At 67.3% G+C, this 56069-nt stretch carries 56 protein-coding genes (2 of these 56 only partly in view); 33 read left to right on the top strand and 23 right to left on the bottom strand.

Annotated elements, in window-relative coordinates; translation table 11 throughout:
* From FOA17_RS08840 to ileS, 8 genes are all read left to right on the top strand, one after another.
* Positions 1-47 carry the 3' portion of an ABC transporter permease gene (locus tag FOA17_RS08840; protein WP_149141106.1) on the top strand. The gene continues 1039 nt to the left of window position 1, outside the view, so 47 of the gene's 1086 nt are visible here — the last part of the coding sequence; its start codon lies beyond the left edge, outside the window; the stop codon is at positions 45-47.
* Positions 47-976, top strand: coding sequence for an ABC transporter permease (locus FOA17_RS08835; protein WP_149141105.1), 930 nt, complete (start codon positions 47-49; stop codon positions 974-976). Before FOA17_RS08840 ends, FOA17_RS08835 begins: the two co-directional genes overlap by 1 nt.
* A gap of 48 nt (positions 977-1024) precedes the next feature.
* Positions 1025-2110 carry a BMP family ABC transporter substrate-binding protein gene (locus FOA17_RS08830; RefSeq protein WP_149141104.1) on the top strand — a complete coding sequence of 362 codons (1086 nt, stop codon included), beginning with the start codon at positions 1025-1027 and terminating at the stop codon, positions 2108-2110.
* Positions 2111-2216: 106 nt separating this feature from the next.
* Complete coding sequence (locus tag FOA17_RS08825; protein ID WP_149141103.1) at positions 2217-3293, top strand: NAD(P)/FAD-dependent oxidoreductase; 1077 nt, start codon at positions 2217-2219, stop codon at positions 3291-3293.
* 80 nt (positions 3294-3373) lie between these two features.
* Positions 3374-3709, top strand: coding sequence for a carboxymuconolactone decarboxylase family protein (locus FOA17_RS08820; RefSeq protein ID WP_149141102.1), 336 nt, complete (start codon positions 3374-3376; stop codon positions 3707-3709).
* A gap of 65 nt (positions 3710-3774) precedes the next feature.
* Complete coding sequence (locus FOA17_RS08815; protein ID WP_149141101.1) at positions 3775-4344, top strand: EF-hand domain-containing protein; 570 nt, start codon at positions 3775-3777, stop codon at positions 4342-4344.
* A gap of 71 nt (positions 4345-4415) precedes the next feature.
* Positions 4416-5237: a GH25 family lysozyme gene (locus FOA17_RS08810; RefSeq protein ID WP_149141100.1), complete on the top strand. Its 822-nt coding sequence runs from the start codon at positions 4416-4418 to the stop codon at positions 5235-5237.
* A gap of 268 nt (positions 5238-5505) precedes the next feature.
* Positions 5506-8445, top strand: coding sequence for an isoleucine--tRNA ligase (gene ileS / locus FOA17_RS08805; protein WP_149141099.1), 2940 nt, complete (start codon positions 5506-5508; stop codon positions 8443-8445).
* On the opposite strand, the gene FOA17_RS08800 is transcribed toward ileS, so the two are convergent.
* Positions 8442-8660, bottom strand: coding sequence for a DUF1127 domain-containing protein (locus FOA17_RS08800; RefSeq protein ID WP_149141098.1), 219 nt, complete (start codon positions 8658-8660; stop codon positions 8442-8444). The genes ileS and FOA17_RS08800 overlap by 4 nt on opposite strands.
* A gap of 99 nt (positions 8661-8759) precedes the next feature.
* Here FOA17_RS08800 and FOA17_RS08795 point away from each other — a divergent pair, with 99 nt between their 5' ends.
* The 4 genes from FOA17_RS08795 to FOA17_RS08780 all read left to right on the top strand — a co-directional run bounded on the left by FOA17_RS08795 (position 8760) and on the right by FOA17_RS08780 (position 11954).
* Entirely contained in the window at positions 8760-9617 is an 858-nt protein-coding gene (locus tag FOA17_RS08795) for a LysR family transcriptional regulator (protein WP_149141097.1), read from the top strand.
* A gap of 12 nt (positions 9618-9629) precedes the next feature.
* A complete protein-coding gene (locus FOA17_RS08790; RefSeq protein ID WP_149141096.1) occupies positions 9630-10601 on the top strand; it encodes a P1 family peptidase in 972 nt (323 codons plus the stop codon).
* Entirely contained in the window at positions 10598-11041 is a 444-nt protein-coding gene (locus FOA17_RS08785) for a methylated-DNA--[protein]-cysteine S-methyltransferase (RefSeq protein ID WP_149141095.1), read from the top strand. The genes FOA17_RS08790 and FOA17_RS08785 overlap by 4 nt, the downstream gene beginning before the upstream one ends.
* Before the next feature lie 76 nt (positions 11042-11117).
* Positions 11118-11954 carry a DMT family transporter gene (locus FOA17_RS08780; protein ID WP_149141094.1) on the top strand — a complete coding sequence of 279 codons (837 nt, stop codon included), beginning with the start codon at positions 11118-11120 and terminating at the stop codon, positions 11952-11954.
* Here FOA17_RS08780 and ruvB read toward each other — a convergent pair.
* The 4 genes from ruvB to ruvC are packed head-to-tail and all read right to left on the bottom strand — an operon-like array spanning position 11951 to position 15158.
* On the bottom strand, positions 11951-12976 hold the full coding sequence (ruvB, locus tag FOA17_RS08775) for a Holliday junction branch migration DNA helicase RuvB (RefSeq protein ID WP_149141093.1): 1026 nt from the start codon (positions 12974-12976) through the stop codon (positions 11951-11953). The genes FOA17_RS08780 and ruvB overlap by 4 nt on opposite strands.
* A gap of 52 nt (positions 12977-13028) precedes the next feature.
* The gene (gene htpX / locus FOA17_RS08770) at positions 13029-13913 is read right to left on the bottom strand and encodes a zinc metalloprotease HtpX (RefSeq protein WP_149141092.1); all 885 of its coding nucleotides are present in this window, start codon (positions 13911-13913) and stop codon (positions 13029-13031) included.
* A gap of 55 nt (positions 13914-13968) precedes the next feature.
* The gene (gene ruvA, locus FOA17_RS08765; protein ID WP_149141091.1) at positions 13969-14643 is read right to left on the bottom strand and encodes a Holliday junction branch migration protein RuvA; all 675 of its coding nucleotides are present in this window, start codon (positions 14641-14643) and stop codon (positions 13969-13971) included.
* The gene (gene ruvC / locus FOA17_RS08760) at positions 14640-15158 is read right to left on the bottom strand and encodes a crossover junction endodeoxyribonuclease RuvC (RefSeq protein WP_149141090.1); all 519 of its coding nucleotides are present in this window, start codon (positions 15156-15158) and stop codon (positions 14640-14642) included. Before ruvC ends, ruvA begins: the two co-directional genes overlap by 4 nt.
* A gap of 312 nt (positions 15159-15470) precedes the next feature.
* On the opposite strand from ruvC, the gene FOA17_RS08755 reads away from it, so the two are divergent.
* Positions 15471-15686, top strand: coding sequence for a DUF1127 domain-containing protein (locus tag FOA17_RS08755; protein WP_149141089.1), 216 nt, complete (start codon positions 15471-15473; stop codon positions 15684-15686).
* 166 nt (positions 15687-15852) lie between these two features.
* On the opposite strand, the gene FOA17_RS08750 is transcribed toward FOA17_RS08755, so the two are convergent.
* The 12 genes from FOA17_RS08750 to FOA17_RS08695 all read right to left on the bottom strand — a co-directional run bounded on the left by FOA17_RS08750 (position 15853) and on the right by FOA17_RS08695 (position 32618).
* Positions 15853-16197: a hypothetical protein gene (locus FOA17_RS08750; protein WP_149141088.1), complete on the bottom strand. Its 345-nt coding sequence runs from the start codon at positions 16195-16197 to the stop codon at positions 15853-15855.
* Between the two features lie 82 nt (positions 16198-16279).
* Positions 16280-17152: a 50S ribosomal protein L11 methyltransferase gene (locus FOA17_RS08745; RefSeq protein WP_149141087.1), complete on the bottom strand. Its 873-nt coding sequence runs from the start codon at positions 17150-17152 to the stop codon at positions 16280-16282.
* 290 nt (positions 17153-17442) lie between these two features.
* On the bottom strand, positions 17443-18687 hold the full coding sequence (locus FOA17_RS08740; protein WP_149141086.1) for an MFS transporter: 1245 nt from the start codon (positions 18685-18687) through the stop codon (positions 17443-17445).
* Positions 18688-18759: 72 nt separating this feature from the next.
* The gene (locus FOA17_RS08735; RefSeq protein ID WP_149141085.1) at positions 18760-21387 is read right to left on the bottom strand and encodes a nitrate reductase; all 2628 of its coding nucleotides are present in this window, start codon (positions 21385-21387) and stop codon (positions 18760-18762) included.
* The gene (gene nirD, locus FOA17_RS08730) at positions 21384-21719 is read right to left on the bottom strand and encodes a nitrite reductase small subunit NirD (RefSeq protein WP_149141084.1); all 336 of its coding nucleotides are present in this window, start codon (positions 21717-21719) and stop codon (positions 21384-21386) included. The genes FOA17_RS08735 and nirD overlap by 4 nt, the downstream gene beginning before the upstream one ends.
* Positions 21716-24145 (bottom strand): nitrite reductase large subunit NirB, encoded by a 2430-nt coding sequence (gene nirB / locus FOA17_RS08725; protein ID WP_149141083.1) that lies wholly within the window; start codon positions 24143-24145, stop codon positions 21716-21718. The genes nirD and nirB overlap by 4 nt, the downstream gene beginning before the upstream one ends.
* A complete protein-coding gene (locus FOA17_RS08720; protein WP_149141082.1) occupies positions 24145-25791 on the bottom strand; it encodes an ABC transporter ATP-binding protein in 1647 nt (548 codons plus the stop codon). The genes nirB and FOA17_RS08720 overlap by 1 nt, the downstream gene beginning before the upstream one ends.
* Positions 25792-25797: 6 nt before the next feature.
* Positions 25798-26901, bottom strand: a complete 1104-nt coding sequence (locus FOA17_RS08715) for an ABC transporter permease (RefSeq protein WP_149141081.1) — start codon at positions 26899-26901, stop codon at positions 25798-25800.
* Positions 26902-26956: 55 nt separating this feature from the next.
* Positions 26957-28312, bottom strand: a complete 1356-nt coding sequence (locus FOA17_RS08710; RefSeq protein ID WP_149141080.1) for a CmpA/NrtA family ABC transporter substrate-binding protein — start codon at positions 28310-28312, stop codon at positions 26957-26959.
* A gap of 230 nt (positions 28313-28542) precedes the next feature.
* Entirely contained in the window at positions 28543-29694 is a 1152-nt protein-coding gene (locus FOA17_RS08705) for a CmpA/NrtA family ABC transporter substrate-binding protein (RefSeq protein WP_149141079.1), read from the bottom strand.
* Positions 29691-30275, bottom strand: a complete 585-nt coding sequence (locus FOA17_RS08700) for an ANTAR domain-containing response regulator (protein ID WP_149141078.1) — start codon at positions 30273-30275, stop codon at positions 29691-29693. The genes FOA17_RS08705 and FOA17_RS08700 overlap by 4 nt, the downstream gene beginning before the upstream one ends.
* Before the next feature lie 141 nt (positions 30276-30416).
* Positions 30417-32618 (bottom strand): primosomal protein N', encoded by a 2202-nt coding sequence (locus FOA17_RS08695; protein WP_149141077.1) that lies wholly within the window; start codon positions 32616-32618, stop codon positions 30417-30419.
* An 80-nt stretch (positions 32619-32698) separates the two neighbouring features.
* Between FOA17_RS08695 and fsa the strand changes: the two genes are divergently transcribed.
* The 3 genes from fsa (at position 32699) to FOA17_RS08680 (ending at position 35160) form a co-directional block, all read left to right on the top strand.
* Positions 32699-33352, top strand: a complete 654-nt coding sequence (gene fsa, locus FOA17_RS08690; RefSeq protein ID WP_149141076.1) for a fructose-6-phosphate aldolase — start codon at positions 32699-32701, stop codon at positions 33350-33352.
* Positions 33353-33502: 150 nt separating this feature from the next.
* Positions 33503-34195: a DUF484 family protein gene (locus tag FOA17_RS08685; RefSeq protein WP_149141075.1), complete on the top strand. Its 693-nt coding sequence runs from the start codon at positions 33503-33505 to the stop codon at positions 34193-34195.
* Positions 34192-35160: a tyrosine recombinase XerC gene (locus FOA17_RS08680; protein WP_149141074.1), complete on the top strand. Its 969-nt coding sequence runs from the start codon at positions 34192-34194 to the stop codon at positions 35158-35160. Before FOA17_RS08685 ends, FOA17_RS08680 begins: the two co-directional genes overlap by 4 nt.
* Here the strand turns inward: FOA17_RS08680 and FOA17_RS08675 are convergent.
* Positions 35124-35540, bottom strand: coding sequence for a hypothetical protein (locus tag FOA17_RS08675; protein ID WP_238991770.1), 417 nt, complete (start codon positions 35538-35540; stop codon positions 35124-35126). The genes FOA17_RS08680 and FOA17_RS08675 overlap by 37 nt on opposite strands.
* 223 nt (positions 35541-35763) lie before the next feature.
* On the opposite strand from FOA17_RS08675, the gene FOA17_RS08670 reads away from it, so the two are divergent.
* The gene (locus FOA17_RS08670) at positions 35764-36465 is read left to right on the top strand and encodes a CDP-alcohol phosphatidyltransferase family protein (RefSeq protein ID WP_149141073.1); all 702 of its coding nucleotides are present in this window, start codon (positions 35764-35766) and stop codon (positions 36463-36465) included.
* Between the two features lie 99 nt (positions 36466-36564).
* Here the strand turns inward: FOA17_RS08670 and FOA17_RS08665 are convergent, their stop codons facing one another.
* Entirely contained in the window at positions 36565-37002 is a 438-nt protein-coding gene (locus tag FOA17_RS08665) for an RbsD/FucU family protein (protein ID WP_149141072.1), read from the bottom strand.
* 81 nt (positions 37003-37083) lie between these two features.
* Between FOA17_RS08665 and FOA17_RS08660 the strand changes: the two genes are divergently transcribed.
* The 12 genes from FOA17_RS08660 to FOA17_RS08605 all read left to right on the top strand — a co-directional run bounded on the left by FOA17_RS08660 (position 37084) and on the right by FOA17_RS08605 (position 48230).
* Positions 37084-37701 carry a hypothetical protein gene (locus FOA17_RS08660; RefSeq protein WP_149141071.1) on the top strand — a complete coding sequence of 206 codons (618 nt, stop codon included), beginning with the start codon at positions 37084-37086 and terminating at the stop codon, positions 37699-37701.
* On the top strand, positions 37698-38288 hold the full coding sequence (locus tag FOA17_RS08655) for a leucine-rich repeat domain-containing protein (RefSeq protein ID WP_149141070.1): 591 nt from the start codon (positions 37698-37700) through the stop codon (positions 38286-38288). Before FOA17_RS08660 ends, FOA17_RS08655 begins: the two co-directional genes overlap by 4 nt.
* 3 nt (positions 38289-38291) lie before the next feature.
* Complete coding sequence (gene ybgC / locus FOA17_RS08650) at positions 38292-38687, top strand: tol-pal system-associated acyl-CoA thioesterase (RefSeq protein ID WP_149141069.1); 396 nt, start codon at positions 38292-38294, stop codon at positions 38685-38687.
* Between the two features lie 148 nt (positions 38688-38835).
* The gene (gene tolQ / locus FOA17_RS08645) at positions 38836-39525 is read left to right on the top strand and encodes a protein TolQ (protein WP_149141068.1); all 690 of its coding nucleotides are present in this window, start codon (positions 38836-38838) and stop codon (positions 39523-39525) included.
* A gap of 3 nt (positions 39526-39528) precedes the next feature.
* Complete coding sequence (gene tolR / locus FOA17_RS08640) at positions 39529-40026, top strand: protein TolR (protein WP_149141067.1); 498 nt, start codon at positions 39529-39531, stop codon at positions 40024-40026.
* A 20-nt stretch (positions 40027-40046) separates the two neighbouring features.
* Positions 40047-41258: a cell envelope biogenesis protein TolA gene (locus tag FOA17_RS08635; RefSeq protein ID WP_149141066.1), complete on the top strand. Its 1212-nt coding sequence runs from the start codon at positions 40047-40049 to the stop codon at positions 41256-41258.
* Positions 41259-41395: 137 nt separating this feature from the next.
* A complete protein-coding gene (gene tolB, locus FOA17_RS08630; protein ID WP_149141065.1) occupies positions 41396-42718 on the top strand; it encodes a Tol-Pal system beta propeller repeat protein TolB in 1323 nt (440 codons plus the stop codon).
* 117 nt (positions 42719-42835) lie between these two features.
* Positions 42836-43363: a peptidoglycan-associated lipoprotein Pal gene (pal, locus tag FOA17_RS08625; RefSeq protein ID WP_149141064.1), complete on the top strand. Its 528-nt coding sequence runs from the start codon at positions 42836-42838 to the stop codon at positions 43361-43363.
* A gap of 4 nt (positions 43364-43367) precedes the next feature.
* Positions 43368-44186, top strand: coding sequence for a tol-pal system protein YbgF (gene ybgF, locus FOA17_RS08620; protein WP_149141063.1), 819 nt, complete (start codon positions 43368-43370; stop codon positions 44184-44186).
* Positions 44183-45427: a tRNA lysidine(34) synthetase TilS gene (gene tilS / locus FOA17_RS08615; protein WP_149141062.1), complete on the top strand. Its 1245-nt coding sequence runs from the start codon at positions 44183-44185 to the stop codon at positions 45425-45427. The genes ybgF and tilS overlap by 4 nt, the downstream gene beginning before the upstream one ends.
* 119 nt (positions 45428-45546) lie before the next feature.
* Complete coding sequence (ftsH, locus tag FOA17_RS08610; protein WP_149141061.1) at positions 45547-47454, top strand: ATP-dependent zinc metalloprotease FtsH; 1908 nt, start codon at positions 45547-45549, stop codon at positions 47452-47454.
* Between the two features lie 71 nt (positions 47455-47525).
* Positions 47526-48230: a methyltransferase domain-containing protein gene (locus tag FOA17_RS08605; RefSeq protein ID WP_238991769.1), complete on the top strand. Its 705-nt coding sequence runs from the start codon at positions 47526-47528 to the stop codon at positions 48228-48230.
* Here FOA17_RS08605 and FOA17_RS08600 read toward each other — a convergent pair.
* The gene (locus tag FOA17_RS08600) at positions 48220-49611 is read right to left on the bottom strand and encodes a calcium-binding protein (RefSeq protein WP_162528207.1); all 1392 of its coding nucleotides are present in this window, start codon (positions 49609-49611) and stop codon (positions 48220-48222) included. The two genes, FOA17_RS08605 and FOA17_RS08600, sit on opposite strands and share 11 nt — an antisense overlap.
* Positions 49612-49840: 229 nt before the next feature.
* On the opposite strand from FOA17_RS08600, the gene FOA17_RS08595 reads away from it, so the two are divergent.
* The 4 genes from FOA17_RS08595 (at position 49841) to FOA17_RS08580 (ending at position 53710) form a co-directional block, all read left to right on the top strand.
* A complete protein-coding gene (locus FOA17_RS08595; protein ID WP_149141058.1) occupies positions 49841-51517 on the top strand; it encodes a formate--tetrahydrofolate ligase in 1677 nt (558 codons plus the stop codon).
* Between the two features lie 75 nt (positions 51518-51592).
* Positions 51593-51886 carry a chorismate mutase gene (locus tag FOA17_RS08590; RefSeq protein ID WP_149141057.1) on the top strand — a complete coding sequence of 98 codons (294 nt, stop codon included), beginning with the start codon at positions 51593-51595 and terminating at the stop codon, positions 51884-51886.
* A gap of 24 nt (positions 51887-51910) precedes the next feature.
* Positions 51911-52801 (top strand): bifunctional methylenetetrahydrofolate dehydrogenase/methenyltetrahydrofolate cyclohydrolase FolD, encoded by an 891-nt coding sequence (folD, locus tag FOA17_RS08585; RefSeq protein WP_149141056.1) that lies wholly within the window; start codon positions 51911-51913, stop codon positions 52799-52801.
* 99 nt (positions 52802-52900) lie between these two features.
* Positions 52901-53710: a LytTR family DNA-binding domain-containing protein gene (locus FOA17_RS08580; protein WP_149141055.1), complete on the top strand. Its 810-nt coding sequence runs from the start codon at positions 52901-52903 to the stop codon at positions 53708-53710.
* On the opposite strand, the gene pdeM is transcribed toward FOA17_RS08580, so the two are convergent.
* The 3 genes in view from pdeM to FOA17_RS08565 are tightly spaced (at most 44 nt apart) and all read right to left on the bottom strand, a layout consistent with a single transcriptional unit that may run on beyond the window.
* The gene (gene pdeM, locus FOA17_RS08575) at positions 53695-54351 is read right to left on the bottom strand and encodes a ligase-associated DNA damage response endonuclease PdeM (protein ID WP_149141054.1); all 657 of its coding nucleotides are present in this window, start codon (positions 54349-54351) and stop codon (positions 53695-53697) included. The two genes, FOA17_RS08580 and pdeM, sit on opposite strands and share 16 nt — an antisense overlap.
* A gap of 44 nt (positions 54352-54395) precedes the next feature.
* Positions 54396-54803 carry a PaaI family thioesterase gene (locus tag FOA17_RS08570; RefSeq protein ID WP_149141053.1) on the bottom strand — a complete coding sequence of 136 codons (408 nt, stop codon included), beginning with the start codon at positions 54801-54803 and terminating at the stop codon, positions 54396-54398.
* Between the two features lie 21 nt (positions 54804-54824).
* Positions 54825-56069 carry the 3' portion of a ligase-associated DNA damage response DEXH box helicase gene (locus tag FOA17_RS08565; RefSeq protein WP_149141052.1) on the bottom strand. It continues 1149 nt past the right edge of the window, so 1245 of the gene's 2394 nt are visible here — the last part of the coding sequence; the start codon falls outside the window, past its right edge; it ends in the stop codon at positions 54825-54827.

The raw sequence follows: 56069 nt of genomic DNA, 5'->3' as shown, positions 1-56069 counted from the left end.
TGACCAATTTCCGTATCCGTCTGGCCAAGAAGGGGGAGGCACGCTGATGTTTGGGGGCATTGATCCGGCGCTGCTGATTGCCTCGCTCATGGTGGCGTCGGTGCCGATCCTGCTGGCGGCCGTGGGTGAGCTGGTGGTGGAAAAGGCAGGGGTGCTGAACCTCGGCGTCGAGGGGATGATGATCATGGGCGCGATCTGCGGCTTCATCACCGCGGTCGAGACCGGCAGCCCCACCCTGGGCTTTCTGGGCGGCGCGGCGGGCGGCGCGGCGCTGAGCCTGCTGTTTGCCGCGCTGACGCAGGTGATGCAGGCCAATCAGGTGGCCTCGGGCCTGGCGCTGACCCTGTTCGGGCTGGGGCTGTCGTCGCTGCTGGGGCAGAATTACGTGGGGATCAAGCCGCCCCATACCGGCGCCGTGCCCTTTGGTCCGCTGGCCGATATTCCGTTTCTGGGGCGGGTGGTCTTTGGCCATGACCCGTTTGTCTATCTGTCGATCATCGCCGTGGCGGCGGTCTGGGCCTTTCTGAAATTCAGCCGGGGCGGGCTGATCCTGCGGGCCGTGGGCGAAAGCCATGACGCGGCGCATGCGCTTGGCTACAAGGTGGTGCGCATCCGCATGCTGGCGATCATGTTCGGCGGTGCCATGGCGGGCTTGGGCGGCGCTTATCTGAGCCTCGTGCGTGTGCCGCAATGGGTGGATGGCATCACCGCCGGGGCGGGCTGGATCGCGCTGGCCATCGTGGTCTTTGCCAGCTGGAAACCGTGGCGCGCGCTGCTCGGGGCCTGGCTGTTCGGCGGGATAACCGTGCTTCAGCTCAACCTTCAGGCGGCGCAGGTCGGCATCCCGGTGGAGTACTTGTCGATGTCGCCCTATCTGATAACCATCCTTGTGCTGGTCCTGATGTCGTCGGGGCGGGGCAAGGCGGCGCTGAACGCGCCGGCCTGTCTGGGACAGAATTTCCACGCCGCGCGCTAGACGCGGAACCATTCAACCGGGGCCTTGACCCCAACAGGGAGCTTGCGAATGAAACGCAGACATCTTCTTGCCACTGCCGCGCTTGGCCTTTCGATGGCCTTTGGCGGCGCCGCCATGGCGCAGGACAAGACCAAGGCCTGCTTTGTCTATGTCGGCCCGATCGGCGATGGCGGCTGGACCTATCAGCACCATCAGGGCGCGCTGGACGTGCAAAAGGCCTTTGGCGACAAGGTGGAGATCGCCTGGCAGGAAAACGTGCCCGAAGGCGCCGATGCGGAGCGCGTGCTGACGCAGATGGCGCTTGGTGGCTGCAACATCATCTTCACCACCTCTTTCGGCTACATGGACGCGACGAATGCCGTGGCGGCCAAGTTCCCGAACGTGAAATTCGAACATGCGACCGGGTTCAAGCGCGAACATCCCAATGTCTCGACCTATAACGCGCGCTTCTATGAGGGCCGCGCCGTGCAGGGCACCATCGCGGGCCGCATGACCAAATCGAACAAGATCGGCTATATCGGCTCGTTCCCGATTCCCGAGGTGGTGATGGGGATCAACAGCTATTACCTGCACGCCAAGAAGGTGAACCCGAATGTCGAACTGACGGTGGTCTGGGCCTTCACCTGGTTCGACCCGGCGAAAGAGGCCGACGCCGCCAAGGCGATGATCGAACAGGGCGTGGACGTGATCGCCAGCCACACCGATTCCACCGCGCCGCTGGCCGAGGCCGCCAAGGCGGGCGGCAAGGTCATCGGCTTTGGCCAGGCGTCGGACATGTCGGAATACAAGCCCAGCCCGCGCGTGTCGTCGATCATCGACAACTGGGGCCCCTATTACGTCAAGCGCGTCGGCGCCCTGATGGATGGCAGCTATCAGCAGGCCGATGCCTGGGAAGGCATCGCCGGCGGCGAGGTGCTGATCGGTGACATCACCGAGGCCGTGCCGGCCGAGGTCAAGGCCGAGGCCGAGAAGCTGCGCGACGATATCGCGGCGGGCACCTATCACCCGTTTACCGGCCCGATCAAGAAACAGGATGGCTCTGACTGGCTGGCCGAGGGCGCGACCGCGCCGGATGGCGATCTGCTGGGCATGAATTTCTACGTCGAAGGCATCACCGGCGACATCCCGAAATAAGGGCCGCCATGGCTCTGGCACAGGCCCGCCCTCACCGGCGGGCCTTTCGCTTGCCCAAGTCGCAAATGGGCAAGCGCGGCGGCTATGCGCTGCCTAACCTGCCTTCATGACACAGGATTTCATCATCATCGGCGCCGGGATCGCCGGCCTTTCTGCCGCGTCGGCCCTATCGGATCTCGGTCGGGTTCTGGTGTTGGAGGCCGAGTCCCACCCGGCGCATCACGCCTCGGGTCGGTCGGCCGCGCTTTATGAGCCGCGCTATGGTCTGCCGCCGGTCGTCGAGCTGTCGCTGGCCTCGGGGCCGGCCTTTCGCGCCCAGCCAGGCATCCTGTCGGATCGCGGGTTGATGATCGTTGCGGGCGCCGATCAGCGCGCGGCCTTTGAGCGTGATCTGGCCGGATTTCAGCTGGAGGAAATCACGACCGAGACCGCCCGCGCGGTGGTGCCGATCCTCAACCCCGAAAGCGTGGCCTTTGCCGGTCTGGCCGATCACGCCTGGGATATCGACACCGATCTGCTGATCCAGACCCATATCCGCCGCCTGCGCGCGGCCGGCGGGCAGCTCATGACCGGGGCGCGGGTCGGGGCCATCCGTCACGCGGGCGGGCTGTGGCGGGTGACCACGCCGCAGGGTGATCATGCCGCGCCGGTGCTGATCAATGCCGCGGGCGCCTGGGTGGATGCGGTGGCCGCATTGGCCGGGGTGGCGCCGCTGGGCTTTACCCCGCTGCGCCGGTCGATGGCGCGCATCCCGGCGCCGGGCGGGCTGGACGTGGCACGCTGGCCGATGATCTTTGGCTGCGGCGAAAGCTGGTATGCCAAGCCCGATGCCGGCGCGTTGATCGTGTCACCCGCCGAGGAAGACCCGCTTCCGCCGCAGGATGCCTGGGCCGATGACATGGTGCTGGCCGAGGGGCTGGCCCGTTATGAGGCGATGGTGACCGAACCCGTGAAGCGCCTTGTGGCGAATTGGGCGGGGCTGCGCACCTTTGCGCCCGATCGGGTGCCGGTGATCGGGCCTGACCCGCATGTGCCGGGCTTTTTCTGGCTGGCGGGGCAGGGCGGCTATGGCTTTCAGACCTCGCCGGCGGCGGCGGGGCTGGTGGCCGATCTGCTGGCCGGTCGCAGCCTGGCGATTGGCGCCGATCTGGCGGCGCGCCTGTCGCCGGCGAGGTTCGGCTGATCACATTCATTTTTTGATATATGTCAAGGCGCGGCCCTCTGGCCCATGCCACCCCTGCGGCATGACCACAGGAGGGACCGATGACCTGCAAGGACAAGATTTCCGCGATGCGCGCCGAGTTGCGTGTGATGAACAAGCTGATCCCCGAGGCGATGGCGGGCTTTGGCGCCCTGTCGCGCGCGGCCAAGGATAACGGGCCGCTGGGCGACAAGGAAAAGGAATATGTCGCGCTTGGCATCGCGATTTCGCAGCGCTGCGAGCCGTGCATCAATTTCCATGTCGAGGCGCTGATGAAATCCGGCGCCACGCGCGAGGAACTGGGCGACGTGCTGGCGATGGCGGTCCAGATGGGCGGCGGGCCGGCGGTGATGTATGCCGCACATGCGCTGGCCGCGTGGGACGAGCTGGCGGCATGAAGAAAACTGCGACGGAAGCAGGACGGATCAACGTATATGAAATGATGCATATGATGGAGATTCCGATGCGCTCGACTGTTTTCACCCTGCCTGTCCTGATCGCGATGGGTTTCGCCCTGCCTGCGCTGGCACAGGCCGAAGATCCCGGCCCGCATTTCATGGAACAGTGGGACGGCAATGCCGATGGCAAGGTCACCCTGGACGAAGCCCGCACCAAGCGGGGCGAGGTGTTCTTCATGTTCGACAGCGACAATGACAAGACGCTGAGCGCCGAGGAATGGGCGCTGGTCGAAGACCACATGCAGGCCGAGATGGAGAGCAAGGCCGGCGGTGCGATGGCCGGTCAGGGCCAAGGTCAGGGCAAGGGCCACGGTCCGGGGCAGGGCAAAGGGCATGGCCAGGGCAAGGGGCATGGCCAAGGTCAGGGCAAGGGGCATGGTCAGGGACAAGGCCAGGGCCATGGTGGCAACGGCCCCGGCGCCGCCATGCATGAGGCGATGAGCCCCGCCTTCAACGATGCCGATGGCAATGGCAGCGTGACCGAGGCCGAATTCGTGGCGGCGACCGACCGGCTTTTCGCCACGCTGGATCGCGATGGTGACGGCGCTGTCACTGCGGCGGATTTCGCCCGCTGAGCCCGATTCCGCCGTGACAATCCCGCCCGCCTCGGCCACGATGCGGGCGGAGTATTCACGTCGAGGTTTTCATGAATCTGCCCCGTTTTGCCCTGCTGGCCTGCCTGTCTTTTCTTGCGGCCTGTGGAGGGGGCGGGGGGCGCCATGACGGGGGCGGGCGGCTTCAGCACGCCGCGCCCGCCGCCGCGCCGGGGCAGGTGACGCGGGCGAATTTCTCGGATGCCGATCCGCATCCCGAACTGGCGGCGGCCATCCGCAAGCATGACGTGCATGGCATCGACGTGGCACGGTTCCAACTGGCCGTGGACTGGCCGACCGCCCGCGCCAACGGGGTGAATTTCGCCTTCATCAAGGCCACCGAGGGCGGCGACCGGGTGGACGAGATGTTCCACAGCCATTGGCGCGGTGCCGCCGCGGCCGGCGTGCGGCGCGGCGCCTATCACTTTTTCTACCATTGTCGCGCGCCCGAGGAACAGGCGCGCTGGTTCTTCCGCCACGTGCCGAAACGGTCGGGCGATTTGCCGCCGGTGATCGACATGGAATGGACGCCGACCAGCCCGACCTGCACCATCCGCCGCGCGCCCGAGGTAATCCGGGCCGATGCGGAGGTGCTGATCCGCATGTTCACCCAGCATTACGGCACCGCGCCGATCCTGTATACAACGGTGGATTTCTACGAAGACAACCAGATGTGGCGGCTGAAGGGGGTGGATTTCTGGCTGCGCTCGGTCGCTGCGCATCCGTCGGACCGCTATCCCGGCCAGCATTGGGCCTTCTGGCAATATACCTCGACCGGGCAGATCCCGGGGATCGGCGGCGCGGTGGATATCAACGTCTATGCCGGCGATGCCGCGCAATGGGGCGACTGGCTGGCACGGCGCGCCCAGCCCTGAGCGGGCAGGGGGGCTGTCTGCCCCCCTCTGGGCCTGGCGGCCCATTCACCCCCCGAGGATATTTGCGAACAGATGAAAGGCAAGCCGTCTGGACCCGCCAGCCGGGCTTGCGTATAAGCGCGCCATGACGAGGATTTGCCAGCATTCCGGCCCGGCTTCGGGTCTGCGAATTACGGTCCCGGCGTGCTGACGAGCCGCCGGGTAAAGCCAGTGCTTTGCGGCCGCCGCGCCGCCCCCCTCTCTGACCGATGATCAAGGACGCCCGCAGATGTGCGCCGATACGCCTGAGAATGCCGACCTGAAATACCCCGTCTTCCTGCCGGAAACCGGCTTTCCGATGCGCGCGGGCCTGCCGCAGCGTGAACCCGGCTGGCTGGCCCGCTGGGCCGGGATCGGCATCTATGACCGGCTGCGCGAAAAGGCCGCCGATGGCAGCCGCCCGCCCTTTACGCTGCATGACGGCCCGCCCTATGCCAACGGGCATCTGCATATCGGTCACGCGCTGAACAAGATCCTCAAGGATTTCATCGTGCGCAGCCAGCAGATGCTGGGCCATGACGCGCGCTATGTGCCCGGCTGGGATTGTCACGGCCTGCCGATCGAATGGAAGATCGAGGAGCAGTACCGCGCCAAGGGGCTGAACAAGGACGATGTGGATATCGTCGCCTTCCGGCAGGAATGCCGCAAGTTTGCCGAGGGCTGGATCGACATCCAGCGCGAGGAGTTCAAGCGGCTGGGCGTGACCGGCAACTGGGCCGACCCTTACCTCACCATGGATTACCATGCCGAGGCGGTGATCGCCGAGGAGTTCATGAAATTCCTGATGAATGGTGCGCTGTATCAGGGATCGAAGCCCGTCATGTGGTCGCCGGTCGAAAAGACCGCGCTGGCCGAGGCGGAGGTCGAATATCACGACCATACCAGCCATATGATCTGGGTGCGCTTCCCCGTCGTCGCGGCGGCGGATTTCCCGCAGCTGGACGGCTGCATCGACAGTCAGCTGTTGCAGGCGACGGTGGTGATCTGGACCACGACGCCCTGGACCATCCCGCAGAACCGGGCGGTGTCTTTCGGGCCGGAACTGGCCTATGGGCTCTATCGTGTGACCGCCGCCGCCGAGGGCGCGACCGCGCGGGCCGGCGAGACGGTTCTGCTGGCCGACAAGCTGGCGGCCGAGGTCATGAAGGCCGGCAAGGTCGAGGCGTTCGAGCGGGTGCGCGATGTCGCGGCCGGTGAACTGGCCGGGCTGACGCTGGCCCACCCCTACCGTGGCCTCGCCGAAAACGGCGAATGGGATTTCGACGTGCCCATGTTGCCCGGTGATCATGTCACCGATGATGCGGGCACGGGCTTTGTGCATACCGCGCCGTCGCATGGTGATGACGACTATCAGATGGGGCTGAAATTCGGCCTGCCGATGACCTATAATGTCGAGGCCGATGGCAGCTATCGCGCCGATCTGCCGGTCTTTGGCGGGCAGGCGATCATCAATCCCGATGGCAAGGAAGGCCTGGCCAATGTCAGCAATATCAAGGCGCTGCACGGGGCCGGGGCGCTGTTTGCCAAGGGCAAGCTGAAGCACAGCTACCCGCATAGCTGGCGGTCCAAGGCGCCGCTGATCTATCGCAACACGCCGCAATGGTTTGCTGCGATCGACCGCAAGCTGGAAGATGGCCTTTCCACCTATGGCGAGACGATCCGCACCCGTGCGCTGCATTCGATCGACCAATTGGTGCAGTTCACGCCGGTATCGGGCCGCAACCGCCTGCATTCCATGATCGAAGCCCGGCCCGACTGGGTTCTGTCGCGCCAGCGCGCCTGGGGCGTGCCGCTGACCTGCTTCACCAAAAAGGGCGCGCGGCCGACCGACGCGGATTTCCTGCTGCGCGACCCGCAGGTCAACAGCCGCATCATCGCCGCTTTCGAGGCCGAGGGCGCGGATGTCTGGTATCAGCCGGGCTTCAAGGAAAAGGTGCTGGCCGGCATCGTGGACCCCGAGGCCTATGAGCAGGTCTATGACGTGCTGGATGTGTGGTTCGACAGCGGATCGACCCATGCCTTCGTGCTGCGCGACCGGCCCGATGGCAGCGCCGACGGGCTGGCGGACCTCTATCTGGAAGGCACCGACCAGCATCGCGGCTGGTTCCATTCCTCGCTCTTGCAGGCCTGTGGCACCAAGGGGCGGGCGCCCTATCGCGGCGTGCTGACCCATGGCTTCACGCTCGACGAGAAGGGCATGAAGATGTCCAAGTCGCTGGGCAATACGGTCGCGCCGCAGCAGGTCATCGACGAATACGGCGCCGATATCCTGCGGCTTTGGGTGGCCCTGTCCGACTATACGGTCGATCTGCGCATCGGGAAGGAAATCCTGAAAGGCGTGGCCGACAGCTATCGCCGGCTGCGCAATACCATGCGCTATATCCTGGGCAATCTGGCGGGCTTCACCGAGGCCGAACGGCTGGCGCCGGCCGAGATGCCGGAGCTGGAGCAATGGGTGCTGCACCGTCTGGCCGAGCTGGATACCGAGGTGCGCAAGGGCTACGCCGCCTATGATTTCCAGGGCGTGTTCCAGAAGCTGTTCACCTTCTGCACGGTCGATCTGTCCTCGGTCTATTTCGATATCCGCAAGGACGTGCTGTATTGCGATGCGCCGGGCAGCATCCGCCGCCGGGCCGCGCGCACGGTGCTGGATATCCTGTTCCACCGCCTGACGACCTGGCTTGCGCCGATCCTGGTCTTCACCACCGAGGAGGTCTGGCTGGAGCGGTTCCCCGAGGCGGGGTCTTCGGTGCATCTGGCCGATTTCCCCGACACGCCGAAGGACTGGCTGAATGAGCCGCTGGCGGCGAAATGGGCGCAGGTGCGGCAGGCCCGCCGTGTGGTCACCGCCGCGTTGGAGGTGCAGCGCAGCGCCAAGGTCATCGGCGCCTCGCTGGAGGCCGCGCCCGTGGTGCATGTCGAGGATCCGGCGATGCTGGCCGCGCTGCGCTCGGTCGATTTCGCGCAGGTCTGCATCACCAGCGGCATTCAGGTCACCGCCGACCCCGCCCCGGGCGAGGCGTTCCGCCTGCCGGAACTGCCCGGCATCGCGGTGGTGTTTGAAACCGCCGAGGGCGAGAAATGCGCGCGTTGCTGGCAGATCCTGCCCGATGTGGGCAGCCACAAACATGCCCATACCTGCGCCCGCTGCAACGAGGCGCTTGGCTAGGCGCCGCCGCGACAGGGGGTGAGATCGTCTTTCGGGGGGCGGGCCGCAGGCTCGCCCCCTTGTCTGTGCAGCGCCTCCACCTCGGCGCGGGTCAGGCCGATATCGGCGATCAGGTGATCGTCGGGTTTGGCCAGCAACCGGCCAAGGGCGATGCGGGCGGCGCGTCCGTCGGCCTGCTGGCGCAGGATATGGTGCAGGAACTGGATCAGGGTCATGTCATCCTCCGGTCCGGTCAGGATCGCATCTGCGTGGACATGAATCGAGCGAATAGATATGATGGTTCCCATCTGAAATTCTGATGCCATGGGGCGGCGATGCTGGACAGCGATCTGATGCGCAGCTTTCTCGCACTGGCCGAGGCCGGGAGTGTCACCGCCGCTGCCGACCGGCTGGGGCGCACGCAATCGGCGGTCAGCATGCAGTTGCGCCGGCTGGAAGAGGCCCTGGGTCAGCCGCTGTTCCATCGTCTGCCGCGCGGCGTGGCACTGACCCCGGCGGGGCTGCGGCTGTTGCCCCATGCCCGGCAGGTGCTGGCCACGCTGGAGGCCGCGCGCCGCGATCTCTGCGACAGCCCGGCGCCCCGGCCGCTGCGTGTGGGCTTGCCGCCGGAATATTGCGAAACGCTGCTGCCGGCGATCCTGGGCCGGTTCAGCCCGCTTTTCCCGCAGGTCGAGGTGACGGTGCGCAGCGATTATTCCCGGCCCAGCCTTGCCGCGCTGGACCGGGGCGAACTCGACCTTGCCGTGGTCTTTGATGCGGGCGGCCCGCCGGGTCAGGGCGAGCTGCTGGCGCTTGATCCGACAGTCTGGGTGACATCGACCCGGCACAACCAGCATCTGCGCCACCCGCTGCCGGTCGCGGCCTATTTCGACAGCGACTGGTGCGCGCAGCGCATGTTGGGCGGGCTGGAGCGGCGGGGCATCGTCTATCGCCCGGCCTTTCTGTGCAACACCACGCCCGGCTTCTGGGCGGCGCTGCGCAGCGGTCTGGCCGTCGTCGCGCTGGCGCGCAGCACCATCCCCGAAGGCTGCCGCGAATTGACCGAGGTGGATGGCTTTCCGCTGGTCGATGCGTCATGCCTCATGCTGCATCGCCACCCAGCGGCCGAGGGGGCGGCGCTCAATGCCCTGACCGATTGCCTGCGCGCCACCTTTGCCGAGGCCCTGCCGTGAAAGGAACCCGCCATGCCCCGCGCCCGTGACCTTGGCCTGACCATCGGCCAGTATGAACCCGGCCCGCTGAACGCGATCACCGATGTCGCCGGGGTGCGGGTCGGCCATGTCACGCTGATCGAGGGCGCGCGCACACGCACCGGCGCGACGGCGATCCTGCCGCATGGCGGCAACCTGTTTCGCGACCGCGTGCCGGCGGGCTTTGCGGTGCTGAACGGATTTGGCAAATTTGCCGGCAGCACGCAGGTGCAGGAACTGGGCGAGCTGGAAACGCCGATCCTGCTGACCAATACGCTGGCCGTGGGCCGAGGGATGGAGGCGCTGATCGTCCATACCCTTGCCCAGCCGGGAAATGAGCGTGTGACGTCGGTCAATGCCGTGGTGGGGGAAACCAATGACGGGCGGCTGAACGACATCCGCGCGGCGCGGCCCACGCTGGCCGAGATGCGCGCTGCCCTGACGGCGGCTGCGCCCGGCCCGGTGGCCGAAGGCGCTGTTGGCGCGGGCACCGGCACGGTGTGTTTCGGGCTGAAAGGCGGGATCGGCACCGCCTCGCGTCTTGTCGGGCCGCATCGGCTGGGTGTGCTGGTGCAGGCGAATTATGGCGGGGTGCTGCGTATCGACGGGCAGGTCTGGCACAGCCCGCAGGCCGATGCCGACGGGTCGATCGTGATCGTGATCGCGACCGACGCGCCCCTGTCATCGCGCAATCTGACCCGAATGGCCAGCCGCAGCTTTGCCGGGCTGGCGCGCACGGGATCGGCCTTGTCGAACGGGTCGGGCGATTATGCGCTGGCCTTTGCGACCGCGCGCGGCGATCTGGACAATGCCGCCTGTTCGCCCCTGTTCGAGGCGGTGATCGAGACGACCGAGGAGGCGATCCTGAACGCGCTACTGATGGCCGGGGATATGACGGGCCATGACGCGACAGCGGATCGGCCGGCACAGGTGCGGGGCCTGCGGATCGCAAGGGGGGCGGCATGAACCGGCTTGAGACACCCTTTGGTCCGGTCTCGCTGCGTGAAAGGGACGGTGTTCTGATCGCGCTTGACTGGCATGCCGGCGATGGCCCCGCCACGCCGCTGGTGGCCGAGGGGCTGCGCCAGCTTGCGGCCTATTTCGCCGGGGACCCGCGCGGCTTTGACCTGCCGCTGGACTGGGGGCAGGGGCTGCATGCGGCGGTGCGCCGGGCCATGGCCGCCATCCCCTTTGGCGAAACCCGCAGCTATGGCGACATCGCGCGCGCAATCGGCGCCCCGGCGCAGGCGGTCGGGCAGGCCTGTGGCGCCAATCCGCTGCCGCTGATCATCCCCTGCCACCGGGTGCTGGGGCGCAACAGGCTGGGCGGGTTTTCCGCGCCGGGCGGGGTCGAGACCAAGGTGGCCCTGCTGCGCCACGAAGGGGCGGCGGGTTTGCTGATCTGACAGGGTCTGGTCGCTTTCCGCATAGCCAAACCCGCCGCGACGCCCTACCCATGGGGCAAAACAGCGGGGCGCGGGCGTGACACTCTGGGTGCTTCTGGCGGTTCTGGGCGCGGCGTTCCTGCACGCGCTGTGGAATGCGCTGATCAAGATCGGCACCTCGCGGGTGGGGGCGATGGTGATCCTGTCGGTGGCCGAGGTGCCGATCGGCCTCGCCATCGCGCTGCCCCGCGCGCCGATGAACACCGAGGCCTGGCCCTGGGTCATCGCGGCGGGCTGCACGCATTTCTTTTACAAGACCTTTCTGGTCTTTGCCTATGACCGGGGCGATCTGAGCCGGGTCTACCCGCTGGCGCGCGGGGCGGCGCCGCTGGCGGTGGCGCTGGTCGGGGCGGTCATACTGAATGACGCGATCACCGGCGCGCAATATGCCGGCATCGCCCTTCTGGCCTGTGGCATCGCGCTGATGGCGCGGGGGGTGTTCACCGATGGTGAAAGCCGGCATCTGATCCCCTTCGCGCTTGGCTCGGCGGCGGCGACGGCGACCTATACGATGCTGGACGGGCTGGGCGCCCGCGTCTCGGGCGATGCGGTCAGCTATGTCGCCTGGGTCTTTGTGGCCGATGGGCTGATCTTCACGCTGGGCAGCCTGCTCTGGCGCGGGCCCGGGGTGGTGCCGCGCGCGCCGCGTGCCTGGGTGGTGGGCAGCTTTGCCTCGCTGGCCTCTTACGGGGCCTATGCCATTTCGATCTGGGCGATGACCGTGGCCCCGATTGCGGTCGTCGCCGCGCTGCGCGAGACCTCGATCCTGTTCGCGGTGCTGATCGGCTGGCTGGCCTTTGGCGAACGCATGACGCGCGACAAGGCCATGGCGGCGGTGCTGATCGTGGCGGGCGTGATCGTCACCCGGCTTTAATCGAACAACCCGCCCTGCGCCGGCGCCTTGGGCGGCTCCAGCCCGATATGGCGCCAGGCCTTTGCCGCCAGCATCCGCCCGCGCGGGGTGCGCTGGATCAGGCCCTGTTGCAAGAGGTAAGGTTCGATCACCTCCTCGATGGCGTCGCGGCTTTCCGACAGGGCGGCGGCGATGGTTTCCACCCCCACCGGCCCGCCGCCATAATTTTCGGCCAGCAGCAACATGTAGCGGCGGTCAGCCCCATCAAGCCCCAGATGATCGACCCCCATGCGGGTCAGCGCCTTGTCGGCAATCGCACGGGTCAGCCGGCCATCGCCCTCGACCGTGACGAAATCAACCACCCGGCGGAGCAGCCGGCCGGCGATGCGTGGCGTGCCGCGCGCGCGGCGGGCAATCTCGCGCGTGCCATCGGGCAGCGGGTCAATCCCCAAAAGGCGCGCGCCCCGGGTCACGATATGATCCAGCTCGTCCTCGGTATAGAACTGAAGCCGGGTCGGGATGCCGAAACGGTCGCGCAGCGGCGTGGTCAAAAGGCCCAGCCGCGTGGTGGCGCCGACCAGCGTGAAGGGCTGAAGGTCGATCCGTACGGTGCGCGCCGCCGGGCCTTCGCCGATCACCAGATCCAGCGCGAAATCCTCCATCGCCGGATAGAGCACCTCCTCCACCACGGGGGAAAGGCGGTGGATCTCGTCGATGAACAGCACGTCGCGCGGTTCCAGATTGGTCAGGATCGCCGCCAGATCGCCGGGTTTCGCCAGCACCGGCCCCGAGGTCATGCGAAACCCCACGCCCAGCTCGCGCGCCATGATCTGCGCCAGCGTCGTCTTGCCCAGACCGGGCGGGCCATGGAACAGCGTGTGATCCATCGCCTCGCACCGGATGCGGGCGCTTTCGATGAAGATGCGCAGGTTCGCCCGCGCCTCGGCCTGGCCCACGAAATCCTCCAGCACCTGCGGGCGCAAGGCGCGGTCGGCATCCTCGGGCAGGCGGTCGGGGCGAAGCGTGGGGTCGGATTGCGTCATGGCGGAACAATTGCCGAACGCGCCCGATTTGGCAAGCCTTGCCGCGGTCCCCTCAGCGCCGCACGCGCGGGATGGAGGTCGCGCGGCTCTGCCCGCCGCCGGCCTCGGCCATGGCGACCAGCGCGGCAATGCGGTTCTCGGTGTTCGGATGGGTGGAAAACAGCGCGTCGCGGGCCTGCCCATGCAGCGGATTGATGATGAACATATGCGCAAGCGCGGGGTTCGCCTCGGCCTGCCGGTTGTCGATGCCGCGCGCGTAATGGTCGATCTTGCGCAGCGCCGAGGCCAGCGCCAGCGGCGCGCCGCTGATTTCGGCCCCGCCCCGGTCGGCCTCATATTCGCGCGACCGCGAAATGGCCATTTGCACGATGGCGGCGGCCAGCGGCGCAAAGATCATCACCAGCAGCGCGCCCAGAAAGCCGCCCTCGCGGTCGCGGTTGCCGCCAAAGAAAAAGGCGAAATTGCCCAGCATGCCGATGGCGCCGGCCATGGTGGCGGTGATCGTCATGATCAACGTGTCACGATTGCGGATATGGGCCAGCTCATGCGCCATGACCCCGGCGATCTCGTCGCGGGTCAGGCGCTGCAACAACCCGGTCGAGGCCGCCACGGCGGCATTCTGCGGGTCGCGGCCGGCGGCAAAGGCATTGGGCTGATCGCTGTCGATCACATAGATTGCCGGGCGCGGCATGCCGGCGCGGTCGGCCAGATCATTGACCAGATACACGAATTCGGGCGCGGTCTGCGCCGTCACCAGCCGTGCGCCGGTCATCGACAGCACGGCCTTGTCGCTGCCCCACCAGGTCATCAGGTTCATCGCCCCCGCGATGACCAGCGCGATCACCGCCCCGGTTGTCCCGCCGATCAGCGCCCCCGCCGCCATGAACAGCGCGGTCATCGCCGCCATCAGCAGGGCTGTCTTGAAATATCCGGTCATCGGGCACCTCCTGCGGTGAATATTGGCAGCAGGGCCCGGCGCGACAAGGGGGCGGTCAGTTGCGTGGCATCAGCAGCTTCAGCGCGTGACGGATCAGGGCGGCGGTATCGGCCTCGGGCTGTTCGCCCGAAACCTGCGCCACGGCCTGCGCCGCATCGGCCTGACCATAACCCAGGTTGAGCAGCGCCGACAGCGCATCGGCACTATAAGCCGCGCGCGCGACCACGGGGGGCGCGGCCGCCTTGCGGCCAGGGCGCGTGGGGGCGGCGGGTTCGATGACCGCATCCAGCACGGGTTCGGCATGCAGCGCCGCACCCTGCGCCATGATGGCGGGGGCCTTGGATTTCAGCTCCAGCACCACGCGCTGCGCGATTTTCGGCCCGATCCCCGGCGCCGCCTGAATGGCCCGCGCATCGCCCAGCGTGATCGCCCGCGCCGTCCCCTCGGCGCCGAGCGCGCCCAGGATCGACAGCGCCGCCTTGGCGCCCACGCCCTGCACCGTGGTCAGCAGGCGATGCCATTCCTTTTCCAGCATGGTGGGAAAGCCGATCAGTTGCAGCAGATCCTCGCGCACCACCAGTTCGGTATAAAGCGCGCAGGCCTCGCCGATGCCGGGCAGGGCGGCCAGCGTGCGGTCGCTGACATGCACGATATAGCCCACGCCGCGCACGTCGATCAGCACATTATCCGCGCCGCGCCAGTCCAGCCGCCCCGAGATCTTGCCGATCATCCCGCCGCCCTCCGCAAGGCAGCCTCAAGCCGGCCGCCGGATTGACAGTGATGCGCATGGCAGATCGCCACCGCCAGCGCGTCCGCCGCATCCGGCCCGGCGATCACGACGCCCGGCAGATGCAGCCGCACCATATGGTCGATCTGCTGCTTGGCGGCATGGCCCACACCCACCACCGTCTTTTTCACCGCATTGGGGGCATATTCCCCCACCGTCAGCCCGAATTGCGCCGGCACCAGCAGCGCGATACCCCGCGCCTGACCCAGCTTCAGCGTGGCGACAGCGTCCTTGTTGACGAAAGTATGTTCCACCGCCGCACTGTCGGGGCGATACTGGCGCAAGACCTCGGTCAACTGGGCATGCAAGCTGCATAGCCGCAGCGCCAGATCGCCCTCGGCCGTGCCGGGGGCCGAATGGCAGATGCCGTTCGCGACATGGGTCAACCGCGCGCCTTTCACGTCGATGATGCCCCATCCAAGGTTGCGCAACCCCGGATCAATGCCCATAACCCGCATATCTGCCCCGTTTCTGGTCTTTTCGCGAATCTAGCACAAAGCGCGAACATCGGCCAAGGTGAAATTGCCGCGCGGGCGCGCATCGGCAGGCGGCACCGGAAAGCGACGGATCGCCCCACAAAACCGACGCGCCGCGGTGCAGCATGTCGCAAACCCCAATAAAAACGGCGAAATTCGGGTGCTGAGCCATGCACTTTCTGCAACTGCGTCATGCGGAGCCGTCAGTTGTTGTTTGCCTGATGCCCGACTATTTACCGCCTCGAAGGCAAGGATGCCTTCCGACTGAGCAGTTTTTGAACAAGGACAACCGCCATGGCCGCTTATGAGACGACCCGTACGGCGCCCTTTGGCGCCATCACCACCTACCGCTTCATCCAGTTTGTCGGCAGCCTGTTCGGCGCCGTCGTCGAATGGAACGATGCGCGCGTGACCCGCGCCGCGCTGGAAAAGCTGTCGGACCGCGAACTGGACGATATCGGCCTGTGCCGCGGCGACATTGACACGATCGGCGCCCGGGATTCGATCTGATCGACCGCGCAGAGGCAAGGCCGGGGGAACATCCCCGGTAACCAATGCCGCAAACGCCAAAGGCCGCACCCTGACGGGTGGCGGCCTTTTCGGTTTCTCTGTGGCGCAGGGCAAGCGCAGGGCGGCGCCCCCGCAAGGACGCCGATCCCGTCGGGTCAGCCAGGCTTCAGTGCAGCGCGGATTCGATCTGGTCGGAAATGCGCATGGTCAGCCCGTCAGCCTGCATCAGTGCCGCGGCCACCCGCTCCATCCCACTTTCCGAGGCCTGCATCAGTTCCAGCCGCTGCACATAGGTATCATGCCCGATCTGATGGTGCAGCGCACCCTTCAGGCAAAAGAACGACAGCGTGGCAAAGAGAAGCGGGGCCAGAATGCGCGGGCGGCGTCTCGTGGGGCGATGATAGTGCGAGCGCCCGAGCGTGCCCTCGGCCTCGAACCCGTATCCCATGGCGCGCGCCTTCTCGATGCGCGCGACCCGTGCGTAGAACTCATTAAAATCCTGTTCGGCCATACCTGTAACTCCTCGATACGGCCCCCACCATAAGACCGTTATGCGGCCCGATTGTGGCAGAACTAGGGCAATCGGCCCATTTTCAGGCTTTTTTCAGGACCAATGCAGACCACTCGCCTAAATCTTCCCGCGATTGCAGCGAAAATGCGACCGCCTCATAGGCCGCGATCACCGCCTCGGCCTGGACGACCAGCAAGCCCGACAGGATGACCAACCCCCCCGGCGCCGCATGGGCCGCCATGGCGGGAGCCAGCTCGATCAGCGGACCTTTCAGGATATTGGCAAAGATCAGGTCATAGGGCGCGGCCTCGGCCAGCAGCGGATGCGCAAAGCCCGCGGCCTCCAGACATTCCACCCGGCCCGCAAGGCCGTTGATCGCCACATTCGCCTCGGCCACATCCACCGCCACCCGGTCGATATCCGAGGCAAGGATCCGCGCCTCCGGCAGGACAGCGGCGGCGGCCAGCGCCAGAACCGCGGTGCCGCACCCGATATCGGCCACCCGCGCCGGCCGCAGCCCGGCCTCGAACAGCCGGTCGAAGGCCCGCAGACAGCCCAGCGTCGTGCCGTGATGGCCGGTGCCAAAGGCAACCGTCGCCTCGATCTGCAAGGCAACCTTGTCGGCGGGCACCTTGTCGGCATCATGGCTGCCATAGACAAAGAACCGCCCGGCCTCCACCGGGGCCAACTCGCGCCGCACATGGGCGACCCAGTCGATATCGGGCAGTTCCGACACCGCGAAAGGCCGCGCCTCGAAGGCCAGGGCCAGCACCTCCAGCATCACCTCATTGGGCGGCTCGACGAAATAGGCGCCAACCTCCCACAGACCGGAATCATCCTCGATCTCGAAGACGCCGACGCCCACCGGCGCGGGATCAAGCTTTTCCAACGCCTCGCCCAGGGCCTCGGCGGCGTCTTCGCCCATCAGGGTGGTCAGCGCGGAATAGGTGGTCATGGCGGGCTCCTCGGGCTCGGCTTGGACCCGCGATAGCCCCCCACGCAGCGGGGGTCAAGCGGCGACGCCGGGGGCCAGCCCCCGGTCCCCCGGAGTATTTCGACAAGAAGCAAACACAGCCGCAGCCAAACCGCATCTGCCTTTGCTTCTTGCCCAAATACTCAGACAACCTTTCCATTGGGCGCGCCCGCCGGGCAAGGGCGTCCGGGGCCACCGGCGCAGGGCCGGGCGGCGGCGCGGGCGCGCGAGGGACAGCCGCGCGCGGTCGGGGCGCGCCGCCTTGCGGCAGGTCAGACGGGGGCGGGGGCGTAGCCCGGCCCGCGCATCTCGCGCAGGCGGGTTTCGTTGCCGGCGCTCGGGTTGCGGGGCACCAGAAGCGCCAGCAGGATCTGTGCCAGCGCGATGCCGGCCGCGAGGATGAAGACGTAATCCGGCGCGGTCGCCCAGATATAACCCAGCCCCGCCGGCAGGAACACCGCCGCGATATGGTTGATGGTGAAGGACAGCGCCGCCGAGGTCGCCATGTCCGAGGGATCGGCGATCTTCTGGAAATAGGTCTTGTGCGAAAAGCTGATGGCGAAAAAGATGTTGTTCGCCACATAGAGCCCCGCCGCCATCCAGCCGGGCAGGTCATACCAATACAGGCAGCCATAGCCGACAAACACCGCGAACAGGCCCGAGAATTCGATCAGCATCGCCTTCTGTTCGCCGAACCGCGCGACGAAGCGGCCGATCGAGGGGGCGGTGATCATGTTGGCGACAAAGGTGATCAGCATCAGCGCGGTCACCGATTCCACGCCGTAATGATAGCGTTCGACCATCATGAAGGCGGCGAAGACCACAAAGATCTGCCGCCGGGCACCGTTCAACATCTCGAACAGGTAATAGAGCCAGTAGCGCCGCCGCAGCACGATCGACTTGCGCTGCTTGTGTTCGGCCTCGAAGCGGGGAAAGGCGATCAGCACATAAAGCGCGATCAGCACACACAACCCGCCCGAGGTGAGAAAGACGAAATCATAGCTCAGATCAAAGGTCTTCCAGCACAGCACGATCAGCCCATAGGCCACCAGCGAGGCGGTGGAGCCGGCCGCGACCAGCTTGCCCAGCACCTTGGGCGCCTCGGCCTTGGTCAGCCATTGCAGTTGCAGCGACTGGTTGCAGCTTTCGTAATAGTGAAACCCGATGGACGAGATCAGCGTCACCATCAGCAGCCCGCCAAAGCTGGGAAACCAGGCGGTGACGGCGGTGGCGCTGCCCAGCACGACCAGCATCAGCCCCGCCATGACCTGTTCGCGCAGCACCAGCAGGAACAGCAGCACCCCCACGGCCAGCAGGCCCGGGATCTCGCGCACCGTATGCAGCCAGCCGATCTCGACCCCGGTGAAGCCGGCCTTTTCGATGACGAAATTGTTCAGCAGCGCCGACCAGGTGGCAAAGGCCAGGGGCATCGCCACGGCCATGAGGAACAGAAGCGTCACGGGCTGGCGCCAGCGCGGCAGGCGATGCGCCTCGGAAAGGGGCAGAATCCGGTTCATGCACCTTTCTAGGCCGCTCCGGCCCGGGGGGCGAGGGGCGGAATTGTGCCCGCCACAATTCCGCCCTTCGTCCTATTCCGCCGCGTGTTGCCGGGGCGGGCGGGCCTGTGCCAGCAGCCGCGCCAGATCGGGCTTGCACGATCCGCAATTGGTGCCGGCCTGAAGCGCCGCCCCGATGGCCTCGACCGTCAGGCAGCCGCCCTCGGTGATCGCGTGCAGGATGGTGTTCGCCCCCACGCTGAAACAGGCGCAGACGACCGGGCCGGGGTCGGGCCGGTCGGCGCCGGGGCGGCCGGCCAGCGTGGCGGCGGCGGGGTGTTCGCCCAGCAGCTCGGCTAGGTGGCTGCGCGACAGGGCGACGGGCTCCGGCGCCACGAACAGGGCCGCGACGACCTTGCCGCCCATGGTGAAGGCCAGCCGCATCTGGCCGCGCGCCCGGTCTTCGTAGATCAGCGCAGAGGCCTCTGCGGGCAGGGCGAACAACGCGCGCGCCCAGTCGGCCCAGTCGGGCGGCGGCGCCGCACCGGCCAGTTCGGCCCGGTGGCCCTGGGCCAGCGGCGCCTGCGCCCAATAGGCGCAATCGGGGCGCATGGGCGCGGCAGAGACGGCATAGCCATACCAGCCCGCCGCAAAGGGCCGGATGGCCACGGTGGCGGATTTGCTGTCGGGCTGGCCCGAGACCGGATCGGTGCGCCCGGGCACCAGCGCGTCGATCCGGCCCGAAGGCGCGGTTTCGCCGGTCCAGTGGATCGGGGCGAAGGGGTGGCCCGGCGCCACCCGATCCGACACCAGAACCCGCATCAGCGCGCGCCCCGAGGGGCTGGTCACCTCGGCCAGGGTGGCGGGGGCAAGGCCCAGCGTCGCGGCGTCGCGGGGGTGAATCTCCAGATAGGGTTCGCCCAGATGATGCCCGAGGCGGGGTGCGAGGCCGGTGCGTGTCATGCTGTGCCACTGGTCGCGCACCCGCCCGGTATTCAGCCGGAACGGCCAGTCGGGGCTGAGCGGTTGCGGCGCCTGCGGTGTGATCGGCAGCATGCGCCCGCGCCCGTCGGGCGTATGAAACCGGCCATTGCCGAAGAAGCGCCCGCCGTTTTGACGCGCATTGGCGGGCCAGAGGAACGGCTCCAGCCGGTCATAGGTGGCAGCGTCGATAGCGGCATGGTCCGAGATGTCGAAATCGCTGCCCATCTCGCCCGCCACGCCCGACAGCGCGGCATATTCGGCAAAGATCGCCGCCGGCCCGTCCCAGTCGAACCCGCTAAAGCCCATGCGGCGCGCCACCTCGGCCAGCGCCCACCAATCCGGCCGCGCCGCAGCCGGGGCCGGGCGGAACGGGCGCTGGCGGCTGATGCGGCGTTCGGAATTGGTGACGGTGCCCGATTTCTCGCCCCAGGCGGCGGCGGGCAGCAAGACCTGCGCCAGCCGCGCGGTATCGGTCGCCGCCGTGATGTCGGAGACCACGGTGAAATCGCAGCCGGCGATGGCGCGGGCCACGCGGTCGGCCTCGGGCATGGAAACGGCGGGGTTGGTGTGGATGATCCACAGCGCCTTGATCCGCCCTTCCTCGACCGCGCGGAACATGTCTACGGCCTTGAGGCCCGGGCGGTCGGCCATGCGCGGGCTGGCCCAGAAGCCCTGCACGGCGGCGCGATGCGCGGGGTTCTCGATCTCCAGATGGCAGGCGAGCATATTGGCCAGCCCCCCCACTTCGCGCCCGCCCATGGCATTGGGCTGGCCGGTCACGCTGAACGGCCCCATGCCGGGGCGCCCGATGCGGCCCGTGGCGAGGTGGCAGTTCAGGATGGCGTTCACCTTGTCGGTGCCGGTGGCCGACTGGTTGATGCCCTGCGAATAGACGGTGACAACCCGTTCGGTGCCGATCCACAGGTCACAGAACCGCGCGAGGTCAGCGGGGGCAAGGCCGGTCATGGCGGGGTCGGTGGCCCGTGCGGCGGCAAGGGCGGCCTCATACCCGGCGATATGGGCGAGATAGGCCCGATCGGTGGCGCCGCGGCGGTCGATCTCGGCCAGCAGCGCGTTGAACAGGGCGGCATCCGAGCCCGGCGCAAGGGGCAGATGCAGGTCGGCGATATCGGCCGTGGCGGTGCGGCGCGGGTCGATGACCACGATCTTCAGCCCCGGTCGGGCCTGTTTCGCCGCGACCAGGCGCTGATACAGCACCGGGTGGCACCAGGCGAGGTTGGCCCCTGTCAGCACCACCAGATCGGCGCTTTCCAGATCGTCATAAAGGCCCGGCACGGTGTCGGTGCCAAAGGCGCGTCGGTGGCCTGCGACGGAAGACGCCATGCAAAGCCTTGAATTCGTGTCGATATTGCCGCTGCCGATATAGCCCTTCATCAGCTTGTTCGCGACATAGTAATCTTCGGTCAGCAACTGGCCCGAGACATAGAGCGCGACGGAATCCGGGCCATGCGTGGCGATGGTTTCGGCAAAGCGGCGCGCGATCAGGTTTAGCGCGCTGTCCCAATCCGCGTCTTGCCCGTGGATGCGCGGGGCGAGCAGCCGCCCGGCATCCGACAGGGTTTCCGCCAGCGCGGTGCCCTTGGAACAGAGCCGCCCCTGATTGGCCGGGTGATCGGCATCGCCCCTGACCGCGAAGCCGCCCCCGGGGGCGGGCGCGACCCGCACCCCGCAGCCCACGCCGCAATAGGGGCAGGTGGTGCGCACCCCCGCCGTCATGCCGCCGACCTGCGCGCCATGAAGGCGGCGTCCAGCAGCACCCGCCCGCCCTCGGTCCGGGCGGCAAAGCTGCGCACCGCACCTTCGTCGGCGCCCTGTGCCAGCCCGGTCGCCATGTCGAAGACCCAGCCATGCAGCGGACAGGTCACCTGGCTGCCATGCACGATGCCTTCGGAGAGCGGGCCGCCCTTGTGGGGGCAACGATCCTCCAGCGCAAAGACCTGATCATCGGCGGTGCGGAAGATGGCGATGCAGCCCAGCGGCGTCTTGACCACCCGCGCGCCCTGGCGGGGAATGTCGTCCAATGCGGCGATGTCGATGAAATCGGTCATTCTGCGGCCCTCAGCGTGAGATCGGCGATCGGTGCCCATTCGGCGGGTGTGGCGGCATGTTCGGCCCAGGGGTCTTTCTGATAGACCGACTGGCTGATCATGAAGCGGTCATAAAGCGCGCGTCTGGTGTCCGGGTCGGCCATCTGGTCCTTGCACCAGTCCAGCCCGACCTTGGCCACCCATTTGTAGATCCGGTGCAGATAGCGCGCGTTTTCGCGATAAAGCTGGGTGAAGGCGGCGATCACCTCCATCGCCTCCTCCTCGGTGGCGACGGTCATCAGAAGCTCGGTCTCCTTGACCTCCAGCCCCGCCGCGCCGGCGACGCTGATCTGATAGCCGCTGTCCACGCAGATCACGCCGATATCCTTGCAGGTGGCCTCGGCGCAGTTGCGCGGACAGCCCGAGACGCCCAGCTTGACCTTGGCCGGCGTCCACGACCCCCAGAGCAGCTTTTCCAGCTTGACCCCCAACCCGGTGCTGTCCTGCGTGCCGAAGCGGCAGAATTGCGACCCGATACAGGTCTTTACCGTGCGCAGCCCCTTGGAATAGGCGTGGCCCGACACCATGCCGGCGGCGTTCAGATCCGACCAGATCGCCGGCAGATCCTCCTTGCGGACGCCCACGAGGTCGATCCGCTGGCCGCCCGTCACCTTGACCATCGGCACGGCGTATTTCTCGGCCGCGTCGGCAATGGCGCGCAATTCGTCCGGGGTGGTCAGGCCGCCCCACATGCGCGGCACCACCGTATAGCTGCCATCCTTCTGGATATTGGCGTGGTTACGTTCGTTGACGAAACGCGACTGGCGGTCATCTTGATAGTCCAGCGGCCAGTCGGCCAGCAGGTAATAGTTCAGCGCCGGCCGGCACGAGGCACAGCCCCCCACCGTCTTCCAGCCCAGTTCCTGCATCACCGCCGGAATGGATTTCAGACCCATCGACTTGATCAGCCGCCGCACGTCCTCATGCGTGTGATCGGTGCATTTGCACAGGGTCTGCACCGTGGGCAGCACGAAATCGGCGCCCAGCGTCAGTTGCAGCACCTGTTCCACCAGCCCCGTGCAGGTGCCGCAGGATGCCGATGCCTTGGTGGTGGCGCGGATCGCATCCAGCGAGGTCGCGCCGCCTTCGATGGCCTGAACGATCTTTCCCTTGCAGACGCCGTTGCAACCGCAGATCTCCGCCTCAGGCGGCAAGGCTGCAACGGCCGCCAGAGGGTCCGCCTTGGACCCTCCCGCGAAGGCCGGGCCAAAGATCAGCGTCTCGCGCAGATCCGACACGTCCTTGCCCTGCTTGATCAGGTCAAAGAAATACGACCCGTCGGCGGTATCGCCATACATCACGGCCCCCAGCAGGCGGTCGCCCTCCAGGATCAGGCGCTTGTAGATGCCGCGCCCGGGATCGCGGAACACGATATCCTCGCGGCCCGGACCCTCGGCGAAATCGCCGGCGCTGAACAGATCGACGCCCGTCACCTTCAGCTTGGTCGCGGTCTGCACCGGGCGGAAGGCCGCAGCCTCGCCGATCAGCGCGCGGGCCAGCACCTTGGCCTGATCGTAAAGCGGCGCGACAAGGCCGAACAACTGGCGGTCATGTTCCACGCATTCGCCAAGCGCAAAGATCGACGGATCCGAGGTCATCATCTGGTCATCCACCACGACGCCGCGCCCGACCTCCAGATGCGCGTCATTGGCCAGCCGGGTTTCGGGGCGGATGCCCACGGCCATGCAGACCAGATCGGCGGGATAGACGGTGCCGTCTTCCAGCAGCACCGCCTCGGCCCGGTCGGTGCCCAGAATGGCCTTGGTCGCGCCCTTGCAATGCACGGTGATGCCGCGCCGTTCCAGATCCTTTTGCAGCAGATAGCCCGCCGCCGGATCGAGCTGGCGCTCCATCAGATGCCCCATCAGGTGAATGACGGTGACGCTGGCGCCGCGGGCAGCCATACCGGCGGCGGCCTCCAGCCCCAGCAGCCCGCCGCCGATCACCACGGCCGAGGCGCCGGGCCGGGCGGCGGCGATCATCGCATTGGTATCTTCCAGATCGCGATAGGTGACGACGCCGGGCAGTTCCTTGCCCGCGACCGGAATGATGAAGGGCGCCGATCCGGTGGCGATGACCAGCTTGTCATAAGCCGTCTCGCCGCCTTTCGACACCACGACCTTGCGGTCGCGGTCGATCCGCACCACGGCCTCGCCAAAGCGGCAGGTCACGCCGTTTGCCGCATACCAGGCATCGTCATGGGTGACGATCTGTTCATAGGTCTTTTCGCCCGACAGCACCGGCGACAGCATCAGCCGGTTGTAATTGCCGCGCGGCTCGCCGTTGAACAGTGTCACGTCGAACTGCCCGGGCGCGGCTTCCAGCAGATGTTCCAGCATCCGCCCCGAGGCCATGCCGGCCCCGATGATGACAAGCTTTTCGGCCATCACGCTGCATCCTTCTTTTGCGCGCCATGTTCGTATTCCTCAAGGAAATCCAGAACCTGCTGGCGATAGTGGTAATAATCGGGGTGATCGAGCAGCGCCTTGCGGCTGCGCGGGCGGGGCAGGTTGACCTCGCAGATGCGGCCGATGGTGGCGCGGGGGCCATTGGTCATCATGACCACCCGGTCGGCCAGCAGGATCGCCTCGTCCACGTCATGCGTGACGCAGACGGCGGTGACCTGGGTGCGCGACCACACCTCCATCAGCACTTCCTGCAATTCCCAGCGGGTCAGGCTGTCGAGCATCCCGAAGGGTTCATCCAGCAGCAGCAGCTTGGGCGACAGCGCAAAGGCCCGGGCGATGCCGACGCGCTGGCGCATGCCGTTCGACATGTCCGAGGCGGGCCGGTCCATCGCATCGGCCAGGCCCACGCGCTCAAGGTAGTATTCCACCACCTCCTGCTTTTCGGCCTGGCTGGCGCGGGGATAGACCTTGTCCACCCCGATCGCCACGTTCTCCTTGGCGGTCAGCCAGGGAAACAGGTTGGGCGACTGGAACACCACGGCGCGTTCCGGGTCGGCGCCCTCGACGTGATAGCCGTCCAGCTTGATCGCCCCCTTGCTGATGGCGTTCAGCCCGGCGGTCATGGTCAGCACCGTCGATTTGCCGCAACCGGAATGGCCGATCAGGCTGACGAATTCGCCCTTCTTCAGGGTCAGGTTGAAATCCTCGACCACGGTCAGCGGGCCTTTCGGCGTAGCATAGATCTTGTGCAGCTGCGAATAGTGCAGATAGCGGTCGTCGATCTGGCTGCCGGCGGCGGCCTTGGCATAGGCGCCGGGCAGGGCGTGGCGCGGCGTGACATCGGGCAGGCGCCGGCTGTCGGCGACCTTCGCCGCCATGCCCACATCCATCAGATAGGCGGTGACGGCGGCGCGCAGCGCCTTGAACCGGGGGCTGTCATTCATCGCCTGCCGGTCGCGCGGGCGCGGCAGATCGACGGTGAACACCTCGCCCAGCGTGCCGTCGGGGTTCAGACAGGCGATGCGGTCGGCCAGCAGCAGCGCCTCGTCCACATCATTGGTGATCAGAACGGCGGTGCGGCGGTCGGCCTCCCAGATCGCCTCGATCTCGGCGGCGACATTGGCGCGGGTCAGCGCGTCCAGGGCCGAAAGCGGCTCGTCCATCAGGAGCATGTCGGGCGCCAGCGCCAGCGCCCGCGCCACCGCCACCCGCTGCCGCATCCCGCCCGACAGTTCCGACGGGCGGCGGTCGGCGGCATGGCCGAGGCCCACCAGCCCGATATATTTCGCGACCAGCGCATCGCGTTCGGCCTTGCTGCCCTTGTGGACCGCCTCGACCGCCAGCGCGATATTGCCGGCCACGGTCAGCCAGGGCATCAGCGCATAGGACTGGAACACCAGCCCCCGCTCCGGCCCCGGCCCGGTGACGGGCTGGCCGCGGAACAGCACCTCGCCACGGTCGGGCAGTTCCAGCCCGGCCATCAGCTTCATCAGCGTGGTCTTTCCCGATCCCGAAAAGCCGAGGATGGCCAGAAACTCGCCTTCCTCCACCGTCAGATCCATGCCCCGCAGCACCGGCGTTTCGCCATAACCCTTGGAGACGTTGCGCAATTCAAGAATGGCCATGGCGCGTCACCGATTGCTGGAGAAGGTGAAGGCGGATTGCAGCGCGAACATCACCCGGTCGAGCAGAAAGCCGATGATGCCGATGGTAAAGACCGCGACCATGATCCGCGCCAGGCTGTCGGAGGAACCGTTCTGGAATTCGTCCCAGACGAATTTGCCAAGCCCGGGGTTCTGCGCCAGCATTTCGGCGGCGATCAGCACCATCCAGCCCACGCCCAGAGACAGGCGCAGCCCGGTAAAGATCAGCGGCAGCGCCGAGGGCAGCACCAGCCGGGTGATCTTTTTCCAGGGCGACAGTTTCAGCACCCGGCTGACCGAGACCAGATCGCGGTCGATCGAGGCGACGCCAAGCGCGGTATTGATCAGCGTCGGCCAGAGCGAACAGAGCGTGACGGTGATGGCCGAGATCACAAAGGATTTCGGCAGCGCCCCTTCGCCCCCCACATAGACCGCCGACACGACCATGGTCACGATGGGCAGCCAGGCCAGCGGCGAGACCGGCTTGAACACCTGCACCAGCGGGTTGATCGCCGCATTGGCCGTGGGCGACAGGCCCGACACGATGCCCAGCGGCACCGCGATCAGCGTGCCGATCAGAAAGCCGAAGAACACCGTCTGGATCGAGGTCCAGATCTGCTCATAGAAGGTGGGCTTGCCGGTATAGATGCGGGTCTTGACCTGATCGGCCTTGCCCTCGGCGATCAGGGCGGCGTTGCGTTCGTCCTGCTTGCTGTAGAACTCTGCCTCTTTCACCTTTTCGGCGCGGGCGGCCTCGTTCAGGCCCAGGGCCTGTTCCCAGACCTGCGCCGGGCCGGGAATGGCCCCGAGCGAGGTTTGCACCATCGGCGCGAAAGTGCCCCACAGCGTGAGGAAGGCCAGGATCGCCAGCAGCGGCACCCCCGCCAGCCGCCAGATCTCGCGCAGTTGCGGGCGGGCATGATCGCCGGCCAGGATGCGCAGGATCGGCGTGACGAAGGGCAGGCCAAGCGCGCGCAGCCAGACATCCATGCGGTTGATGCGGGTCAGGCGGCGGGCGCGGGCGGCCTCGCGCGCGGCGTCGGCGGTCTGGGCGGCGGTCTGGGCGGGGGGATGCGTGTCGATGGCGGTCATGATCGGGTCCTGTTCGCGGGGAAGGCCCTGCCCGCGCCGGGCAGGGCGGCCTGGCTCAGTTCACGGCGCCATCGGCGGCCGTTTGTCCGGTCTTCAGCCCGATCGGAAGGCTGTCGATATAGGCATTGGGGGTCAGGCCGTCATAGGCGATGCCGTCGATGAAATCCGAGGTCGGCGCGCGATAGCCGTCGGCGTCGAAATCGAACATCTCGGGCTTGGCCAGCCCTTCGGCGATCAGCGCCTCGGCGGCAACCTTGTAGAGATCGGGGCGATAGACCGATTTCGCGGTCGCGTCATACCAGCTGTCGGGCTTGTCCTCGGCGATCTGGCCCCAGCGGCGCATCTGCGTCAGATACCAGACCGCGTCCGAGTAGTAGGGGAAGGTCGCGTTATGGCGGAAGAACACGTTGAAATCGGGCGCCGGGCGCTTGTCGCCGGGTTCGAATTCAAAGGTGCCGGTCATGGAATTGGCGATGACCGCCGCATCGGCGCCGACATAATCGGGGCGGCTCAGGATCTCCACCGCCTCGGGGCGGTTGGCATTGTCGTTTTCGTCCAGCCAGATCGCCGCGCGGATCAGCGCCTTGGTCAGCGCCAGCATGGTCTGCGGGTTCTGTTCGGCGAATTCGGCGGTGACGCCGAACACCTTTTCGGGGTTATAGGACCAGATCTCGTGATCGGTGATGACCGGCACGCCGATGCCCTTTTGCACCGCCGCCTGGTTCCACGGCTCGCCCACGGCGTAACCGACGATGGTGCCGGCCTCCAGCGTGGCGGGCATCTGCGGCGGCGGCGTGACCGAGATCAGCACATCGCCGCCGATCTGGCCGGACACGTCTTCGGGGCTGTAATAGCCGGGGTTGATGCCGCCCGCTGCCAGCCAGTAGCGCAGTTCGTAATTATGGGTCGAGACGGGAAAGACCATGCCCAGATTGAACGCCTCGCCCCGGTCGGCAAAGGCCTCGACCACAGGCTTCAGCGCCGCGGCCGAGATGGGATGCGCGGGCTTGCCATCGGCGCCGACGGGGATATTGGGCTTCATCTCCTCCCAGACCGCATTTGATACGGTGATCGCATTGCCGTTCAGATCCATCGAAAAGGGCGTGACGATGGCGCCCTTGGTGCCATAGCCGATCGTCGCCGCCAGCGGCTGCCCGGCCAGCATATGCGCCCCGTCCAGTTCGCCCGCGATCACACGGTCCAGCAGCACCTTCCAGTTCGACTGCGCCTCCAGCGTCACGAACAGGCCCTCATCCTCGAAAAACCCCTTTTCCTTGGCGATGGCGAGGGGGGCCATGTCGGTCAGCTTGATGAAGCCGAGGGTAAGCTGATCCTTTTCGATGCCGTCGGTCGCGGCAAAGGCAGGATGGGCAAGCAGGGCGGCAGACAGAAGGAGGGCGGTTCTGGTCATCTCTGGCTCCGTATGGAAAAAATGCAAAAAGGCCGCGTGACACGCGCCGGCCCCAGGGAGGAGGTGGGGGGGAGGCGGGTCAGGCGGCCTTGCCTGTCATCCCGATCATTCGGGAGGAAACGGAACGTCCTTGCTCCGTCTTGAAGATCAGGTTGCGCCCGGATTCGGTGGGCGTCAAACCCCTTGTTGCGTTGCAGCGAAATCCGTGCCGCGATGCAGAGAAATGCCGCTTATTTGGGCGAAATCGCCGGGGCGGGGTCGAAAATCCGTCCGTCGAAGAACTGATTGCGCGCCAGCGTCAGCGGCCCATGGGTGCCGGGCAGCGATTCATCCCGGGCCAGCGCGCCCTCGGCCTTGTCAGAGGCGCGGGGCAGCGACACGCCCAGCGGCGCGATATGGCTGCGATAGAGATCCGACCGGAAGGTGGCCCGGGCGGTTTCCAGCGCGGCGGGCAGCGGCAGGCCGAACCGCCCCGCCAGCCGCGCCCCGATCCAGCCCGCCTGGCTGCGCCACGGAAAATTCGCAAGGCCGTGGTGAAAGGTCTGGAATTGCGGCACGACGATTTCCGGCCCGGTGGGCGCGATCAGCAGCCGATGCGACAGCGCGCGGTCGATCAGCTCGGCCCCGACATCCAGATGATCGCGCCGCGCCAGCACCGCCGACAGGGTGACGCGGTTGGCGGGGTCGGCCATCCAGCGGGTCGCCCGCCACAGGGCGCGGATCAGTCGGCCCGCGCGCTCGGGTTCCGCCTCGGCCCAGCCGGCGCGGGTGGCCAGCACCTTTTCCGGGGCCTGGCACCAGATCGCCGATCCCGGCCAGACCAGCCGCGCGCCGGCCTGTTCGACCGCCTGGCTGCCCCAGGGTTCGCCCACGCAAAAGCCATCGACCTCGCCGGCCCGCAGCGCCTCGGCCATGCGCGGGGGCGGCACGGTGCGGATCTGCACCTCGGCGCGCGGGGCCGCGCGTTCCAGCCAATAGGCCAGCAATTCCGCCTGCATCGAGAAGGGAAAGGGCACGCCGATGCGCAGCGGCCGGTTCAGCGCGGCCAGCGCCTGTCCGGCGGCCAGCGGATCGCCGAAGGGCAGGGCGGGCAGATGCGGGCCCAGCCCGAAGATCTGGCCGTTCAGCGCCATGACCATCAGCGCCTCCAGCGGCTGCGCGCCGCCGCCCAGCGACAGCGCCCGCGCCACCGGCACCACCGACAGCATCTGCGCCGCCGCCACCTGCCCGAAATCCAGCATGTCGCGCAGCATCGACCACGAGGCCGCGCGGCGCAGTTCCAGCACCAGCCCCTCCTCCTCGGCAAAGCCGAACTCGGCGGCCACGATCAGCGGCGCGGCATCGACCAGCGGGATATATCCGACGGGCAGGGCGCGGGTCATTTCAGCACCTCCGCCGCCATGACGATGGCCTGCGCCACCTCGGGCAGACGCTTGCCCTGATCCATCGCGGCGCGGCGCATCAGCGCATAGGCCTCTTCCTCGCCGATGCCCTTGGCGCGCATGATGAAACCCTTGGCGCGGTCGATCACCTTGCGTTCCTCCAGCGCGGCACGGGTCGCGGCCAGTTCGCTGCGCATCCGGCTGAACAGGTGAAAGCGGGCAATGGCGGCATCCAGCACCGGGCGGATGCGGTCGGCGGCCAGACCGTTCACCACATAGGCCGACACGCCCGCCTCGATCGCGGCGCGGGTCAGGCCGGCATCGGTGCGATCGACGAACATGGCGACCGGGCGTTCGGTCGGGCCAGAGGCCAGCGCCAGTTCCTCCAGCATGTCGCGCGAGGGGCTGGTGATGTCGATCAGCACCAGATCGGGGCGCAGTTCGGTCACGCGCCGGGCAAGGCTGGCGCCATCGCCCAGCACATGCACCCGGTGATTGCCGGCCTCGCGCAGCGCATCGACGATTTCCAGCGCGCGGGCGCGGTCGGGTTCGACAACGATGATGGTCAGTGACTCGCTCATGGCGCCTCCGTCCCCCTCGCGGTGCGGCAAGGTGGGGCGTCGGACAAGGGGGCGATGCCGCGATGCGGCATCCATGTTTCATGTTGCCCGCCAAATGGGCATGGGCGCGAAATCCGCCCGAAATTCAGGCAGGTCGCGAAGTCAGTAAAAGCTTTGCGGGTCGATATCGACCGCCACGCGCAGATCGCCCGGCGGCTTCAGTTGCGCCAGCCAGTCGGCGATGGCGGCCTGGATCGGCGCGGTCTTTTCGGCCTTGATCAACAGCCGCACCCGATGGCGCCCGCGCACCCGGGCAATCGGCGCCGGGGCGGGGCCGAAAAGCTGCGCCCCGATCCGCCGCAGCGGCCCGTCGCGCCGCGCCAGTTCGGCGCCAAAGTCAAAGACCTTGGCCACGTCGCTGCCCGACAGCACGATCCCCGCCATGCGCCCATAGGGCGGCACGCCGGCCGCGCGCCGCTCGGCCGCCTCGGCGCGCCAGAATGCCTCCTCGTCGCCGCCCAGAATGGCCCGGATCACCGGATGTTCGGGCTGGTGGGTCTGCAACAGCGCCAGCCCCCGCCGGTCGCCCGACCGCCCCGCGCGCCCCGCCACCTGCCGCATCAGTTGAAACGTGCGTTCCGCCGCGCGCAGATCTGACCCCTGCAAGCCCAGATCGGCGTCGATCACGCCGACCAGCGTCAGCAGCGGAAAGTTGTGCCCCTTGGCCACGATCTGCGTGCCGATCACGATCTCGGCCTCGCCGCGTGCGATTTCCTCGATCTTGTCCTTCAGCGCGCGGGCCGAGCCGAACAGATCCGAGGACAGGATCGCGAGCTTCGCCTCGGGAAAGCGTTCGGCCACTTCCTCGGCCAGCCGCTCCACCCCCGGGCCGACGGCGGCCATCCGCCCCTCCACCCCGCAAGAGGGGCAGGCCTCGGGCACGGGTTTCGTGGCGCCGCATTGATGGCAGACCAGCCGCTTGAGGAAACGGTGTTCCACCATGCGCGCGTCGCAATGATCGCAGCCCACCTGCTGCCCGCAGGCGCGGCACAGCGTGACCGGCGCATAGCCCCGCCGGTTCAGGAACAGCAGAGACTGTTCCCCCGCCGCCCGCCGCGCCGTCACCGCCTGCGCCAGCGCGTCAGAGATCCAGCGGTTCGCCGGCAGGCGTTCATTGCGCATGTCGATCGCCCGCATCTCGGGCAATTCGGCCGTGCCGAAACGCGCCCCCAGATCCAGCCGCAGATATTTGCCCTGATCGGCATTCACCCAGCTTTCCAGACTGGGCGTGGCCGAGGCCAGCACCACCTGCGCCCCGCAGATCGAGGCGCGCAGCACCGCCATGTCGCGGGCGTTGTAATGCACGCCCTCGTCCTGTTTGTAAGAGGTATCGTGTTCCTCATCGACCACGATCAGCCCAAGCTGCTGGAACGGCAGGAACAGCGCCGACCGCGCGCCGACCACCATCTGCGCCTGACCTTCCGACACCATCTTCCACACCCGGCGGCGTTCGGTCTGGGTCACGCCGGAGTGCCATTCGGCGGGACGCGCGCCGAAACGTGCCTCGACCCGGGTCAGGAATTCGGCCGTAAGCGCAATTTCCGGCAAGAGCACAAGCGCCTGCCGCCCCTGCCGCAGGCATTCGGCCACCGCCTCCAGGTAAACCTCGGTCTTGCCCGATCCGGTCACGCCCTTCAGCAGCGTCGTGCCATAGCCCCCCTGCGCCACGGCGGCGACCAGCGCATCGGCGGCGGCGATCTGGTCGCCCTGCAAGGCGACGCCCCCCTGCGGCGCCAGATCGGGAAAGGGCAGGTCGCGCGGGGCCTCGGCCTCGATCAGCACGCCCGCGCCGACCAGCCCCTTGACCACCGATGACGAACAGCCTGCCGCCTCGCACAGTTCGCCCAGCGTCAGGCCCGCGCCGCCAAAGCCGCGCAGCGCCTCGATCACGCGATGGCGCGCCTCGGTCAGCTTGTTGGGCACCGGGCCGCCCAGCCGATAGAGCCGCCGCATGCCCGGCGCCTCGCCCAGACCGGGGGCGCGGGTGGCAAGCCGCAGCATGGCGGGCAGGGGGGTCAGCGTGTATTCGGCGGCGCGGGTCAGAAAGGCGCGCAGCTCTGCCCGCATCGGCCGCGCCTCCAGCACCCGGGCGACGGATCGCAGCTTTGCCGCGTCAAACGTGCCATCCCCCGGCCCCCAGACCACACCCAGCATCCGGCGCGGGCCCAGCGGCACCTCCACGAAATCGCCGGTGCCGCAGCCCCCCTCGGGCGCGCGATAATCCAGACAGCCCGACAGCGCACGCCCCAGCGTCTCGGTCAGCATGACACCGACCCGATCCCCCTCGGCAAACACGCGCTCCACGGCATTCCTTCCTTTTCCCGGCCCTTGTCATGGGCTAATACGGCGGCGAGAGCGCCCGCAACCCCGAGAGGACATCCCCGATGAAATTCTTCGTCGATTCCGCCGACGTGGCCGCCATTGCCGAACTCAACGACCTTGGCATGGTTGACGGCGTCACCACCAACCCTTCGATCATCCTGAAGTCTGGCCGCGACATCATGGAAGTGACGAAGGAAATCTGCTCCATCGTTTCCGGCCCCGTCTCGGCCGAGGTCGTGTCGCTGACCGCTGACGAGATGATCGCCGAAGGCCGCAAGCTGGCCGAGATCGCGCCGAACATCACCGTGAAGGTGCCGCTGACCTGGGACGGGCTGAAAGCCTGCAAGGTGCTGTCGGGCGAAGGCAAGATGGTGAACGTGACCCTGTGTTTCAGCGTCAATCAGGCGCTGGTCGCCGCCAAGGCGGGCGCGACCTTCATCTCGCCCTTCATCGGCCGGCTGGATGACATCAACCTTGACGGGCTGGAACTGATCTCGGACATCCGTCAGGTCTATGACAATTACGGCTTTGAAACCCAGATCCTTGCCGCCTCGATCCGCACGGCCAATCACGTCACGCAATGCGCGCTGATCGGCGCCGATGTGATGACCGCGCCGCCCGCCGTCATCAAGGGGCTGGCCAGCCATGTGCTGACCGACAAGGGGCTGGATCAGTTCGTGAAGGACTGGGCCAAGACCGGGCAAAAGATCCTCTGATCCGCCGCTGAGGCGACGATTGCCGGGCCGCCATCCGCACCCCGAATGGCGGCCATTTCATGCCGCGGCATCCGTTTTGCGACATTTTCGCGGGACAAGCCGGCCGCGCTTTTGCTAGAGTTGCGCAAATCCAATAAACGGGCAGTGACGATGATCGAACCGGACCTCCGCGACCGGATTCTGGAAAAGCCGGAAACCATTCTGGAAGACCGCGACCTGATGCGCGCGCTGATCGCGGCCAATGACCGCGCCATGGGGTCGAACGTCGTCGATCTGCGCGGCATCGCGATGGAGCGGCTGGAAAACCGGCTGGAGCGGCTGGAAGATACCCATCGCACCGTCATCGCCGCCGCCTATGAAAACCTGGCCGGCACCAATCAGGTGCATCGCGCGATCCTGCAAATGCTTGATCCGCTGTCCTTCGAGGATTTCCTCAAAAGCCTCGCCAGCGACGTGGCGCAGACCCTGCGGGTGGACAGTATCCGCCTGGTGCTGGAATCGGTGCAGGAGGCCGAGGATGCGGCGCTGCGTCGGCTGGGCGATGTGCTGTTCGTGGCAGAGCCCGGCTTCATCGCCGATTACGTCTCGGGCGGGCGCAATGTCTCGCTCCGGCCGGTAACGCTGCGCCAGACCATCCCGGCCTCGACCATGATCTATGGCGAAAGCGCGGGCTGGATCCGGTCCGAGGCGCTGATGCGGCTGGATTTCGGCAAGGGACGCCTGCCCGGGCTGCTGGTCATGGGCTGCGAGGATCCGCATCACTTCAAGCCCACCCATGGCACCGACCTGCTGGCGTTTTTCGCCGGCGTGTTCGAGCGGACGATGCGCCGCTGGCTGTCATGAGCGCGCCGGGGCTGGCGATTTCTCCGGCCGCGCGGGCGGCGATGGAGGAATGGCTGACCCATCTGCGCGCGCTGGACGGGCGCGCCGACAAGACGATCACCGCCTATGCCGCCGACCTGCGCGGCTGGCTGTCCTTTCTGGCCCATCACCGCGGCGGGACCGAGGGGCTGGCGGGCCTGACCGAGGTGCCGGTCTCGGACCTGCGCGCCTGGATGGCCCATGAACGCGGGCGCGGCGTGGCCCCGCGATCGGTCGCGCGGGCCTTGTCGGCGGTCAAGGGGTTTACCGCCTGGCTGGCCGACCGGCAGGGCCGCGACGCGACGGCCATCCTGTCTGCCCGCGCGCCGCGCTTTCAAAAGAAACTGCCCCGCCCGCTCAGCGTCGAGGGGGCGGTGGATGTGCTGGACAGCGTCGGCGACGATGCGCGCCAACCCTGGATTGCCGCGCGCGATACCGCGGTGGTGACGCTGCTTTACGGCTGTGGCCTGCGGATCTCCGAGGCGCTAGGCCTGACCGGCGCCGAGGCCGATCTGCCCCCGGTGCTGCGCATTCGCGGCAAGGGCGGCAAGGAACGGCTGGTGCCGGTCCTGCCTGCCGCGCGCGCGGCCGTGGCGGCCTATGTCGATCTATGTCCCTTCGATCTGCCGGCCAATGGCGCGCTCTTTCGCGGCGCGCGGGGCGGGGCGCTGAACCCCCGGCTGATCGCCGCCGCGATGGAGCGCACCCGCAACCGTCTGGGCCTGCCCGCGACCGCCACGCCGCATGCGCTGCGCCACAGCTTTGCCACGCATCTTCTGGCGGCGGGGGGCGATCTGCGCAGCATCCAGGAATTGCTGGGCCATGCCTCGCTCTCCACCACCCAGACCTATACCGGCGTCGATGCGGCCCGCCTGATGGAAGTCTATGAGGCCAGCCATCCCCGCGCGGGTCACAGCCAGGCAAAGGCGCGGCGCAACTCCGCCTGACCTTCGCACAGGACCGGGGTGCCATGCGCCATCACGACCCGCTGGCTGGGCCAGTCAAGGATGCGCGCCACCGCCGCGCGGGCCACGCCCTGGTCACGAAAGGCCAGACGGAACTTGCGCGGCACCTCGGGCCTTGGCGTTGCCATCAGATCCAGCCGCGCCACCACCGCCCGCCAGCCGCGAAACCAGCCGGCGGGAAACTGTTGCAAGAGATCGGCAAAGATCGCCGTGCCGCTATTGCGATGAAAGAATACCGTCTCGGTGGTGATGCGATTGCCCGGCACCTGCACGTGGTCGAGGTCGCGCCGCCATTCCGGCACGGGCGCATCGCCCAGATCGCGGTCGATACGCAGGTCAGGGCGACGGGCGACCACAGCCACAAGCCGCCGTCAGCCAGCCGGATCACCACCATCCGCGTCGGATAGGCAAAGCCCAGCGTCGCCAGCTCTGGCCCCGCCGCCAGCCAGATCTCCGCGGCAAAGGATGTCAGTGTCATCGCACCCCTTTATGCGCCATTCTGCCCGCAACACCCCCGCGCCGGCAATCTTTGACCGCGCGCGCCGCGACGGTTGCTTTTCGGGGGGCGATGCGCGAAAGGAAAGCATGTCGCTGCGTATCAAAGCCCTGCTCGTCCACCTGTTCACCGCCACCGGCGCGGTGCTTGCCATGCTGGCCATGCTGGCCGCCGTCGATCGCAAATGGGATCTGATGTTCCTCTGGCTGGTCGTGGCGCTGTTCGTCGATGGGCTCGACGGGCCGCTGGCGCGCAAATACGATGTGAAACACAACTGGCCCACCTATGACGGCCAGCTGCTCGATCTGATCATCGACTATCTGACCTATGTCTTCATCCCTGCCTTCGCGCTGTTCAAATCCGATCTGCTGCCGGGCTGGACCGGCTGGATCGCGATCATCGTGATCACCTATGGCTCGGTCGTCTATTTCGTCGATACGCGGATGAAGACAAAGGACTGGTCCTTTGCCGGCTTTCCGGCCTGCTGGAACATGTTCGTGCTGGTGATGTTCGCGCTGAAACCGCCCGAAGGGGTGATCCTGGCCTTTGTCATCGCGCTGACCATCGCCATGTTCACCAACCTGAAATTCGTCCACCCCACCCGCACCCAGCGGTGGCATGGCGTGACGCTGCCGGTCTCGATCGCCTGGACCTTCTTTGCCGGCTGGGCCGCCTGGGTCGATTTCCACGCGCAAAGCTGGGCGCATTGGGGCCTTGTGGTGACCTCGCTCTACCTGACCTTCGCGGGCATCGCCCAGCAACTGCTGCCCGAACGCGCGTCGCGGGCCTGAGCGGCTTTCATCTGTTCAAAAATATCCTCGGGGGTGAATTGGGCCGCAGGCCCAAGAGGGCGCAGACAGCCCCCTGTTCCGCCGCCGCCGGGCGCGCGGTCAGAACACCACGCCCATGCGCAGGATGAAACAGCCAAAGGCCCGGTTCTCGGTGCAGCGCACCACGGCGGCGCAGCCCGGCGCATGGGCATAGAAGGCCTGCCGCTCGATCGACCGCGCCTGCGCGCCTTCGGGCAGGGCGGCGCCGATCACCTCCAGCGCGGCGACATGCACCGGGTCGGGCCGGTCGCCCGCGCCGTCACGCTCCATCCACAGCGCGCCATACTCGGTGAACCCGTCTAGCGGCATCAGCCCGGTGATCAGCCGCAGCGCCGCCACCACGTCCAGCCCCGGCAGATCGACCACCCGCCCGCTGCGCGTGGGCAGCGAAAAGGCGGGATAGTTGCTGTCTACCACCGCCAGTTCGTCGCCATGGCCCAGCCGCATCAGCACATCCATCAGATCAGGCGTCACCCGCGGATCGATTCCCTTCAGCATCCTGCATCCCCCCGTCGGGCGGCGAAGGTTGAGGGCCGCCCCGTTTCACGCTATCCCAACCCCATCTTGCAGGAGAGCATCATGGACGCAACCGCCGTCGAGGCCCTGTTCACCCGCGCATCGGGCGAATATCTCTGCGCCCGCTGGGGCCGGCCCATCGTGCCGGTGGTCTTTGGCGTCGATGATGCGACGCTCGCCATCGTCAAGGGCGCGATCGAGGCGGTGGTGACGCTGGCCGGGCACCGCATGGCGGAAACCGACCCGGAACTGGGCGCGAATCTCATGGTCTTCTTCTTTCGCGACTGGGTCGAACTGCCGGAGCTGCCCAATCTCGACCGGCTGATCCCCGATCTTGTGCCCCTTTGCGCGCGGCTGGCGGTGCAGGGTGCCAATCAATATCGCATCTTCCGCTTTGATGCCGATGGCGCGATCAAGGCGGCCTTCGTCTTTCTGCGCATGGATGCCGCCCTGTCGGAAATTCCGGCCGAGACGCTGGCGCTGTCGCAGGCGGCGCAGGTGATCCTGCTCTGGTCTGACCGCGCCTTTGCCGAGACCTCGCCGCTGGCGCGGGTGGGCGAAACGGTGATCCTGCGCCCCGACATTGCCGGGGTGATCCGCGCAGCCTATGCCCCCGTCCTGCCTGCCGTCGCCCGCGACCCCAGCCACGCCCTGCGCCTGGCGGCGAGGATGCGCGCATGAAGGCGGTCGGGGCGGTCCTGCTCTTGGCCAGCCTCGGCGCCCTGCCGGCGCGGGCCGAGACCTGGCCGGTGCCGGTCGAACCGGCGCATCGTGCCCGCCTTGAGGCCCGCCATGGCTGCGAAGGTGGCGCCATGATCGCGGGCATCTGCGAACCCGCCAACAATGTCACCCTCGTCGAGGTGCAGGGGCCGGATGATCTGGCCGCCTTGCCGCTTTTGCCCGGGCTGGATCGCGTGAACATCGCCGCGACCCTCGATATGGGCGCGCTGACCGATGATCAATGGCGATCCCTGGCGCAATTGCCGCGCCTGCGGCGGCTGTCGCTCAGCAACAACGCGCTGGCCGATCTGGCGCCGATCACGCGACTGCGCGGCCTGCAAAGCCTGAACATCGCCGGCACCGCCGTCAGCGACCTGACACCGCTTGCGGCGATGACAGGGCTGCGCGCGCTCAATCTCGATCGCACCTCGGTCGCGGATCTGACGCCCCTGCGCAGCCTTGTCGCCCTGGATCGGCTGGTGCTGCCCGACGGCACGATCCTGTTCGATCACGCCGAGGTTTCAGCTTTTCTGCAAGGTCTGCGGTAAGCCATGACCCACCACTTCTCCGTCCGCGTCTATTACGAGGACACCGATGCCGGCGGTATCGTCTATCACGCCAATTACCTGAAATTCATCGAACGCGCCCGGTCGGAATGGGTGCGCGAGGCGGGGATCGACCAGCGGCAATTGCGCGCCGATCAGGGGCTCATCATCGTCGTGCGGCGGATCGAGGCCGATTACCTGCGCCCTGCACTTTATGACGACCTGCTGACCGTCACCACCGGCCTGCGCCTGCTGGGCGGCGCGCGGATCGAGCTGGATCAGGCGGTGCTGCGCGGCGAGGTGCCGATGTTCACCGCCCGCGTCACGCTGGTCTGTGTCGGCGCGGATGGTCGTGCCGCCCGACTGCCTGATGCGCTGCGGCGCGCGCTCGAATCCGGCTGATTGTTGCCGCGCCGCAGCATTGCGGCCCTTGCATGGGCGGATTGTGGCCTTATGACGCGGTTGTGTTGGCAATCCCCCTCAAACCGCGCTAGAATCATTGGTAAGAGCGGGTCGCCACGAACCCGGATAACGAGCAGGCGTATAGATCATGGAAACCGTCACGGCGGCGCAGGAACTCGATTTCTCCCTGCTGGCCCTTTTCGCGCGCGCGACCATCACCGTCAAACTGGTGATGATCGGGCTTCTGGTGATGTCCTTCTATTCCTGGGCCATCATCATTCGCAAACACATCATGTATCGCGCGGCCCGGGCCGAGGCCGATATCTTTGACCGCGCCTTCTGGTCGGGCGAGCCGCTGGACGAGCTGTTTGAAAAGATCGGCCCCGCGCCGGAGGGGCAGAGCGAAAAGATCTTTGCCGCCGGCATGATCGAATGGCGCCGCAGTCACCGCGCCGATGGCGGGCTGATCGCCGGGGCGCAATCGCGCATCGACCGCGCCATGGATGTGGCCATCGCCCGCGAAAGCGAGACGCTGAACAGCGGGCTCAGCTTTCTGGCCACGGTGGGTTCCACCGCGCCCTTCATCGGGCTGTTCGGCACGGTCTACGGCATCATGCACGCCTTCACCGAAATCGCCGCCACCAAGAACACCGACCTGGCGACAGTCGCCCCCGGTATCGCCGAGGCGCTGATGGCGACCGGCATCGGTCTGGTCGCGGCCATTCCGGCCGTGGTGTTCTACAACAAGCTCAATGCCGACAGCGAACGCATCCTGGGCGGCTATGAGGCTTTCGCCGACGAATTCGCCACGATCCTTTCGCGCCAGCTGGACGCCTGATCCATGGGGGCGGGGGTCGTCAAGAAATCGGGCGGGGGCGGGCGGCGCGGGCGCCGTCGCGGCCATTCCAGTGCCATGGCCGATATCAACATCACGCCCTTTGTGGACGTGATGCTGGTGCTGCTGATCATCTTCATGGTCGCGGCGCCGATGCTCACCGTTGGCGTGCCGATCCAGTTGCCGGAAACCGCCGCCGCCAGCCTGCCGACCGAACAGGAGGAGCCGCTGGCGATCACCATCGCCGCCGATGGCAAGCTGTTCCTGATGAACAGCGAGGCCGACGAGGCGGCGCTGATCCCGCAATTGCAGGCGATCGCGGCCGAACGCACGTCGGACAAGATCTTTCTGCGCGCCGATGGCACCGTGCCTTATGAACGGGTGGCGCAGGTGATGGGCGCGCTGAACGCGGGCGGGTTCCGCAATATCGGTCTGGTGACCGACAGCAACGGCCCCCTGATGGGCGCGGCTGCCGGGGGTGGCGCTGCGGCGCCGAACGAATAGGTCCGCGCATGTTTCGCGACATGGACAGGAGCTTCGTCATCTCGGGGACAGGACATGGGGTTCTGATCCTCTGGGTGCTGTTTGGCGATATCCTGTTCCGCCCGCCGGTCCCGACCGAGCCGGTGGTGATGACGGTGGACACCATCTCGACCGAGCAGTTTGACGCGATGATGGCTGCCGCCGGGGGCGCGCAGCCCGAACAGCCGGCGGAAACCGCGCCAAGCGCCTCGGTCCGCCCGCCGGAGCGCCCGCAGCCGCCCGAACCCGCGCCAGAACCGACCCCGCCCGAGCCGACCCCGCCCGAGCCGGAAATGCAGCAGCCCGCGCCCGAACCCGCGCCCCAGCCGGAACCCGAGCCGGAGCCCGAACCGATCCCCGAGGCGGATGTGGCCCAGCCCCTGCCGGTGCCCGAACCCGTGGCGCCGCCCGCCGAACAGGAACAGCCCGTCGCGGTGATCCCGTCTTCGGTCCGGCCGCGGCCGCGCCCGGCCAGCCGCGTGGCGCCCATGCCGCAAGAGGCCCCGCCCGAGGATGTGCCCGAGGCCGAAGAGGTGCAGCAGGCCGTGACCGACGAGGCCACGCCCGACACCCCGCCCGCCGAGGAGCAGCAAGAGGCCGCCGCCCCGCCCGAAGCCACGACCGAGGTCGTGACCGAGGCGACCGAGACCGACGAGACGCCGCAACTGGCGCCCACGGCCTCCATGCGGCCGCGCAGCCGTCCGCGCCGCCCCGATCCCGCCGCCGAACGCCCGGCCGAGGCGCAGACCGCGTCGTCGCAGAACGCCGCCGACCAGCAGGCGACCGAGGATGCCGTGGCGCAGGCCCTGGCCGAACAGGCCGCGGCAAGCAGCAGCAGCAACCAGCAGGCCGCCAATACCGATGCGCCGCCGGCGCGTGGGCTGGCCGCCAATGGCCCGCCCATGTCGGCCGGCGAAAAGGATGCGCTGCGCGTGGCGGTGGAACGCTGCTGGAACGTCGCCGCCCTTTCGACCGAGGCGCAGCGCGCGGTGATTTCGGTCTATGTGACCATCGGCCCCGACAAGAAGCCGGTCTCGACCTCGATCGAACTGGCGCGGTCGGATGCCGGCGACGCGGCGACCCGGCAGGCCTATGAGGCCGCCCGCCGCGCCATCCTGCGCTGCGGGTCGCCCGGCTTCCCGCTGCCGGACGAGAAATACGAGACCTGGAAGGAACTCGAACTGATCTTCGACAAGGGCAGGGTGGGGCTGTGATGCGCACCGCTGTCCTTGCACGCATTTCCCGGGCGCGCCCGGGCGGAACCGGGGAGGCCGCGCGCGGCTTTCCCCTTGTCACAGACAGGATACCGGCGGAAAACCAACCCCGCCGCAAGAACAGGAACGAGGGTCAGATGCGCCGTCTCTGCCATTTCTTCACCGCCGCCATGACCGCGGCCACGCTGGGGCTGGGCCTTGTCGCCCCCGCCGAGGCCCGCCTGTCGATCACGCTGGGCAGCCCGGTGATCGAGCCGATGCCCTTTGCCCTGCCGACCTTCGCCGATGAGGGCGGCGGCGGGTCGATGGCCGCCGATATCAGCGCCGTGATCGTGTCGGATCTGCAAGGCACCGGCATGTTCGAGCAAATCCCCGAAAGCGCCTATATTCAGCGGCTGACCTCGTTCGATGCGGCGGTCTCTTACCCCGACTGGCAGGCGATCAACGCCCAGGCGCTGATCACCGGCGCGGTGCAGGCCGGTGGCGGTCAGGTCGCGGTCAAGTTCTGTCTGCATGATGTTTTCGCCAATGGCACCATGGGCGAATGCATGCAATTCGCGGGCGATGCCGGAAGCTGGCGCCGGGTGGCGCATAAGGTGGCCGATGCCGTTTACAGCCGCATCACCGGCGAGACCGGCTATTTCGACAGTCGCGTGGTCTTCGTGGCCGAAAGCGGGCCGAAGAACCAGCGGCAAAAGCGGCTGGCGGTGATGGATTACGATGGCGCCAATGTCAGCTATCTGACCGATAGCTCCTCCATCTTGCTGGCGCCGCGCTTCTCGCCCTCGGGCGACCGGATCCTGTTCACCTCTTACTCCACCGGGTTCCCGCAGATCTATCTGATGGATGTGGCCAGCCTGCAAATCCGCGGTCTGGGCGAACAGCCCGGCACCATGACCTTTGCCCCGCGCTTTTCGCCCGATGGCAGCCGCGTGGTGTTCAGCCTGGAACGCGGCGGCAATACCGATATCTACATGCTCGATATCGGCTCGGGTGCGCTGAGCCAGCTGACCGACTCGCCCTCGATCGAGACGGCGCCCTCGTTCAGCCCGGATGGCAGCCAGATCGTGTTTGAATCCGATCGTTCGGGCGGCCAGCAGCTCTATATCATGTCGGCCGGCGGTGGTGAGCCGCGGCGGATTTCCGGCGGGGCCGGGCGCTATGGCACCCCGGTCTGGTCGCCGCGCGGCGATTACATCGCCTTCACCAAGCAGAATCAGGGCCGCTTCCATATCGGCGTGATGCTGACCGACGGCACCGAGGAAAAGCTGCTGACCTCGTCCTATCTCGACGAAGGCCCGACCTGGTCGCCCAATGGCCGCGTGATCATGTTCACCCGTCAGCCCCCGGGCGAGGGCAACCCGGAACTCTGGAGCGTGGATACCACCGGCCGCGTGCTGCGCCCGGTGAAGAACGGCACCGCCTCGTCGGATCCGGCCTGGTCGCCTTTGCTGCCCTGATCAGCTTGTGATGCGCCGCCGATTTCCCCGGCGGCGCAAAACTGTTAGAACGAACGAAACAATCGGCCCGAAGTGGCCTTCGCACGAACCGGCGAGCGGACAAAGAAGGACAAGACAATGGCGTATATGACGAAAGCCCTGCTGATCACCGTGGCCGCCATCGGCCTGGCGGCCTGCAAGAACCCCGACCGCTATGGCGCGGGCGGCCCGGGCGCGAATGGCGGCTATGGCGCCGGCGGCGTGAATGGCGCGGGTCTGGGCGGGCCGAACGACCCGACCTCCATCGCCTATTTCCAGCAGACGCTGGGCGACCGTGTGCTGTTCGCGGTGGACCAGTCCACCCTCTCGGCCGAGGCGCAGACCATCCTGACCCGTCAGGCGCAATGGCTGCAACAGAATGCCGATTACGCGATCATCATCGAAGGCCATGCCGACGAACAGGGCACCCGTGAATACAACCTCGCGCTTGGCGCGCGGCGTGCGTCGGCGGTGCAGAACTATCTGATCTCGATGGGCATCGCGCCGAACCGCATGCGCACCGTTTCTTATGGCAAGGAACGCCCGATCGAGGTTTGCGCGCAGGAAGCCTGCTTTGCCAAGAACCGCCGCGCGGTGACCGTGCTGTCGATGGGCGCGGGGGCCTGATCCGATGCGGGTCGGCGTCCTGGCGCTGGCGCTCTGCCTGGTTCCCGGCGGCCTGTTCGCACAGGACCGGGCGCAGACGCTGGCCGATATCAAGGGAGAGCTGGCGTCGCTGAACGCCCAGTTCACCCAGCTGAAGCAAGAGCTGGTCAGCACCGGCGCGATCAATAGCGGTGCGGCCGGCGGCAATGCGCTGCAACGGCTCGATGCGATCGAGGCGGCGCTGATGCGTCTGACCGCGCAGACCGAACAGGTGGAACTGCGCGTGAACCGCGTGGCCAGCGACGGCACCAACCGGATCGGCGATCTGGAATTTCGTGTGACCGAACTGGAGGGCGGCGATGTCGGCGCCCTGCCGCCGACGCAACCCCTGGGCGGCGCGGCGCAGGCCACGATTGCCCCAACCGCTGAAACCGCCCCGCCTTCCGGGGGTGCCGAACTGGCTGTCGGCGAACAGGAAGCATTCGACCGGGCCAAGGGGGTGCTCGGTCAGGGTGACTTTCGTGCCGCCGCGCAAGAGTTTGATACCTTTGCCAAAGCCTATCCGGGCAGCCCCCTGATGCCAGAGGCGCTGATCCTGAAAGGGGACGCGCTGAAGCAATCCGGCGATACGGCGAATGCGGCGCGGTCCTATCTGGATGCGTTTTCGGGCAAGCCCGACGGGGACAAGGCCGGCGATGCGCTGGTCCGGCTAGGGCAGGCGCTGGCGGTGCTGGGGCAGACGCCCGAGGCCTGCGTGACGCTGCAAGAGGTGGGGGTGCGTTTCCCCGGCTCGACCGCGGCCAACGATGCCTCGGCCGCGCTGGCCAGCCTCGCCTGTCCGTGAGCGACGACGCCCTTCTGGACCGGGTGGCGCAAGCCATCGCCAAGGCGCGGCCCGATCCGGCCGCGCCTTTGCCTTTGGGGGTGGCGGTGTCGGGTGGCGGCGATTCGGTGGCGCTGTTGCATCTGTTGCACCGGCTGCCCCCCCGGGCGGGGCTGGCGTTGCATGTGGTGACGGTCGATCACGGCCTGCGCCCCGAAAGCGCGGCCGAGGCGGCGGGGGTGGCCGCGTTTTGTGCCGGGCTGGGCCTGCCGCATGTCACGCTGCAATGGCACGGGCCGGCACCGACCGGCAACCTGATGGATCAGGCCCGCCGCGCCCGCGCCACGCTGATCGCCGATTGGGCGCGGGCGCGGGGCCTCTACGATGTGGCGCTTGGCCATACCGCCGATGACGATGCCGAATCCTTCCTGATGAACCTTGGCCGCGCGGCGGGGCTGGAGGGGCTGTCGGGCATGCGCCCGCAATGGCAGGATCAGGGCATCCGTTGGCACCGGCCCCTGCTGGGCGTCACGCGCGCCGAATTGCGGGCCTGGCTGCGGCGGCAGGGCATCGGCTGGATCGACGATCCCGGCAATGACAATGACCGCTTCACCCGGGTCAAGGCGCGGCGCGCGCTGGCGGCGCTGGCCCCGCTGGGCATCACGGTCGATCGGCTGGCCGACAGCATCGCCCATCTGGCAGCGGCGCGGGGGGTGGTGCAGGCGGCCACGCACCGAGCCGCGGACTGCCTGACCGAGAGCGCCGGCGCGCTGTCGGTCGCGCGCGCCGACTGGGTCGCGCTGCCCGCCGAACTGCGCCGGCGCCTGCTGGTCGCGATGACGCTCTGGATGGGGGGCGGCGGCTATCCGCCCCGCGCGGCCCAGGTTGCGCGGCTGGACCTCGCGCTGGATCAGGGTCGCGACGCCACGCTGGCCGGGCTGCGCTTTCGCCCGCGCGCCGGCCGCATCGCCATCACGCGCGAGGCCCGCGCCGCCATGGGCCCGGTCGCCCCCGGCGGCATCTGGGATCACCGCTGGCAGGTGACCGGCCCCTTTGCCCCCGGCCAGACCATCGCGGCGCTCGGGGCGTCGGGCCTTGCACAATGCGCCGACTGGCGCGCCCATGGCCCGCGCGAGGCGCTGATCGTCACCCCCGCTGTCTGGCAGGGCGCGCGGCTGATTGCCGCGCCGCTGGCCCGGCCGGACCCGCTTTGGCAGGCACAGTTGCGACCTGATTTCGGAATGTTCATCTTGGCGCATTGAACCCCCGCGCGAGATGTCTATTTTAGGACGAAACGCCGCGCGCATTCCGCACGCGCCCAGCCTTCCGTGTCTTGGCCCCCAAAGCCCGGCGCGCCGGCACGACACCAAGGAGTTCCCTCGTGGGCAACGCACGCAATATCGCATTCTGGGTGGTGCTGTTCCTGTTGATCCTGACGCTGTTCCAGATGTTCAACGGCAACACGACCACCACCGCCTCGCGCAACCTGTCCTATTCCGAATTCGTCCAGCGGGTCGATGAAGGGCAGGTGCAAAGCGTGACGCTGGATGGCGAGCGTGTGGTGGTGCGCGGCAAGGACGGCAATACCTATGCCACGATCAAGCCCGAGGGCGAGGAAATCACCGACCGCCTGATCGCCAAGGGCGTGGATGTGCGGGCCGAGCCGCAGCAGCAATCGGGCTTCATGTCGCTGATCTCGCTCTGGCTGCCGTTCATCGTGCTGATCGGCATCTGGATCTTCTTCATGAACCGGATGCAGGGCGGCGGGCGCGGTGGCGCCATGGGCTTTGGCAAGTCGCGCGCCAAGCTGCTGACGGAAAAGCATGGCCGCGTGACCTTTGACGATGTGGCTGGCATCGACGAGGCCAAGGAAGAACTGGAGGAGATCGTCGAATTCCTGCGCAATCCGCAGAAATTCAGCCGTCTTGGCGGCAAGATCCCGAAAGGCGCGCTGCTGGTCGGCCCGCCCGGCACCGGCAAGACGTTGCTTGCGCGCGCCATCGCGGGCGAGGCGGGCGTGCCGTTCTTTACCATCTCGGGTTCCGACTTTGTCGAGATGTTCGTCGGCGTCGGCGCCAGCCGCGTGCGCGACATGTTCGAACAGGCCAAGAAGAACGCCCCCTGCATCGTCTTCATCGACGAGATCGACGCCGTGGGCCGCGCGCGCGGCGTGGGCATCGGCGGCGGCAATGACGAACGCGAACAGACCCTCAACCAGTTGCTTGTGGAGATGGACGGGTTCGAGGCCAATGAAGGCGTGATCATCGTGGCGGCGACCAACCGCAAGGACGTGCTGGACCCGGCGCTGCTGCGCCCCGGCCGGTTCGACCGTCAGATCCATGTGCCGAACCCCGATATCAAGGGCCGCGAAAAGATCCTGACCGTGCATGCGCGCAAGATCGTGCTGGGGCCGGATGTCGATCTGCGCACCATCGCGCGCGGTACGCCGGGCTTTTCGGGCGCCGATCTGATGAACCTCTGCAACGAGGCGGCGCTGATGGCCGCGCGGGTGGGCCGGCGTTTCGTCACCATGGATGACTTTGAAAACGCCAAGGACAAGGTGATGATGGGCGCGCAGCGCCGCTCGATGATCCTGACCCAGGACCAGAAGGAAAAGACCGCCTATCACGAGGCTGGCCACGCCATTGTCGGGATCGAATTGCCGAAATGCGATCCGGTCTACAAGGCCACGATCATTCCGCGCGGTGGTGCGCTTGGCATGGTGGTGTCGCTGCCCGAGATGGACCGCCTTCAGTTCCACAAGGACGAGGGCAAACAGAAGATCGCCATGACCATGGCCGGCAAGGCCGCCGAGATCATCAAATACGGCGAAGAGGGCGTGTCCTCCGGCCCGGTGGGCGATATCCAGCAGGCCTCCAGCCTTGCGCGGGCGATGGTGATGCGGTGGGGCATGTCCGATCGGGTCGGCAATATCGACTATGCCGAGGCGCATGAGGGCTATCAGGGCAATACGGCCGGTTTCTCGGTCTCGGCCCAGACCAAGGAACTGATCGAATCCGAGGTGAAGCGCCTGATCGACGAGGGGTATGAGACCGCCTATCGCATCCTGACCGAGAAATCGGTGGAATTCGAGCGTCTGGCCAAGGGGCTTCTGGAATATGAGACGCTGACCGGCGACGAGATCCGCAAGGTCATCGCGGGCGAGACGCTGGGCGGCGATGATGAGGGCGGCACGCCGACGGATACCGGCTCGGTGCTGGCGATCCCGAAGACCAAGCCGAAATCGCCCAAGGCCGATGGCGGCATGGAGCCCGAGCCGACCGCATGAGCGGCCACGCCGGACAGGATTGGAACCCCGGGGCCTATGCAAGGTTCCGGGGTTTGCGTTTGCGCCCGGCCTTGGACCTTCTGGCGCAGGTCGGGCCGCTGCCGGCGGGCGATGTGGTCGATCTGGTCTGCGGCGATGGTGCGGTGGGGCCGGCGCTGCGGCAGGCCTTCGCCGACCGGCGGCTGATCGGGGTTGATGACTCGCCTGCCATGCTGGCGCAGGCGCGGGGCTATGAGGCGCTGCACGAGGCCGATATCGCCACCTGGCACCCCGAGACGCCGCCCGCGCTGATCTTTTCCAATGCGGCGCTGCAATGGCTGCCCGGTCACGCCCGGCTGATGCCGCGTCTGGCGGGGCTGCTGGCGCCGGGCGGGGTTCTGGCGGTGCAGATGCCGGGGCAGGGGGCGGCGCCCTCGCATATGCTGCTGCATCAGGTTGCGGCGCGGCTGTTCCCCGACCGTTTTTCGCCCGACCCGCCGCCCGCACCCGTGGCCCCGCTCGGCGAATACTGGGCGATGCTGGCGCCCCTGGGCGCGGTCAGCGTCTGGGAAACCACCTATCTGCAAGCCTTGCCCGCCGATGCCGCCGCCCATCCGGTACGCCGCTTTACCGAAAGCACCGCGATGCGGCCGATCGTTGCGCGTCTGAACGCGGATGAGGTGGCGCCCTATCTCGCGGCCTATGACGCCGCGCTGGCCGGGGCCTATCCGCCGCTGGCGGACGGGCGCGCGCTGATGCCGTTTCGGCGGCTGTTCTTCACCCTTGTCAAAGGATGAAGTCCGAGGCCCGCAACGTCGAGACCCCCAGCACGTCCACCGACATGTCGGCGCGCCCGTCGCCATCCATGTCGAACAGGGCGCGCGATCCGGTCGTGGTGGTGATGAACCGCACCTCGCCCGCGTGATGGCCAAAGGCGGCGCGGCCGATGAAATCGCCGGTCGCGATCAACTGGTCAAAGTTGATCTTGTCGCCCTGCAAGCGGCGGAAATCCTCGATCACGTCTCGGGTGGTGGCGCCGGGGCCGCTTTCGCTGCGGGCGATGAACTTGAAATGATCGGCGCCCGCGCCGCCGATCAGCCGGTCCTTGCCGCCGCCGCCGATCAGCGTGTCATTGCCCGCGCCCCCCAGCAGCCGGTCGCGGCCCGTGCCGCCAAAGAACAGATCGTTGCCGCCATTGCCCAGCAGCGTGTCTTCGCCGGTGCCGCCATAAAGCGTCTCGCGCAGGGCACCGCCCACCACCCGGTCATTCTCGGCCCCGCCATCCAGCAGGTTGTAGCCGTCACCGCCAAACACCGTGTCATTGCCGGCCCCGGCATAGATGCGGTCGCCCCCGGCCTCGCCATAGAGGCGGTCATTGCCGGTCGCGCCCTCGATCGTGTCATTGCCATTGCCGCCATAGGCGGTGTCATTGCCGCCGCCCATTTTCAGGTGGTCATGCCCGTCCATGCCGTCAAAGCGGTTGGTGTTGTAGAAATTGCTTTCGGGCTGATCGGTGATCCTGTCGTTGAAGGCGCTGCCGCGCACATGGTTGACGCCGTGGATGCGGTCGCCTTGCGCATCGCCGCCATAGCTGGTGCTGGTATCGCCCGCGATCAGACGCACATCCACCGCCGCCGAGGAGGTGGTGTAGAACACCCAATCGGTGCCATCCGACCCGCCCGACATCGAATCCGCCCCGGCACCGCCCACCAGCGTATCGGCCCCGTAATTGCCCGACAGCGTGTCGTTCCCGGCATCGCCGAACAGCAGGTCATTGCCATCGGCGGCGTTGATCGTGTCATTGCCCGCGCCGCCAAAGACGGTGTCATTGCCATCGGCCGCGTCGATCGTGTCGGCCCCGCCCGGGCCCGCATTCGACGCATCGCCATAGAGCAGGTTGCCCAGTTCGTTGCCCTGGATGTAATCGGTGCCATTGCTGCCGCGCGCGTTCTCGATCAGGCCGACCACGATCAGGCGATGCCCCCAATTGCCGGGGTTGTAATAGAAGCCCGACCCCGAGGTGCTGGAGGGCGGATAGCCATGACCCAGGCGGATATCGGTCGCCAGGCTGTAGACGCCCTGGATCACGATCCAGTCGATGCCGCTGCCATCGTCGTTGACGGTGATCGTCTCGGTGCCGGTGGCCAGCTGATCCACGATATAGACATTGTTCGCCATTCCCAGCCCTTTCCCGGCTTGAAAGCCCCCCCTTTCAGCGCGGCCTGACCGGGCGCGGGGGCGGTTTTCGTCAATCTTGCATGGGGTTGGCCGGACCTCTACCCCCATGCGGGGTATGGCCGCACCGCCATGGCGATTTTGATGGGGTCAGTGTCGCTATCTGCCCATTTTTCGGCTTTCATGTCGCTACTGTATCGCGCAGGGCGCGCCACCCCGGGGGAGGAAAAGCATGGCTTTCAGGACCGATATCGAAATCGCGCGCGAGGCGCAGAAAAAGCCCATCCAGGAGATCGGCGCCCGGCTTGGCATTCCGGCCGAACATCTGCTGCCCTATGGTCATGACAAGGCCAAGGTCGGGCAGGACTTCATCAAAAGCCTCGCAGACCGCCCGGATGGCAAGCTGATCCTGGTGACCGCGATCAACCCGACCCCGGCGGGCGAGGGCAAGACCACAACCACCGTGGGTCTGGGCGACGGGCTGAACCGCATCGGCAAACGGGCGGTGATCTGCATCCGCGAGGCCAGCCTTGGCCCGAATTTCGGCATGAAGGGCGGCGCCGCGGGCGGCGGCATGGCCCAGGTCGTGCCGATGGAGGAGATGAACCTTCACTTCACCGGCGATTTTCACGCCATCACCAGCGCGCATAACCTGCTGTCGGCGATGATCGACAACCACATCTATTGGGGCAATTCGTTGGGCATCGACGAACGCCGCGTGGTGTGGCGCCGGGTGATGGACATGAACGACCGCGCGCTGCGCGATATCGTGGTGTCGCTGGGCGGCGTGTCGAACGGCTTTCCGCGCCAGACCGGCTTTGACATCACCGTCGCCTCCGAGGTGATGGCGATCCTCTGCCTGTCGAAAGACCTGCCGGATCTGCAAAAGCGGCTGGGCGATATCGTGGTCGCCTATACCCGCGACAAGACCCCCATCTATTGCCGTGACATCAAGGCCGATGGCGCGATGACGGTGCTGCTGAAGGACGCGATGCAGCCCAATCTGGTGCAGACGCTGGAGAACAACCCCGCCTTCGTGCATGGCGGCCCCTTTGCCAATATCGCCCATGGCTGCAACAGCGTGATCGCCACGCAGACCGCGCTGAAGCTGGGCGAATATGTGGTGACCGAGGCGGGCTTTGGCGCCGATCTGGGCGCGGAAAAGTTCTTTGACATCAAGTGCCGCAAGGCCGGGCTGAAACCGGCGGCGGCGGTGATCGTGGCGACGGTGCGCGCCATGAAGATGAATGGCGGCGTCGCCAAGGCCGATCTGGGCGCCGAGAATGTCGGCGCCGTGCAGAAGGGCTGCCCCAATCTGGGCCGTCACATCGCCAATGTGAAATCCTTTGGCGTGCCGGTGGTGGTGGCGATCAACCATTTCCACGGCGATACCGAGGCCGAGGTTGCGGCGGTCAAGGATTATGTCGCGCGGCAGGGCGCCGAGGCGATCCTTTGCAAGCACTGGGCGCAGGGCAGTGCCGGGATCGAGGATCTGGCGCGCAAGGTGGTGGCGCTGGCCGAAAGCGGCGCCAGCCATTTCGCGCCGCTCTATCCCGATGACATGCCGCTGTTCCAGAAGATCGAGACCATCGCGAAGCGGATCTACCACGCCGATGCGGTGCTGGCCGACAAGTCGATCCGCGATCAGCTGAAGGCATGGGAGGCGGCGGGCTATGGCCATCTGCCGATCTGCATGGCCAAGACGCAATACAGCTTTACCACCGATCCCAACCTGCGCGGCGCGCCCACCGGCCATTCGGTGCCCGTGCGCGAGGTGCGCCTGTCGGCCGGCGCGGGCTTTGTCGTGGTGATCTGCGGCGAGATCATGACCATGCCGGGCCTGCCCCGGACACCAAGCGCCGAGGTGATCCGCCTCAATGATCAGGGTCAGGTCGAGGGCCTGTTCTGACGAAAGCCGAGGGGCCTTGCCTTGAACTTGCGCCCGCGAGCGGATACCTCGCGGGCATGCAACCCGGAGGGCGTGATGAAGGCTCCGCAAGAATGCCGGAACATGGCGGAACTGCGCGTTGAGATCGACGCGCTGGACCGTCAGTTGGTGGCGCTGCTGGCGCGGCGTGCCACCTATATCGACCGCGCGACCGAGCTGAAGCCGGCCGAGGGATTGCCTGCACGCATCGACGACCGGGTCGAGGCGGTGGTCTCCAAGGTGCGGGCTTCGGCGCAAGAGACCGGGCTGGACGCCGATCTTGCCGAAGCCCTGTGGCGGCGGCTGATCGACTGGTCCATCGCCCGCGAAGAACAAGTCCTGGGCCGCTGAGCCCCATCTGACAGGAGAGCCCGCATGACCGCGGCAATCATCGACGGCAAGGCATTCGCGGCCCGCGTTCGGGCCGAGGTCGCGGCCCATGTGGCCCGGCTGAAAGAGGAACAGGGGCTGACCCCCGGGCTTGCCGTGGTGCTGGTGGGCGAAGACCCCGCAAGCCAGGTCTATGTCTCGTCCAAGGGCAAGCAGACCGTCGAGGTGGGCATGACCTCGTTCGAACACAAGCTGCCCGCCGATACGCCCGAGGCCGATCTTCTGGCGCTGATCGCGCGGCTGAATGCCGATCCGGCGGTGCATGGCATTCTGGTGCAACTGCCGCTGCCGGGGCATCTGAATTCGGAACTGGTGATCAATTCGATCGACCCGGCCAAGGATGTGGACGGCTTCCACATCTCCAACGTCGGGCTGTTGGGCACCGGGCAGAAAAGCATGGTCCCCTGCACGCCGCTGGGCTGCCTGATGATGCTGCGCGACCATCACGGGTCGCTGTCGGGGCTGAACGCGGTGGTGGTCGGCCGGTCCAATATCGTGGGCAAGCCGATGGCGCAGCTGCTGCTGGGCGACAGCTGCACCGTGACCATCGCGCATAGCCGCACCCGCGATCTGCCGGCGGTCTGCCGCCAGGCCGATATCCTCGTGGCCGCCGTGGGCCGCCCCGAGATGATCAAGGGCGATTGGGTCAAGCCGGGCGCCACGGTGATCGACGTGGGCATCAACCGGATCGAACGCGACGGCAAGACGCGGCTGGTGGGCGACGTGGATTTCGCCGGGGCCGCCGCGGTGGCCGGCGCGATTACCCCGGTGCCGGGCGGGGTCGGGCCGATGACCATCGCCTGCCTGCTGGCCAATACACTGACCGCCTTTTGCCGCAGCCATGGGTTGAGCGAACCGCAGGGTCTGACCGCCTGACCCCGCCGCCTGCGCGCCCCGGGACCGGGGCGCGAACCCCATTGACAGCACAGGCCGAGCCTTTATTTCTGGGCACCGGGTGTAGTTGGTGCGGGGCTTATGGCGGCGTTTCTGAGCATAATTCGGACCGATTTCCGCAACCCTTTGCTGTATGCCGCCTGGGCGGCGCTCAGCGTGCTGATTGCCATTGCCGGGCCGTTCGGCAGTTATATCGTCATGCCCTTGCCGTCGCGGCTGCTGTTCTGGGCCACCACAATGGGGGCGGGCATGATGGTCGGGATCGTGATCCGCGCGCTGCTGACCGGCCCGCTGGGCCTGCGCAACCGGCAGCTTGTGGTGCTGTCTCTGGCCACGCTCTGCGCCGCGATCATGACCCTGCCGCTGCATGCGCTGCTGCATCGTCTCGTGCCGCTGCGGCTGGCTGATGAAGTGTCCCATGGCGATGTCGCGCTGTTCATCTTTGCGATCTCGCTGGTGATCAGCGCCTTTCGCCACGGCATTGCCCAGGGGCCGGGCGCCGTGCGCGCCTTGCAGCCCGAGGTCGATCAAGACCCGCCCGACCTTGAGCGCGCCGATCTCGACCTGCCGCGCATCGTCTTGCGGCTGGAACCGGCATTGCAGGGCCGGTTGATCGCGATGACGGTGCGCGACCATTACGTCGATGTGCATACGACCGAGGGCAAGGGCAGCGTGTTGATCCGCTTTGCCGATGCCATCGCCGAGGCCGAGGGCGAAGGGGGCGCGCAGATCCACAGGTCGCATTGGGTGGCCTGGTGGGCGGTCAAGGGGATCGAGCGTGACGCCGGCAAGCTCTGGGTGCGGCTATGCCCCGAATTGCGCCTGCCGGTCAGCAAGACCCATCGCGACAAGCTGGAGGGCCGCGACTTCGAGGTTCAGGCCGCCGAATAGGGCAGGGCAAGGCAGCGCGCGCCCGTCACCACCGCCACCGCCCCCGGCCCCATCAGCGCGCCGAGCGCCGGGTCACCGCAGGCAAGCCCGCCAGTATAGGTGCCATAGGCCGGCAAGATCAGCCGCCTGTCGCCGTCAATCAGGAAACAGGGCCGCCGCTGCCCCGCCAGCCGCGCCTTGGGGTGGTAATGGCCCGAAACCTCGGCCGCGCCGCCGGGGGTCGCGATATGACGGAAATGCAGCCCGCCATGCTGCCATTCGGCCAGATGCGTGCCGCCGATCACGCCGGGGCCGGGGTCGTGATTGCCCTCGGCCCAGATCCAGAACCGCCCCGCCATCTGCCGCGCCAGCCAGTCGCGATCCTGCGGATCAAGCTCGGCCCCCGCCTCCAGATCATCGAAACTGTCGCCCAGACACAGCACCGTCGCCGGGTCGGTCCGCGCCAGATCCGCGTCCAGTTTCATCAGCGTCGCGCGGGTTTCATAGGGCGGCAGCAACCCGCCGCCGCGCCGCGCCAGACGCAGCGCCTTGCCCAGATGCAGATCGGCCACCACCAGCAGCCGCGCGGCAGGCCAGTGCAACCCGCCCGAGGGCAGCGCCACCAGATCGGCGCCGGCAAAGGTGAAGGCATATCCGCTCATGCCCCTGACTTGCCCCAAGCCGGGGGGCGGCGCAATCCCGGCTGTCAGGGATCGACCGGGATCATCGTCGCCTGCATCAGCGCGATACAGGTCTCGTCATCGCCGCGCAGGGCAAAGACCTCGGCCCGGCAGACGGTCAGGCGCCGCCCGGCCCGGGCCACCTCGCCCCGCGCGATCAGCCGGTCGCCCAGACAGGGCGCCAGCAGGTTGATCTTGGCCTCGACCGTCATCACCTCGCGTCCCTCGGGCATCAGGGTCAGCGCGGCATAGCCGGCGGCGGTATCGGCCAGCGCGAAGGTCAGTCCGGCATGGCCCGCGCCATGCTGCTGGCGCGCGCCGTCGGAAATCGGCGCCTCCAGCACGACGCGGCCGGGGGCCAGATCGGCCAGCCTTGCGCCAAAGGTCTGCATCAGGCTTTGCTGCGCGAAACTCGCGCGGATGCGGTCTTCCATCCGGTCTTTCCCCCCTGCGCCTCAGGTCAGGCCCGCCGCCGCCATCAGACGTTGCGCCGCGGCCTCGGCCAGCCTCTCCTGCGCCTGACCCTGAACCGGGATCCGCCCCGGCTCAAGAAACAGCGGCGCGGCAAAGGGTGTGACGCTGCGTAATCGCACAAGGTCGATCCGGCCGCGCACCCGGGCCAGCATCGCCTCGATCCGGCTGAAATCGACCAGACCGCGCATCGCCTCTTCGCGCGTGATGTCCAGCATCAGATGCCCGGGATCAAAGCGGCGCAGCGTGTCATAGAGGATGTCCGAGGAAAACGCCGCCTGCCGCCCGCTCTTGCGTCGGCCCTGATGGCTGCGCTCGATCAACCCGGCGATGATGGCGGCATTGCGAAAGGTGCGCTTCATCACCGCATTGCCGGCCAGCCAGCCCTCCAGCCCCTCGCGCAGATCCTCGGCATCGAACAGCCCGTCCAGCCGGGTGACCGGCTCCAGCCCCCAGATCAGCGTCGCGTGATCGGTGCAGACAAAGCCCAGCGGCGCCAGCCCGCGCGCCTCCATCCGCCGGGTGAGCAACAGGCCCAGCGTCGCCTGCGCATTGCGCCCGGCAAAACCGTAGACGCAGAGATGTTCGCGCCCCTCATGCGGAAAGCTCTCGCAGAGCAGCCGGTCCGGCGCGGGCAGGCGCGACACCTCGGCCTGAAGCGCCAGCCATTCGGCGGTATGGGCCGGCAGATCGGGCCAGCGCCCGGCCTGCAACAGGCGCAGGATCCGCTCCGACAACCGGGTCGAGGTGGCGAATTTCGTGCCGCTGAACACCGCCACCTTGGGCTCGCGCCCCGGGCTGCGGCTGACCTCCACCGTCATCTCGCGCAGGCCCTCGTGCCGCACCACCTCGCCGCCGATCAGAAAGGTGTCGCCCGGGGTCAGGCTGGCGGCGAACCCCTCCTCCACCTCGCCCAGCGGCACACCGCCGCCGCGCCCCTTCAGCCGGACCTTGAGCAATTCGCTGTCGATGATCGTGCCAAGGTTCTGGCGGATCACGGCGGCGCTGCGCGGGTCACGCAACCGCCAACGCCCGTCACGCAGCATCAGGCGCTGCCAGCGATCATAGGCGCGCAGCGCATAACCGCCCGTCGCACAGAACGTCAGACAGGCATCGAAATCGCGGCGTGTGAGACCGGCATAAGGGCCGGCGGTCACCACCTCGGCATAAAGCGCGTCGGCCGTGAAGGGACCGGCACAGGCGGTGGCCAGAATGTGCTGGCACAGCAC

This window comes from Gemmobacter caeruleus (assembly GCF_008271655.1).
GTDB lineage: Bacteria > Pseudomonadota > Alphaproteobacteria > Rhodobacterales > Rhodobacteraceae > Gemmobacter > Gemmobacter caeruleus.
Note: the sequence above shows the minus strand (reverse complement) of the source record. Positions and strands in the feature narration are given on the sequence as shown.

Coding starts and splice junctions, on each gene's coding strand:
- FOA17_RS08835 (WP_149141105.1), top strand. CDS start 47: ATGTTTGGGGGCATTGATCCGGCGCTGCTGATTGCCTCGCTCATGGTG.
- FOA17_RS08830 (WP_149141104.1), top strand. CDS start 1,025: ATGAAACGCAGACATCTTCTTGCCACTGCCGCGCTTGGCCTTTCGATG.
- FOA17_RS08825 (WP_149141103.1), top strand. CDS start 2,217: ATGACACAGGATTTCATCATCATCGGCGCCGGGATCGCCGGCCTTTCT.
- FOA17_RS08820 (WP_149141102.1), top strand. CDS start 3,374: ATGACCTGCAAGGACAAGATTTCCGCGATGCGCGCCGAGTTGCGTGTG.
- FOA17_RS08815 (WP_149141101.1), top strand. CDS start 3,775: ATGCGCTCGACTGTTTTCACCCTGCCTGTCCTGATCGCGATGGGTTTC.
- FOA17_RS08810 (WP_149141100.1), top strand. CDS start 4,416: ATGAATCTGCCCCGTTTTGCCCTGCTGGCCTGCCTGTCTTTTCTTGCG.
- ileS (WP_149141099.1), top strand. CDS start 5,506: ATGTGCGCCGATACGCCTGAGAATGCCGACCTGAAATACCCCGTCTTC.
- FOA17_RS08800 (WP_149141098.1), bottom strand. CDS start 8,660: ATGACCCTGATCCAGTTCCTGCACCATATCCTGCGCCAGCAGGCCGAC.
- FOA17_RS08795 (WP_149141097.1), top strand. CDS start 8,760: ATGCTGGACAGCGATCTGATGCGCAGCTTTCTCGCACTGGCCGAGGCC.
- FOA17_RS08790 (WP_149141096.1), top strand. CDS start 9,630: ATGCCCCGCGCCCGTGACCTTGGCCTGACCATCGGCCAGTATGAACCC.
- FOA17_RS08785 (WP_149141095.1), top strand. CDS start 10,598: ATGAACCGGCTTGAGACACCCTTTGGTCCGGTCTCGCTGCGTGAAAGG.
- ruvB (WP_149141093.1), bottom strand. CDS start 12,976: ATGACGCAATCCGACCCCACGCTTCGCCCCGACCGCCTGCCCGAGGAT.
- htpX (WP_149141092.1), bottom strand. CDS start 13,913: ATGACCGGATATTTCAAGACAGCCCTGCTGATGGCGGCGATGACCGCG.
- ruvA (WP_149141091.1), bottom strand. CDS start 14,643: ATGATCGGCAAGATCTCGGGGCGGCTGGACTGGCGCGGCGCGGATAAT.
- ruvC (WP_149141090.1), bottom strand. CDS start 15,158: ATGCGGGTTATGGGCATTGATCCGGGGTTGCGCAACCTTGGATGGGGC.
- FOA17_RS08755 (WP_149141089.1), top strand. CDS start 15,471: ATGGCCGCTTATGAGACGACCCGTACGGCGCCCTTTGGCGCCATCACC.
- FOA17_RS08750 (WP_149141088.1), bottom strand. CDS start 16,197: ATGGCCGAACAGGATTTTAATGAGTTCTACGCACGGGTCGCGCGCATC.
- FOA17_RS08745 (WP_149141087.1), bottom strand. CDS start 17,152: ATGACCACCTATTCCGCGCTGACCACCCTGATGGGCGAAGACGCCGCC.
- FOA17_RS08740 (WP_149141086.1), bottom strand. CDS start 18,687: ATGAACCGGATTCTGCCCCTTTCCGAGGCGCATCGCCTGCCGCGCTGG.
- FOA17_RS08735 (WP_149141085.1), bottom strand. CDS start 21,387: ATGACGGCGGGGGTGCGCACCACCTGCCCCTATTGCGGCGTGGGCTGC.
- nirD (WP_149141084.1), bottom strand. CDS start 21,719: ATGACCGATTTCATCGACATCGCCGCATTGGACGACATTCCCCGCCAG.
- nirB (WP_149141083.1), bottom strand. CDS start 24,145: ATGGCCGAAAAGCTTGTCATCATCGGGGCCGGCATGGCCTCGGGGCGG.
- FOA17_RS08720 (WP_149141082.1), bottom strand. CDS start 25,791: ATGGCCATTCTTGAATTGCGCAACGTCTCCAAGGGTTATGGCGAAACG.
- FOA17_RS08715 (WP_149141081.1), bottom strand. CDS start 26,901: ATGACCGCCATCGACACGCATCCCCCCGCCCAGACCGCCGCCCAGACC.
- FOA17_RS08710 (WP_149141080.1), bottom strand. CDS start 28,312: ATGACCAGAACCGCCCTCCTTCTGTCTGCCGCCCTGCTTGCCCATCCT.
- FOA17_RS08705 (WP_149141079.1), bottom strand. CDS start 29,694: ATGACCCGCGCCCTGCCCGTCGGATATATCCCGCTGGTCGATGCCGCG.
- FOA17_RS08700 (WP_149141078.1), bottom strand. CDS start 30,275: ATGAGCGAGTCACTGACCATCATCGTTGTCGAACCCGACCGCGCCCGC.
- fsa (WP_149141076.1), top strand. CDS start 32,699: ATGAAATTCTTCGTCGATTCCGCCGACGTGGCCGCCATTGCCGAACTC.
- FOA17_RS08685 (WP_149141075.1), top strand. CDS start 33,503: ATGATCGAACCGGACCTCCGCGACCGGATTCTGGAAAAGCCGGAAACC.
- FOA17_RS08680 (WP_149141074.1), top strand. CDS start 34,192: ATGAGCGCGCCGGGGCTGGCGATTTCTCCGGCCGCGCGGGCGGCGATG.
- FOA17_RS08670 (WP_149141073.1), top strand. CDS start 35,764: ATGTCGCTGCGTATCAAAGCCCTGCTCGTCCACCTGTTCACCGCCACC.
- FOA17_RS08665 (WP_149141072.1), bottom strand. CDS start 37,002: ATGCTGAAGGGAATCGATCCGCGGGTGACGCCTGATCTGATGGATGTG.
- FOA17_RS08660 (WP_149141071.1), top strand. CDS start 37,084: ATGGACGCAACCGCCGTCGAGGCCCTGTTCACCCGCGCATCGGGCGAA.
- FOA17_RS08655 (WP_149141070.1), top strand. CDS start 37,698: ATGAAGGCGGTCGGGGCGGTCCTGCTCTTGGCCAGCCTCGGCGCCCTG.
- ybgC (WP_149141069.1), top strand. CDS start 38,292: ATGACCCACCACTTCTCCGTCCGCGTCTATTACGAGGACACCGATGCC.
- tolQ (WP_149141068.1), top strand. CDS start 38,836: ATGGAAACCGTCACGGCGGCGCAGGAACTCGATTTCTCCCTGCTGGCC.
- tolR (WP_149141067.1), top strand. CDS start 39,529: ATGGGGGCGGGGGTCGTCAAGAAATCGGGCGGGGGCGGGCGGCGCGGG.
- FOA17_RS08635 (WP_149141066.1), top strand. CDS start 40,047: ATGGACAGGAGCTTCGTCATCTCGGGGACAGGACATGGGGTTCTGATC.
- tolB (WP_149141065.1), top strand. CDS start 41,396: ATGCGCCGTCTCTGCCATTTCTTCACCGCCGCCATGACCGCGGCCACG.
- pal (WP_149141064.1), top strand. CDS start 42,836: ATGGCGTATATGACGAAAGCCCTGCTGATCACCGTGGCCGCCATCGGC.
- ybgF (WP_149141063.1), top strand. CDS start 43,368: ATGCGGGTCGGCGTCCTGGCGCTGGCGCTCTGCCTGGTTCCCGGCGGC.
- FOA17_RS08600 (WP_162528207.1), bottom strand. CDS start 49,611: ATGGCGAACAATGTCTATATCGTGGATCAGCTGGCCACCGGCACCGAG.
- FOA17_RS08595 (WP_149141058.1), top strand. CDS start 49,841: ATGGCTTTCAGGACCGATATCGAAATCGCGCGCGAGGCGCAGAAAAAG.
- FOA17_RS08590 (WP_149141057.1), top strand. CDS start 51,593: ATGAAGGCTCCGCAAGAATGCCGGAACATGGCGGAACTGCGCGTTGAG.
- folD (WP_149141056.1), top strand. CDS start 51,911: ATGACCGCGGCAATCATCGACGGCAAGGCATTCGCGGCCCGCGTTCGG.
- FOA17_RS08580 (WP_149141055.1), top strand. CDS start 52,901: ATGGCGGCGTTTCTGAGCATAATTCGGACCGATTTCCGCAACCCTTTG.
- pdeM (WP_149141054.1), bottom strand. CDS start 54,351: ATGAGCGGATATGCCTTCACCTTTGCCGGCGCCGATCTGGTGGCGCTG.
- FOA17_RS08570 (WP_149141053.1), bottom strand. CDS start 54,803: ATGGAAGACCGCATCCGCGCGAGTTTCGCGCAGCAAAGCCTGATGCAG.